31 protein-coding genes are annotated in these 41,797 nt (G+C 70.8%); 17 read left to right on the forward strand and 14 right to left on the reverse strand.

What is annotated here, in order from left to right:
• Positions 1-201: 201 nt before the first annotated feature.
• On the forward strand, positions 202-1,662 hold the full coding sequence (locus AC07YS_RS27590) for an MFS transporter (protein ID WP_495269571.1): 1,461 nt from the start codon (positions 202-204) through the stop codon (positions 1,660-1,662).
• Here the strand turns inward: AC07YS_RS27590 and AC07YS_RS27595 are convergent.
• Together AC07YS_RS27595 and AC07YS_RS27600 are read right to left on the reverse strand one after the other, a co-directional pair.
• The gene (locus AC07YS_RS27595) at positions 1,659-3,371 is read right to left on the reverse strand and encodes an FAD-dependent oxidoreductase (RefSeq protein WP_495269572.1); all 1,713 of its coding nucleotides are present in this window, start codon (positions 3,369-3,371) and stop codon (positions 1,659-1,661) included. The two genes, AC07YS_RS27590 and AC07YS_RS27595, sit on opposite strands and share 4 nt — an antisense overlap.
• 19 nt (positions 3,372-3,390) lie before the next feature.
• The gene (locus AC07YS_RS27600) at positions 3,391-4,407 is read right to left on the reverse strand and encodes a Bug family tripartite tricarboxylate transporter substrate binding protein (RefSeq protein WP_495269573.1); all 1,017 of its coding nucleotides are present in this window, start codon (positions 4,405-4,407) and stop codon (positions 3,391-3,393) included.
• Between the two features lie 99 nt (positions 4,408-4,506).
• Between AC07YS_RS27600 and AC07YS_RS27605 the strand changes: the two genes are divergently transcribed.
• Positions 4,507-5,406 carry a LysR family transcriptional regulator gene (locus AC07YS_RS27605; protein WP_095743373.1) on the forward strand — a complete coding sequence of 300 codons (900 nt, stop codon included), beginning with the start codon at positions 4,507-4,509 and terminating at the stop codon, positions 5,404-5,406.
• Between the two features lie 63 nt (positions 5,407-5,469).
• Positions 5,470-6,195, forward strand: a complete 726-nt coding sequence (locus AC07YS_RS27610; protein ID WP_139702156.1) for a DUF3053 domain-containing protein — start codon at positions 5,470-5,472, stop codon at positions 6,193-6,195.
• Here the strand turns inward: AC07YS_RS27610 and thiL are convergent, their stop codons facing one another.
• Positions 6,196-7,152, reverse strand: coding sequence for a thiamine-phosphate kinase (gene thiL / locus AC07YS_RS27615; protein WP_159278730.1), 957 nt, complete (start codon positions 7,150-7,152; stop codon positions 6,196-6,198).
• Between the two features lie 135 nt (positions 7,153-7,287).
• Between thiL and AC07YS_RS27620 the strand changes: the two genes are divergently transcribed.
• Together AC07YS_RS27620 and AC07YS_RS27625 are read left to right on the forward strand one after the other, a co-directional pair.
• A complete protein-coding gene (locus tag AC07YS_RS27620; RefSeq protein WP_369644928.1) occupies positions 7,288-8,427 on the forward strand; it encodes a helix-turn-helix transcriptional regulator in 1,140 nt (379 codons plus the stop codon).
• Between the two features lie 82 nt (positions 8,428-8,509).
• Entirely contained in the window at positions 8,510-9,295 is a 786-nt protein-coding gene (locus AC07YS_RS27625; RefSeq protein ID WP_095743377.1) for an SGNH/GDSL hydrolase family protein, read from the forward strand.
• A gap of 13 nt (positions 9,296-9,308) precedes the next feature.
• Here the strand turns inward: AC07YS_RS27625 and AC07YS_RS27630 are convergent, their stop codons facing one another.
• Positions 9,309-9,938, reverse strand: a complete 630-nt coding sequence (locus AC07YS_RS27630; RefSeq protein ID WP_070063758.1) for an isochorismatase family protein — start codon at positions 9,936-9,938, stop codon at positions 9,309-9,311.
• 103 nt (positions 9,939-10,041) lie between these two features.
• On the opposite strand from AC07YS_RS27630, the gene AC07YS_RS27635 reads away from it, so the two are divergent.
• Positions 10,042-11,031: a GlxA family transcriptional regulator gene (locus AC07YS_RS27635; protein WP_495269574.1), complete on the forward strand. Its 990-nt coding sequence runs from the start codon at positions 10,042-10,044 to the stop codon at positions 11,029-11,031.
• A gap of 6 nt (positions 11,032-11,037) precedes the next feature.
• Here the strand turns inward: AC07YS_RS27635 and AC07YS_RS27640 are convergent, their stop codons facing one another.
• The 4 genes from AC07YS_RS27640 to apaG all read right to left on the reverse strand — a co-directional run bounded on the left by AC07YS_RS27640 (position 11,038) and on the right by apaG (position 16,013).
• On the reverse strand, positions 11,038-12,258 hold the full coding sequence (locus tag AC07YS_RS27640; protein ID WP_062480995.1) for a YbdK family carboxylate-amine ligase: 1,221 nt from the start codon (positions 12,256-12,258) through the stop codon (positions 11,038-11,040).
• On the reverse strand, positions 12,255-13,526 hold the full coding sequence (locus AC07YS_RS27645; RefSeq protein WP_495269575.1) for a cation:proton antiporter: 1,272 nt from the start codon (positions 13,524-13,526) through the stop codon (positions 12,255-12,257). The genes AC07YS_RS27640 and AC07YS_RS27645 overlap by 4 nt, the downstream gene beginning before the upstream one ends.
• The gene (gene tlpB / locus AC07YS_RS27650) at positions 13,523-15,496 is read right to left on the reverse strand and encodes a transporter-like protein TlpB (RefSeq protein ID WP_495269576.1); all 1,974 of its coding nucleotides are present in this window, start codon (positions 15,494-15,496) and stop codon (positions 13,523-13,525) included. Before tlpB ends, AC07YS_RS27645 begins: the two co-directional genes overlap by 4 nt.
• Before the next feature lie 121 nt (positions 15,497-15,617).
• Positions 15,618-16,013 carry a Co2+/Mg2+ efflux facilitator ApaG/CorD gene (apaG, locus tag AC07YS_RS27655; RefSeq protein ID WP_062481013.1) on the reverse strand — a complete coding sequence of 132 codons (396 nt, stop codon included), beginning with the start codon at positions 16,011-16,013 and terminating at the stop codon, positions 15,618-15,620.
• 60 nt (positions 16,014-16,073) lie between these two features.
• Between apaG and rpe the strand changes: the two genes are divergently transcribed.
• Positions 16,074-16,769 (forward strand): ribulose-phosphate 3-epimerase, encoded by a 696-nt coding sequence (gene rpe, locus AC07YS_RS27660; protein WP_062480999.1) that lies wholly within the window; start codon positions 16,074-16,076, stop codon positions 16,767-16,769.
• On the opposite strand, the gene AC07YS_RS27665 is transcribed toward rpe, so the two are convergent.
• The gene (locus AC07YS_RS27665; protein ID WP_062481001.1) at positions 16,759-16,992 is read right to left on the reverse strand and encodes a hypothetical protein; all 234 of its coding nucleotides are present in this window, start codon (positions 16,990-16,992) and stop codon (positions 16,759-16,761) included. The genes rpe and AC07YS_RS27665 overlap by 11 nt on opposite strands.
• A 163-nt stretch (positions 16,993-17,155) precedes the next feature.
• Here AC07YS_RS27665 and AC07YS_RS27670 point away from each other — a divergent pair, with 163 nt between their 5' ends.
• From AC07YS_RS27670 to AC07YS_RS27695, 6 genes are all read left to right on the forward strand, one after another.
• Positions 17,156-18,148 (forward strand): succinylglutamate desuccinylase/aspartoacylase family protein, encoded by a 993-nt coding sequence (locus AC07YS_RS27670; RefSeq protein WP_495269577.1) that lies wholly within the window; start codon positions 17,156-17,158, stop codon positions 18,146-18,148.
• Between the two features lie 157 nt (positions 18,149-18,305).
• Complete coding sequence (locus AC07YS_RS27675) at positions 18,306-18,464, forward strand: hypothetical protein (RefSeq protein ID WP_167394958.1); 159 nt, start codon at positions 18,306-18,308, stop codon at positions 18,462-18,464.
• A 29-nt stretch (positions 18,465-18,493) separates the two neighbouring features.
• Positions 18,494-20,683 carry a catalase gene (locus tag AC07YS_RS27680; RefSeq protein WP_159278722.1) on the forward strand — a complete coding sequence of 730 codons (2,190 nt, stop codon included), beginning with the start codon at positions 18,494-18,496 and terminating at the stop codon, positions 20,681-20,683.
• Positions 20,684-20,909: 226 nt separating this feature from the next.
• The gene (locus AC07YS_RS27685) at positions 20,910-23,021 is read left to right on the forward strand and encodes a CHAT domain-containing protein (RefSeq protein ID WP_495269578.1); all 2,112 of its coding nucleotides are present in this window, start codon (positions 20,910-20,912) and stop codon (positions 23,019-23,021) included.
• A 41-nt stretch (positions 23,022-23,062) separates the two neighbouring features.
• The gene (locus tag AC07YS_RS27690; RefSeq protein WP_495269579.1) at positions 23,063-24,784 is read left to right on the forward strand and encodes a ShlB/FhaC/HecB family hemolysin secretion/activation protein; all 1,722 of its coding nucleotides are present in this window, start codon (positions 23,063-23,065) and stop codon (positions 24,782-24,784) included.
• Positions 24,785-24,786: 2 nt separating this feature from the next.
• Positions 24,787-30,264, forward strand: a complete 5,478-nt coding sequence (locus AC07YS_RS27695; protein ID WP_495269580.1) for a beta strand repeat-containing protein — start codon at positions 24,787-24,789, stop codon at positions 30,262-30,264.
• 13 nt (positions 30,265-30,277) lie between these two features.
• Here AC07YS_RS27695 and AC07YS_RS27700 read toward each other — a convergent pair whose 3' ends face one another.
• Positions 30,278-31,144, reverse strand: coding sequence for a glycosyltransferase family 25 protein (locus AC07YS_RS27700; protein WP_495269581.1), 867 nt, complete (start codon positions 31,142-31,144; stop codon positions 30,278-30,280).
• Positions 31,145-31,191: 47 nt separating this feature from the next.
• Here AC07YS_RS27700 and AC07YS_RS27705 point away from each other — a divergent pair, with 47 nt between their 5' ends.
• On the forward strand, positions 31,192-32,937 hold the full coding sequence (locus AC07YS_RS27705; RefSeq protein ID WP_495269588.1) for a glycosyltransferase family 2 protein: 1,746 nt from the start codon (positions 31,192-31,194) through the stop codon (positions 32,935-32,937).
• On the opposite strand, the gene AC07YS_RS27710 is transcribed toward AC07YS_RS27705, so the two are convergent.
• The 4 genes from AC07YS_RS27710 to AC07YS_RS27725 form a co-directional block, all read right to left on the reverse strand.
• Positions 32,895-33,674, reverse strand: a complete 780-nt coding sequence (locus AC07YS_RS27710) for a hypothetical protein (RefSeq protein WP_307587690.1) — start codon at positions 33,672-33,674, stop codon at positions 32,895-32,897. The two genes, AC07YS_RS27705 and AC07YS_RS27710, sit on opposite strands and share 43 nt — an antisense overlap.
• 6 nt (positions 33,675-33,680) lie before the next feature.
• The gene (locus AC07YS_RS27715; RefSeq protein WP_495269582.1) at positions 33,681-35,669 is read right to left on the reverse strand and encodes a hybrid sensor histidine kinase/response regulator; all 1,989 of its coding nucleotides are present in this window, start codon (positions 35,667-35,669) and stop codon (positions 33,681-33,683) included.
• Entirely contained in the window at positions 35,666-36,676 is a 1,011-nt protein-coding gene (locus tag AC07YS_RS27720) for an ABC transporter substrate binding protein (RefSeq protein ID WP_495269583.1), read from the reverse strand. Before AC07YS_RS27720 ends, AC07YS_RS27715 begins: the two co-directional genes overlap by 4 nt.
• Before the next feature lie 226 nt (positions 36,677-36,902).
• A complete protein-coding gene (locus AC07YS_RS27725) occupies positions 36,903-38,810 on the reverse strand; it encodes an ATP-binding response regulator (protein ID WP_495269584.1) in 1,908 nt (635 codons plus the stop codon).
• A 164-nt stretch (positions 38,811-38,974) separates the two neighbouring features.
• Here AC07YS_RS27725 and phnD (AC07YS_RS27730) point away from each other — a divergent pair, with 164 nt between their 5' ends.
• The 3 genes from phnD (AC07YS_RS27730) to AC07YS_RS27740 all read left to right on the forward strand — a co-directional run bounded on the left by phnD (AC07YS_RS27730) (position 38,975) and on the right by AC07YS_RS27740 (position 41,699).
• Positions 38,975-40,024, forward strand: coding sequence for a phosphate/phosphite/phosphonate ABC transporter substrate-binding protein (phnD, locus tag AC07YS_RS27730; RefSeq protein WP_495269585.1), 1,050 nt, complete (start codon positions 38,975-38,977; stop codon positions 40,022-40,024).
• Positions 40,021-41,058, forward strand: coding sequence for a phosphate/phosphite/phosphonate ABC transporter substrate-binding protein (phnD, locus tag AC07YS_RS27735; RefSeq protein WP_495269586.1), 1,038 nt, complete (start codon positions 40,021-40,023; stop codon positions 41,056-41,058). The genes phnD (AC07YS_RS27730) and phnD (AC07YS_RS27735) overlap by 4 nt, the downstream gene beginning before the upstream one ends.
• Positions 41,059-41,321: 263 nt before the next feature.
• Positions 41,322-41,699, forward strand: a complete 378-nt coding sequence (locus AC07YS_RS27740; RefSeq protein WP_495269587.1) for a DUF2628 domain-containing protein — start codon at positions 41,322-41,324, stop codon at positions 41,697-41,699.
• Positions 41,700-41,797: the final 98 nt, after the last annotated feature.

A 41,797-nucleotide genomic window follows, 5' to 3' on the forward strand; every position in this document is an offset into this window, starting at 1 on the left:
ACGGGGCAGGGCGCCGGTGGTGGCGGAAGAGGAATCCATCGAGGAAGAAGGGGAAGAAGAAACGGCGTGCATCGGTTTCGAAGTGTCGCGCATCCTGTGCGACGGCTGCGCGCCGAAGTTTCTATTTATCAAAGCAATAGCTTGTTTAATTGAGGGGCGCCGCCTAGTATCCAGGCTCCTTTGGTGTTCCCCTTCGTTCTCATGTCGTCCTCCTCCTCTTCCCTCGATGCCGCCGCCGTTGGCGCGCCGCCGCCCACCGCCGCGTGGCGCGAGCTGTTCAGCGGGCGCAACGGCTGGCGCGCGCTGGCGCTGACCGGCGGCGTCGCGCTGCACGCGGTCAACGTCCACATCGTGACGACCGTGCTGCCCTCGGTGGTGCGCGAGATCGGCGGGCTCGACTGGTACGCCTGGAGCACGACCCTGTTCGTGGTCGGCTCGATCCTCGGTGCCACGCTCTCGGTGCGGCTCTTGGCCGCGCGCGGGCCGCGCGGCGCCTGCCTCACGGCGCTGGCCGTGTTCACCGCGGGTTCGGTGGGCTGCGCGCTGGCACCGGCCATGCCCTGGCTGCTCACAGGGCGCACGGTGCAGGGCCTGGGCGGTGGCCTGCTCGCCGCGCTGAGCTACGGGCTGATCCAGCGCGTGTTCGAACCGCGGCTGTGGCCGCGCGCGGTGGCGCTGGTGTCGGGCATGTGGGGCGTGGCCACGCTGTGCGGGCCGGCCGTGGGTGGGCTGTTCGCGCAGGCCGGCCACTGGCGCTGGGCCTTCTGGGCACTGCTGCCGGTGGCGGCGGCGCAGGCCCTGCTGGTGGCGGTGCAGCTGCGGCCCGCGGCCGGCATCCGGCATGACCGGCCGGCGCAGATGCCGCGCGTGCCGGCGCCGCAGATCGCGCTGCTGGCGCTGTCGGTGCTGGTGATCGCCGCCAGCGGCTTCTGGCCCGGCCTCGCGGGGCAGGCCGTGGGCGTGGCGCTGGGCCTGGCCATCGGCTTCGCCGCCACCCGCATCGACCGCCGCGCCGGCGCCGTGCGCCTGCTGCCGACCGGCGCCTATGCGCTTGGCACGCCGCTGGGTGCGATCTACGCGAGCGTCGCGCTGCTGCTGATCGGCACCACCACCGAAATCTTCGTGCCCTACTTCTTGCAGCTGCTGCACGGCCACACGCCGCTCATGGCGGGCTACCTCACGGCGGCGATGGCGGGCGGCTGGAGCATCGGCTCGCTGACCTCGTCGGGCCGCACTGGCGCAGGCGCCGACCGCATGCTGCGCGCCGGGCCGGTGGTCTGCACCGCAGGCCTGCTGGCGCTCGCGTGGCTGCTGCCGACGCCGGGGGCGCTGGACGCCAATGTCGAGACCTCGCTCGTGGCCGTGGCGCTGGCCGCGGTCGGCTTCGGCGTGGGCATCGGCTGGCCGCACCTGCTGACGCGCGTGATGGCGCTGGCGCCGCGCGGCGAAGAGGGGCTGGCCTCCGCCTCGATCACGACCGTGCAGCTGTACGGCATGGCCGTCGGCGCGGCCGTGGCCGGGCTGGTGGCGAATGCGGCGGGGCTCACGGTGCCCGGCGGCGTGGACGGTGCGCGATCGGCCGCGATCTGGCTGTTCACGGTCTTCGCGCTGGCGCCTGCCATCGCCGCCTGGCTGGCGTGGCGCGCGGTGGCGCGGCGCTAGGCCAGTACGCCTTCCCAGGCCAGCGCGCGCCGACGTCCACGTTCGCGGCGCGTTTCGCCGCGCAAGGTGGCGACGAGGTCGTACACATCGGCCGGCAGGTGCGCACCGCGCCACGCGATGTGCTGGTCGGCGCGGCACATCACGAGGCGGTGCGCATAGGCCTTGGGCAGGCTCGCGGTCTCGATGTCGAGCACCGTGAGCGGCATGCGGTAGGCGGCGGCCGCGCGCTCCAGCGGACGCACGTCCACGCTGCGGTCGAAGCGCAGCAGCGTGTAGCCCGGGCCGAAGGCGTCGTACAGCGAGCGCCCGTCGGCCAGCCAGAAATGCGGTGCGCGGCAGCCGGGCACGGTGGAGGGCGTGAACTCGCCCATCGAGTACGGCGGCGCGCGGTGCTCGCCGTCGGGCACGATGATCGGCGAGCCGGTGTAGAAGTAGCCGAAGTTGAGCCCGCCGCAGCAGAACTGCTGCACGTTGAGCGCGTAGGCCTCGCGGCCGATCTCGGCGCGCTGCGCGTCGCCCGCCGGGCCGGGCGCCTCGATGTCGGGCGGCACGGCGCGGCGCGCGCGGATCATCTTCTGCGCATGGTCCATCGCGAACTGCGACACCTGCTCGGTGATCGGCAGCCGCTCGGCCTCGTAGGCGTCGAGGATGGCCTCGTCGCCCCAGCCCTGCACGCAGGCGCCCAGCAGCCACGAGAGGTTGAGCGCGTCGGCGATGCCGGCGTTCATGCCGTAGCCCGCGTAGGGCACCCACAGGTGCGCGGCGTCGCCCGCGAGGAACACGCGGCCGTCGCGAAAGCGCGTGGCCACGAGGCGCCGGCCGATCCAGTCTTCCTTGCTGATGATGTCGTAGTGGAAGTCGGGCCCCACGCCCAAAATCTCGCGGATCGAGGTGTCGCGGTCGACCGAGTCGAACTCGGGCTCTTCGGCGTTCAGGTGGTTGTGCACCAGCCAGGTCTCGTGGCCGTCGATGGCGAACATCGTGCCGCAGCGGCGTGGGTTCATCGCGTAGTACGACCACGCGGGCTTGCCCGGAATCATGTCGCGCAGCTGCGGCGCACGGATGTAGGTCGACTGCACGCGCTGGATGACGGCCGTGCCTTCGAGCTTGGCGCCGATCTGCTTGCGCACCGGCGAGCTGCCGCCGTCGCAGCCGACCATGTAGCGGCAGCGGATGCTGCGCGTGGCGCCGCTGTCCATGTCGGTGGCGATGGCGCTCACGCCCTCGGCATCCTGCGTGAAGCGCTCGAAGCGCGTGCGGTTGAGCAGCGTCACGCCCGGCAGCGCGGCCGTGTGCTTCAGCAGAATCGGCTCGAGGTAGATCTGGTTGATGCGGTGCGGCGGCTCCGGCGTGGGCCACCACGCGTCGGGGCCCTCGGTCTCGGTGTAGCGGTCGCGCCGGCACGGAATGGGAATGCGCGTGAGCTCGGTGCCCGTCACCGTGGTGCGAAACACCACGTCGTTCGGGTGGTCGGCCGGCAGCCCGGCATCGCGCAGCTGCTGCGCCACGCCCAGGCGGCGGAACTGCTCCATGGTGCGCGAGGCCACGTGGTTGCACTTCACGTTCGGCGGCTCGGCGAAGCGGCGCGTCTCGCACAGGATCACCGAGACGCCGCGCGAGGCCAGGTCCATCGCCAGCGTGAGGCCCACGGGGCCGGCGCCGACGATCAGCACGTCGGCTTGCATCGAGGTGTCGGCGGTCTTCGTCATGTCTCTATCGGCTTGTCGTTCAATCGAGCTTGATGTGGGCGTCCTGGATCACCTGGGCCCACTTCTTCGTCTCGGCGCGGATGTAGCTGTCGAAGGATTCGACCGAGCCCGGCGCCGGCTCCACGCCGAGCGCGCGCATCGCGGTCTTCACCTGCTCGTCGCCGAGCGCCGCGTTGAGCTCGGCATTGAGCCGCGCCACCACCGGCGTGGGCGTGCCGGCCGGCGCGACCACGCCGAACCAGCCGGTCGAGTCGTAGCCCGGCAGGCCGGCCTCGGCCACCGTCGGCACCTCGGGCAGCATCGGCAGGCGCTGCGGGCTGGTCACAGCGAAGGCGATCAGCTTGCCGGCGCGGATCTGCTGCAGCGACGACGGCAGGTCGACCACCGCCAGCGGAATCTGCCCGCCCAGCACATCGAGCGCCGCCGGGCCCGAGCCGCGGTAGGGCACCTCGACCAGCCGCGTGCCCGCCATCTGGTTGAACAGCGCCGCCGACAGGTGCATGGCCGTGCCGTTGCCGCCGTGGCCGATCGACAGCGTGCCCGGCTTCGCCTTGGCCAGCGCGATGAGTTCGCGCTGCGTCTTCGCGGCCACCGACGGGTGGCCCACCAGCACGAAGGGAATGGCCGCCAGCATGCCCACGGGCTTGAGGTCTTTCTGCGGATCGAAGGGCATCTGCGGGTACAGGCTCACGTTGGCCGCCAGCGCGCCCGCCGCGCCCACGCCCAGCGTGTAGCCGTCGCCCGGCGCCTTGGCCACCAGCGTCAGCCCCACGTTGCCGCCCGCGCCGGGGCGGTTGTCGACCACCACCTGCTGGCCCAGCTTCTCGTTCAGGCGCGGCACCAGCATGCGCACCACGCCGTCGGCGCTGCCGCCGGGCGGGAAGGTCACGACCATGCGGATCGGCTTGGTAGGGAAATCGCCCGCCGGGGCCTGCGCCAGCGCGGTGCCGGCCACCAGCGCGCCGGCCACGGCCCACAGCAGTTGCCTGCGTCGCCCACGAAATGCGTGCATGCCGCAGGCGATGGGTGCTGTCATTCGGGCCTCTCCTTGAATTCGGTGCTTTGATCGGAGATTGAACGATGGCAGCATTCATTCGTAAATCAAGAAATTCCGAATGATTTTTCAAATTTTCTGATGAATACGAACTTCAGTCCTACGATCCGCCAGCTGCGTGCGTTCCTTGCGGTCTACCAGCTGCGCAAGCTCGGCGCCGCGGCCACGCGGCTGTTCGTCACGCAGTCGGCCGTGAGCATGCTGATCCGCCAGCTCGAAGAGGGCCTGGGCACGCGCCTGTTCGACCGCACCACGCGCGCGCTCAAGCCCACGGCCGCAGCCGAACAGATGATCTCCACCGTCGAGCGCGTGCTGCGCGACGTCGATTCGCTCTCGGCCGATTTCCGCGAACTCGCCACGCTGGAGCGCGGTCGCGTGACGCTGGCGATCACGCCCACGCTGGCCGGGTTTTTATTGCCCGATGCGCTGCGCGCCTTCGGCGAGCAGCACCCGAAAGTTCGCGTGCTGGTGAACGACTGCGCGCCCGACCAGTTTTTGTCGCGCATCCTCGGCGAGCACGTCGACTTCGGCATCGGCACGCCCGAGCGGCCCGGCCCCGAGGTCGAGGTGCAGCGCCTCATGCGCGACCACCTCGCCGTGGTGTGCCGCACCGACCACCCGCTGGCCAAGGCGCGCGTGGTGCGCTGGTCGGACCTGGGGCGCCACCCGGTTATCACCGTGCGCCCCGGCTACGGCGTGCGCCCGCTGATCGACGGCACGGCGGCGGAGGCGGGCGTGACGCTCGACGTGGTGAACGAGGTGTCCTTCCTGTCCACCGCGCTGTGGATGACGGCGGCCGGCATGGGCGCGTCGATCATGCCGTCGGCCTTCGCGCGCGCCGAGAAGAACCCGGTGCTCGTGGTGAAGGTGCTCAGCGCCCCGCGCGTGGTGCGCGACATCTCGATCGTCACCAAGCGCGGCCACTCGCTGTCGGCGGCGGCGCGGGCGTTCATCGAGGCGTTGAAGCAGAGCCTGCAGTAGCCGTGGCGGCGGGCCGGTCGTATGCTGGCCGGTCTTTTTTCTTTGCGCGAAAGCAGGTGCCCCATGACAACAACCACACGGTCCCGTTTCTCTTCCGCATGGCTGGTCCTGGCATTCGGCCTGATGCTGTCGATGCTGCTCGTGGCCTGCGGCAACAAGGAGGCCGAGCAGCGCAGCGCCTTCATCGCCTACCTGCAGACCCGCGTGCTCGACAAGCCCGGCTTGCGCGTGCCCACGCCCACCGCCGAAGAAAAAGCCTCGTTCGGCGACTACGCGCAGCACTACGCGGTGATCACCGATTTCAACGAAGGAATGAACAAGTCGGTGAGCCAGCCGATGACGCAGGTCATGAACAAGGGCGCGCTGCGCTCGTTCGTCGACCTGCCGGCGCGCCGTGACGATCTCAAGGCCGCCAAGGAGGGCCTGGGCGGCCTTCGCACCGCGCTCGATCAGCAGTTGGCCAAGGCCGATGCGGCACGCGCGCAACTCAAGCAGCCCGACGACCTGAAGCAGGTCTATGCCAAGGCCTACGAGAAGACCGTGACCACGCCCGCCACCACGTTCAAGGAGGTGTTCCCTCCGGTCGACGCCGTGATCGACAGTGCGTTGGCCATCGCCGATTTCATGGAGAAGAACAAGTCGAAGCTTCGGGTTTCCGGCGGCACGCTCACCGTGACCGACCCGGCCGTGGGGGACGAACTCAACAAGATGGCGCAGCAAATGGGCAAGCAGTCGGCGGCGATCAACACCGCGCAGGACAAGATGCGCGCGGTGATGCGCGGCTCTTGATCAGACGAAGTGGTCGAAGGAGCCGAAGCGCTGTGACACCGGCGCGCCGCTCGCATCGACGATGCGCAGCCCCGCGTCCGCTTCGATGCGGCCGATGCGCGTCACGCGCGTGGCGCTGTTCACGCCGGCCTGCAGGACTGCATCGCGGGCCGAGGCCGGCGCGGTGAACACCAGCTCGTAGTCGTCGCCGCCCGAGAGCGCGCAGGTGCGCAGCGCCTCGGGGGGCAGGCCGGCCGTGTCGACCGCGATCAGCGCGGTGGTGGCATCGGCATCGAGCGTGGCGCCCACGCCGCTGGCCGCGAGGATGTGGCCCAGGTCGCCGATCAGGCCGTCGCTCACGTCCACCGCCGACGTGGCGATGCCGCGCAGCGCCTGGCCCAGCGCCACGCGCGGCGTGGGCTGTTCCATGCGTGCGCGGGCTTGCGCGAAGGCCTCGGCGGGCAGGCTCAGTGTGCCGCGGAACACCTCGAGCGCCAGCCGTGCATCGCCGAGCGAGCCGCTCACCCAGAGGTCGTCGCCCGCGCGCGCGCCCGAGCGCAGCAGCGCGGCGCCGGCCGGCACTTCGCCGAACACGGTGATGCAGATGTTGAGCGGGCCGCGCGTGGTGTCGCCGCCCACCAGCTCGCAGCCGTGGGCGTCGGCCAGCGCGAACAGGCCGCGCGAAAAACCTTCGAGCCAGGGCTCGTCCACGCCGGGCAATGCCAGCGCCAGCGTGAAGGCCAGCGGCTTCGCGCCGCAGGCGGCCAGGTCGCTGAGGTTCACGGCCAGCGCCTTGTGGCCCAGCCGGGCCGGCTCCACGGTGGAGAGAAAGTGCCGCCCCTCCACCAGCATGTCGGAGGACACGGCGAGCTGCATGCCCGCGGCCGGCGCGAGCAAGGCGCAGTCGTCGCCCACGCCCAGCGGCGAGCGCGTGGCGGGACGTTTGAAATAGCGTGTGATCAGGTCGAATTCACCCATGGGTGCGAGAGCATAACGACCTGGCGCGGGGCCGCCCGCCGCGGCGCCCACGGGAAAGGGGGCTGACACTGGAAGCATTTTGTAATACCGTCATGCAAGCGGATACACCGAAAGTCCAAACAGGAGGAGGCCGCCATGACAGCCATCGTGCAGGGAGGCGTGTCCGCCGAGGCCGACACCGACCGGATCGTTGCCTTGCTGTACGACGGGATCACCTGTCCCGGCGACTGGTACGACGCGCTCGATGCCATGCGCGAGGTGCTCGGCGCCGCGTGCTTTCACACGCTCACGGTGCGCCGCACCGACTGCTCGGTGGTGGGCGCGGGGCTCGCCAACCTGGAGAGCCCGCCCGACAAGGTGCGCGAGTACGAGCAGCACCTGGCGCGCGACGACATCCGCATGCAGATGCCGGTCAACGCCCCGCTGGGCACGCCGGTGACCGACCACGCCTACTTCGGCGCGCGCACGCTGTCGCGCAGTCCGATCTATGTCGACTGGCTGGCACCGCTCGGCCTGCGCCACACGCTGGCCATGGGGCTGCGCGCCGACGACGACACGCGCGAAGTGCTCGGCTTCATCCGCCCCCGGGCCGAGGCGCCCTACGGTCCCGAGAGCGAGGCCTTCTGCCGGCGCCTGTCGCCGCACCTGGTGCGCGCCAGCGAACTGCGCGCCCGCATGATGCAGCTGGGCGAGCACGCGGCCACCGGGCTGTCGGCGCTCGACGCGCTGCCGCAGGGCATCGCCGTGGTCGACGAGGCCTGCCGCATCGACCACCTGAACACCCGCGCGGCGGCGTGCGCGGGCCGCGGCGGCCTGTTCGACAGCGCGCAGGGGCGCTTGCGGCTCGCGTCGTCCGCGCTGCAGTCGGCCTTCGAGCAGCGGGTGCGCGAGGCCTGCGCCCCGGCCGGTGGCGCGCGGGCCGGCGTGCTGCACCTGCCCGTGGCCGGCAGCGTGGTCCGCATCACGGTGCTGCCGCTCAAGCCCTCGCACCCGCTGGCCGTGCTGCGCCAGCGCCACCGCGCGCTCGTGGTCTTCGCCCATCCGGCCGAGGCGGCGCCCGTGGAGCCGCGGCAGCTGGAAAGCCTGCTCGGCCTGAGCCCGACCGAGGCGCGGCTCGCGCTGCTCCTGGCGAGCGGCAAGACCGTGAAGGACTTCGCCGCCGCGCAGCACTGCTCCGAACACACGGCGCGCAGCCACCTGCGCAACGTGATGCGCAAGACCGACTGCCACCGGCAGGCGGAACTGGTGCTGCTGGTGCAGTCGCTGCGGGACTGAGCAGCAGGTTCTACTGCGAACGGGGGATGGCGCCGCGCGGCGGTTGCGAGAACCATGGCGCCCTCTACACGAGGAGTTCGCCATGGCTGTCTACTGGGACGAGACCAAGATGCAGATGGGCCCGCACGGCACCGCGACCATCCTCGCCTTCGGCGATTCGTGGTTCTGGTACCCGCTGCCGGGCGGCAGCCTGCTGAACTTCCTGGGCGACGTGGTCGGCGCGCGCGGCCACGTGATCCTGGCCAAGGGCATGAACGGCGCGGAAGCCCAGGACTATGTGGAGGGCAAGTACCGCAACGCCGTGCGCGAGTCGCTGCGCCTGTACGGGCCGACGCTGTCGGCGGTGTTCATCAGCGGCGGCGGCAACGACTTCGCGGGCTTCAACGACCTGCGCCCGCTGCTCAAGTCCGATTGCACGGGCGAGACGCAGGCCGCGCAGTGCTTTCGCAACGGCAAGGGCGGCTTCGACCAGTTCCTTGTCGACATGGACGAGCAGTACCGCGCGCTCATCGGCCTCATCTACACCCGCACCAGCGTCGACTGCCACATCGTCATGCACAGCTACGACTACGCGCCGCCCACGGGCAAGGCGCTGTTCGGGCGCGAAGGCTGGCTGCGCCCGGCGCTGGTCGACGCGGGCGTGGCGCCCGAGCTGTTCAAGCCCTGCGTCGACCACCTCATCGACGGCTTCCACGGCATGCTGCAGAACATCGCCGCGGGCGACCCGCAGCACCTGCACGTGGTGGACAGCCGGGGCACGCTGGGCCCGACCGACTGGGCCAACGAGCTGCATCCCAACGGCCGCGGCTTCAAGAAGATCGCGGTGGAGCGCTGGAAGCCCGTGCTGCAGCCGTTGAGTCTGGCTTGAACTCTTGTGAAGTTCAGACGCCGCGCGCGCGGCGGTTGGACATGACCACGTTGTCCTTTTCGATCGCTGTACCGCTCTTCAGTGCAGCGACCCACACGTCGGTCGTCGCCACGGCCGCGAAGTTGCTGTGGAACACGACGCTGAACACGCGGTGGATCTCTTCGGCGCTCACGCGGCCGGCCGCGTTTTCATAAGGCAGCGCGCCGGTCGCGTCCGACAGGAACTCCACGTTCAGCCCGCGGTGCATGGCTTCGAACACGGTGGAGGCGTCGCAGTTCTGCGTCATGTAGCCGGTCACGCTCAGCGTGTCGATCTCGTGGCGCGCGAGCCAGTCGGCGAAATCGGTGCCGGTGAAGACGCTCGGGAAGGCCTTGGTGACCAGGTGGTCGCGTGGGCGCTTGGCGATCTCGGGGTGCAGCTGGCCGTGGAAGTTGTCGGCCTGGAAGACCGGCGCGCCCTTCGGCGCGTGGTGCTGCACCACCACCACCGGCACGCCGGCCGCGCGGGCCGCGTCCATGGCCTGCGCGATCTTCGGCAGCGAGCTTTCGACCGGCGGGTATTCGATGGGCAGGCCGCCGCCTTCGAAGTATTCGTTCTGCACGTCGATGACGACGAGGGCGCGGCGCGGTGCGGACTGGCTCATGGATATCTCCTTCGGTGGTTGTGTGTCTGGAATGGCTCGATTCTTCGCGCACCGCGGGTTTTGCGACAGTGGCCCGAAAGCCATTCATCGATAAGATCGGGCCATGCGCCCACCTGCAGCCGAAACCATCGCCGAGACCATTGCCGTGGTCGCCTTCGACGGCATCAGCCCCTTCCACCTCTCCGTGCCCTGCATGGTGTTCGGCGAAGACCGCACCGACACCGGCGCGCCGCGCTTTCGCGTGCAGGTCTGCGCGCCCGAGCCCGGGCCGCTCGCCACCAACGCGGGCTTCACGCTCGTGGTGCCGCACGGCCTGGAGGCGATCCGCCGCGCGCAGATCGTGGTGGTGCCGTCCTGGCGCGACGACGGCCGGCCCGCACCGCCCGCGCTCATCCGTGCGCTGCAGGCGGCGCACCGGCGCGGCGCCACCGTGGTCGGGCTGTGCCTGGGCGCCTTCGTGCTGGCCGAGGCCGGCCTGCTCGACGGCCGGCCCGCGACCACGCACTGGCACCTGGCCGCGGCGTTTGCCAAGCAATATCCGCAGGTCGTGCTGCAGCCCGAAGTGCTGTACGTGGACGACGGTGACGTGCTCACCTCGGCGGGCACGGCCGCGGGCATCGACTGCTGCCTGCACCTGCTGCGCGTGCGCTACGGCGCCGACACCGCCAACCGCGCCGCGCGGCGCATGGTCGTTGCGCCGCACCGGCAGGGCGGGCAGGCGCAGTACATCCAGCAGCCCGTGCCGGCAGCGGCCGAACGCGACCGGCTCACGCCGCTGCTTGAATGGCTGGGGCGGCATCTGCAGGTGCCGCACGAACTCGATGACCTGGCCAAGCGCGCGCTCATGAGCCGGCGCACTTTCACGCGGCGCTTTCGCGAATCGACGGGCACGACCGTCGGCCAGTGGCTGCAGAACCAGCGCCTGGCGCTGGCGCAGCGGTTGCTCGAAACGACCGACCGCTCGGTGGAGCGCGTGGCGGCCGATGCGGGCTTCGGCTCGGCGGTGCTGCTGCGCAAGCACTTCGCCACGGCGTTCAAGGTGTCGCCGACGGTGTACCGCCGGCAGTTCTCCCAGGAGGCCGTGGCCGCCTGAACAACGTCAGGCCGCGCCGCGAAAGCGCAGCGAGGCCTGGCGCACCACTTCCGCCAGCAGCCGTTCCTTGCCCTGCTTCTCGCGCAGCCAGCGCGCGTCGTTGCGGTTGGCCTCGACGCTGGTGCGCAGCTCGCCCAGCGCCTGCGTGGCGTTGAGCGCCTCGCTGTGCCATTCGAGCTGGGTCATGGTCATCAGGATGTGGTCGCGCAGCGGCATGTGCTGGCCGCTGGCCGGGTCGACATACACCGCGTCCAGGCCGAAGCGGCAGGCCTGGAAGCGGTTGTAGGTGTAGACGAGGTAGTCGTCCTCGCTCGGCTCGAAGGGCTGCTCCTGCAGGAACCACGCGGCCAGCGACTGCACGTAGCCCGCGAGTGCGGCGGCGCGCTCGATGGTGAGCGGCGTGTCGAACACGCGGATCTCGATGGTGCCGAACTCGGGCTTGGGGCGGATGTCCCAATAAAAGTCTTTCATGCTGCGCACGACGCCGGTGCGGGTCATGCGTTCGAAGTAGGCCTCGAATTCCTTCCAGCTCGTGGTGAAGGGTGCGCGGCCCGAGAGCGGGAACGCGAACACCGAGTTCAGGCGTGCCGAGTCGAACTGCGTGTCCTGCCCCTGCACGAACGGCGACGAGGCCGACAGCGCGATGAAGTGCGGGATGTAGCGCGACATGCGGTGCAGCATGAGCAGCGCCGAGTCGGCGTCGGGGCAGCCGATGTGCACGTGCTGCCCGAAGATGGTGAACTGCTTGCTCAGGTAGCCGTACAGCTCCGACAGCTCGCGAAAGCGCGGCTTGTCGTAGATGCGCCGTTCGTGCCACTGCTGGAACGCATGCGTGCCGCCGCCGACCACGGCGATGTTGAGCTTGTCGGCGTTCTTGATCAGTGCCTCGCGGATCGGCGACAGCTGCGTGATCACGTCCTGCGCCGAGTGGCAGATGTCGGTCGAGATCTCGATCATGCTCGAGGTCATCTCGGGCACCACGCTGCCGGGCAGCGGCGTCTGCGCCATCAGGCGCAGCATGTCTTCGGCATACGGCGCGAGGTCGTAGTCGTGCGTGTTCACGAGCTGCAGCTCGAGCTCCACGCCCAGCGACAGCGCCTCCGACTTGTTGAAGGGCTCGAGCTTGACGGCGCGGCTGGCCGGATCGGCGGGCAGCGGCGCGGAGCGGACGTCGTCGCTGTCCGGGTCGATCGGGAGGACGGAGGTGGGGTTGCTGTTGCTGCTCATCGCTGCGTGTCTTCCGTGGTGTTGAAGGCCTGCGGCGTCCAGGGGACCGAACTCTCGCCCACGGCGTGGATCGCCACGGTGGCGAGCACGGCGCCCATCACTTCCATCAGCAGGATCGAGGGCAGGGCGACCTGCGTGATCATGGTGCCCAGAAGCGGCGAGGCCGAGGCGAAATTGGAGGCGATCAGCAGGGCGATCGACGACAGCGGCGTCATCGCGCAGCCGACCCAGAAGGCCTGCTTCCAGCTGGCGCCGCTGCCCGGGTTGGCAATGGCCACGCCCGAGATCTTGGTGACCAGGCGCACGCCGATCACGGCCAGCACCACGCTGGCCACGGGCAGCGTCCAGTCGGCCTGGGCCGCCACCATCGACACCAGCACGAACATCAGCATGGTCAGCAGCGACGAGGCGGTGCCGAGCTGGCGTTGCCAGGCCCAGGGCTTGGGGTTGAGCGTCTTGAGCAGCACGCCGCCGATCAGCGCCGCCAGCGGTGCCGAGCCGCCGATGTGGGCCGTGAGCGCCGCGCCCGCCGCGATGATCGCCAGCAGCAGGATCGAGGTGTTCTCGCTGTTCGGGCTCATCACGCGCAGCGCCGAGCGCAGCGCCAGCGCCATGATCGCGCCGACCACGAACGACATGCCCAGCACCACCGCCACCGGGTAGAGCTTGAGCATCAGCGACTGCGGTGCGCGCTCGATCAGGCCGGCCTGCGCGTAGCCCAGCGTGAGGGCGTAGAAGGTGTTGAGCGTGGCCAGCGTCATGGCGCGCTCGGTCACCGGGCCGGCGGCGCGGGTGTCCATGATCACGCGGCTGAGCACGGCGGGCGAGGCGACGATCGCCATCAGCGCGATGGGGTTGGCCACCGGCTCGGGCAGGCCCAGAAGAATCAAGATCCAGTACACGCCGAAGTAGGTCAGCCCCGCCTCCAGCAGGCTCTGCACCAGCACCATCGGGTTGTGGCGGAACCAGCGCAGCGGCAGCCGCCCGCCCGCCTCGAACAGCACCACGGCCGCGCCCAGCTCCAGCAGGAACAGGCTGATGCCGCGCAGCGGCCAGATCGCGCCCTCGAAGCCGGCAAAGCCCACCACCGCGCCCACCACCGAATAGCCGATGACCTTGGGCATCCCCAGGTAGCGCTGCACCAGGTGGCCGGAGGCCGCGGCAGCCGCCACCAGCAGGGCCCACAGCACGGTGGGCAGGCCGGCCGAGGGGCGCGCCCATTCGGCCCAGAAGCCCTGGAGTTCGGCGAGGAGTGCGGTCAGGTTCATGTAGGCAGGAAGAAGCTCACCGGCCGGCTGCGCCAGCGGGCCCAGATCGCGCTGCGGATGCGGGCGCGGTCACCGAGGCTCACGCTGTGCGCGCGCAGCGCCAGACGGAAAGCGAAGTAGAAACTCACGCTCACATTGAGCGCGCCGATCACCGGGATCGCCGCAACCGCCCACCACAGGGCCGGCTGGTGCAGTGCCGGCAGGCCCATGGATGCCGCCGCGGCCGCGATCTGGCCGGCCGACAGCGTGACATGGCGCACATCCAGCCCGAGCCCGAAGAAGCCCGCGAACGCGGGCAGCAGTCCGAGCATGAGTCCCAGCGAGATGTTGGAGGCGAAGCCTGAGATGTGTGTGCGCATGAAGGCGGCCCAGCGACGGGCCCGGGCGGCACCGAGAAAGGCGCCGATGCGAGGGTTGTAACGCATGGCGGAGTCCAGGCGATGCAGGACAAAGGCGTTTTCTGTCCATCCGGCGATGATGCTGGACGAAAACAGCAGGATGCCGGTGATTGCCGCGAAAAGCACGGTCGGTCCGAGCAGCGACAGCGAATGCAGCGTGGAGGCCGCATGCGCCGCGTCCAGCAGCGGCCGGCCCAGCGCGGCCTGCCAGCCCAGCACCAGCAGGCCCACCGCCGGCACCACCAGCAGCACGTTGCCCAGCACGGCCGCCACCTGCGAGCGCACGAGGTTGGCCACCTCGTCGACGAACTGGTCCACGGCGTCGTCCGACTTGATGTCGCGCAGCCGCGCCGCCATCGCGGGCGCGGTCATGGCCGGCTGCTTGGTGGCCAGCGTCAGGTGCAGCAGCTGGATCGCCACGAAGCTGGCCGCGTACATGAGGCCCGCGGCCAGCCCGCTCCAGAAGGCCGACAGGGCCAGCGCGTAGATGCCGAACTTGGCCAGCACCGTCAGCGCCGTGAAGGCGCCGCCGCCGGCGGCCTTCTTCACCATCTGCAGGTAGCTGCGGCGGTCGCGGGTGATGTAGTGCTCGCCGGTCTCGGCGCTGCGCTCGGTCACCTTGGCCGCGAGCATCGACGAGTTGGAGGCGATCAGCGCGCGGATGCTGTTGCGCTCGCCGCCCGCCAGCACCAGCTTGCCGACCAGCCGCGCCATGCTGGGCCCCGGCACGGGCGACATCAGGCAGTCGAGCAGCTCGCGGATGCGCAGCACGCGCTCGCGCAGCTGGCGCAGCCGGAACACCAGGCCGACCGAGATGCCGTTGTCTTCCAGGTGCGTGTAGACCGACGAGGCGCTGGAGCGGCAGGCGTCGAGCCGGTCGCGAAAGGCCACGAAGGCAGCCTGCAGCGATTCTTCGTCGCGGGGCAGGGCGAACATCTGCTCGCGCAGCGCGTCCAGGTCGGCCATGAGGGCGTGGAAAGGGCGCGCCTCGCCCGCTTCGGGGCTGATGCGCAGCCGCAGCTCGGGCGAAAAGCCCGTCGCCACCACCTGGCTGCAGCAGTAGGTGACGGCGTCCATCACCGTGTGGCGCCAGCGCGCCGAGCCGGCGGGCATGGGCGCGGCGTCGGCCAGCAGCGCGCCGATGCGCGCGAGCTGGGTGTCGTCGAGCAGCGCGATCCAGCCGGCGTCGAACACGCCGGGCAGCACCAGCCGGAACAGGTCCGAGGCGTCGGTGGTCTCGGGCGTGCCGGGCAATATCTTGCGGCGCATGCGTTCGCCGAACTCGCTCAGGAAGGCGGTGCGCGGCGCAAAGCCGTAGTCGGCCAGCAGCGCCGTGAGGTCGACCGACTGCGTGAACGCGCGCCACCAGGCGCGCAGCCGGTCGCACAGCTCGGGCCGCGCCTCGACGGCGTCGAGCAGCAGTTGCACGCGGCCGATGGCGGCCTGCGGCGAGGCGCGGTCGCCGCGCAGCCAGTCGAAGAGGTTGATGAGCCAGATGTGGCGCTGCGCCACATCGGCCGTGGGGTCGAGGCCGGCAAGCAGCCCCTGCAAGTCGCGAGATGCAGCAGCCATGATGAATTCGTAACGGATCAGTGCGGGGAACACCGCGGAACCGGCTCAGCCGGGCCGCTGGTGTTGCCCCCGGCGAGGGGGAAGGAGAAGCGACACGAAGTGCGCGAAGCCTGGGGAGTACCTAGTGAAGCACGCGCGAGACGGGGGCACCGCCGATGTCGGCTTCGAGCACGAACATGGGAACGGGCACGTCGAAACGCTCGCCTTCTTCGGTCACCACGAAGAAGCTGCCGTGCATGGTGCCGCTGGCCGCCTGCAGGCGGCAGCCGCTGGTGTAGCGGAACGATTCGCCGGGCGCCAGCAGCGGCTGCTGGCCGATCACGCCGAGGCCCTTGACCTCCTGCGCATGCCCAGAGGCGTCGTTGATGAGCCAGTGGCGCGCGATCAATTGCGCGCCCACCGTGCCCACATTGGTGACGGTGATCGTGTAGGAGAAGGTGTAGACGTTGTCCTTGGGCGAGGACTGGTCGGCCAGGTAACGCGGTTCGACCTGTACGCTGAAGGGGCTGTGTGACATGGGGCGCATGGTAACGGAGGCCTTTCCTCGGACTTCCGACGGCTGCGAGAATCCGGGGTTATGAGCAGCACCCCGTTCCGCATTGCGCCCTCCATTCTTTCCGCCGACTTCGCGCACCTCGGCCAGGAGCTGACCGACGTGATCGCGGCCGGCGCCGACTGGATCCACTTCGACGTGATGGACAACCATTACGTGCCGAACCTGACCTTCGGCCCCATGATCTGCCAGGCCCTCAAGCCCTACGCCAAGACCGCCGACGGCACGCCCGTGCCCATCGACGTGCACCTGATGATCCAGCCCGTCGACGCGCTGGCCGCGTCTTTTGCGCAAGCGGGCGCTGACTACATCAGCTTCCACCCCGACGCATCGACCCATGTGCACCGCAGCATCCAGGCCATCAAGGCCGCCGGCTGCAAGCCCGGCCTGGTGTTCAACCCGGGCGCCGGCCTCGAGGCGCTGGACTGGGCCATCGACGACATCGACCTCATCCTCATCATGAGCGTCAACCCCGGCTTCGGCGGCCAGAGCTTCATCGACTCGGCGCTGCGCAAGATCGAGCAGGCGCGCAAGCGCATCGAGCAGAGCGGGCGCGACATCCGCCTGGAAGTGGACGGCGGCATCAAGGCCGACAACATCGCCCGCGTGGCCTCGGCCGGCGCCGACACCTTCGTGGCGGGCAGCGCGATCTTCAACGCCAAGGACTACGGCGCGGTGATCGGCGACATGCGCCAGCAGCTGGCCACCGTCAAGGCCTGACCTTGCCGTCGGCGGTGCGCTCGGGCGTGAGCCCGCGGTCGGTGTCGACCACGCCGCGTTCCACGTCTTCGTAGCCGCGCCGGCCCTTCTCGGGCGGCTGGCCGTCCTGCATCACCTGGCTGTCCGACGACTGGTCGCGCTCGTGCGGCAGGCGCGGCGCCGATTCGCCGTCCTTTTCGACGCGGGTGGTGTCCTTCTTGTCCTTGCGCGGCTGCTGGGCCATCGTGTGCTCCTTCAAAGTTCGGGTCTGGCGCCAGCTTGCGCGGCGCCCAGCCACGGGGCAGTAGGACAGGCCAGGGCGCGGCTGTAGGTTCGCGCTGCACGCCCGCCATGCCACAGGGTCTTGCCTTTTGCGTGGCCACAGTCGCCTCCGCATAATCGCCCGCATGTCCACCCCGCTTTTCGACGACGCCGCGACCGCCACCGACAGCCTGCGCCTGCATGCCTTCGCGTCGCTGAACCCCGGCCCGCGCCTGCTCGTGATCGGCGGGGTGCACGGCGACGAGACCTGCGGCACCGAGGGCATCCAGCGCGTGCTGGCCGACTTCGATGCCGGCGACTTGCGCCTGCTGCGCGGCGAACTCACGCTCGTGCCCGTGGCCAACCCGCTCGCACGGCGGCGCCTGCAGCGCGAGGGCCAGCGCAACCTCAACCGCCTGTTCCGGCCGAGCGAGACGCCGGCCGACTACGAGGCCCGCATCACCAACCGGCTGGCCCCCGTCATCGCGCGCCACGACGTGCTGCTCGACCTGCATTCCTTCCAGAGCGAGGGCGAGGCCTTCGCCATGATCGGCCCGCGCGACAACAGCGGCCCCCTCGAACCCTTTGCGCGCGCGCAGGAAGAAGGCCGGCTCGCGCTGCACATCGGCACGCCCATCGTGGTCGAGGGCTGGCTCGACATCTACGCCGCCGGCCTCGCGCAGCGCGGCGCCGCTGTCGACGAGGCCGCCATCGACTTCGGCCGCGGCACCAACGAATACATCCGCAGCTGCGGCGGCTACGGCGTCACCCTCGAATGCGGCCAGCACCAGGACCCGCAGGCGCCGCAGGTGGCGTGGGCGGCCATCCGCCGCACGCTCGCGCTGCTGGGCATGGCGGCGCTGCCGCCGGGCCTGTCGGCTGCGCCCCCGCAGCCGCCCCAGCTGCTGCGCCTGGCCAGCGTGACCGACCGCCTGCACGAGGACGACAGCTTCGTGCGCGACTGGGCCACCTTCGACCCCGTGCAGCGCGGCGAACCCGTGGGCATGCGGCACGACGGCACGCTGGTCAGCGCGCCCGACGACGGCTTCATCGTGTTCCCCAACGCCCTGGCGCTGCCGGGCGCCGAGTGGTTCTACTTCGCGCGGCCCAGCGAACGCGTGCTCGACCCGACCGCCTGAGGCTCGCGCCTGTCGGCGCCCTCCTACCGGTGACGCCCACCTTCTCCCACAGACGGGGAGGGGCGGCCACTACGGCCCGCGCACCGGGCCCCCCCTAAGCTTCCTCTTTGCGGATTTGCCGGCTTGCGGCCCCGCTTCTCTCGGAGGGAAAAACATCATGGAAATCTCGGCACTGTTCGACTCGCTCATGGGCACCTGGGGCGACGACATCCTGATCTGGGCGGTGGCTGCCGTGACCGCCTGCATCGGCCTGATCGCCGTGGTGAACGTGCTCGACATCTTCATCGGCAGCGGCAACAGCAACGAGGCCGGCTGAGCCGACCCGCATCGATGCCCAGAACCCCGATGTCCCCCCAGAACAAGGCCGCCGCAGGCCGCCGCGCCAGCACCGCCAAGACCGGTGACGGCGCCAACGCCAAGCAGCTGCAGCTCGAGGGTTTCACCACCGAGCACCCCACGCACCTGACGACCAACCAGGGCCTGCAGGTTCCCGACAACCACAACTCGCTCAAGGCGGGCGTGCGCGGGCCGACGCTGCTCGAAGACTTCATCCTGCGCGAGAAGATCACGCACTTCGACCACGAGCGCATTCCCGAGCGCGCCGTGCACGCGCGCGGCTCGGCGGCGCACGGCTACTTCCAGGTCTACCAGTCGATGTCGCAGTACACCTGCGCCGATTTCCTGCAGGACCCCGATGCGAAGACGCCCGTGTTCGTGCGCTTTTCGACCGTGGCCGGCTCGCGCGGCTCGGCCGACACCGTGCGCGACGTGCGCGGCTTCGCCGTCAAGTTCTACACGCGCGAGGGCAACTACGACCTCGTGGGCAACAACATCCCCGTGTTCTTCATCCAGGACGCGATGAAGTTCCCCGACCTCATCCACGCCGTCAAGCCCGAGCCGCACCACGAGATGCCGCAGGCCGCGAGCGCGCACGACACCTTCTGGGACTTCGCCTCGCTCATGCCCGAGAGCACCCACATGCTGATGTGGGCCATGAGCGACCGCGCCATTCCGCGCAGCCTGCGCATGATGGAAGGCTTTGGCGTCCACACCTTCCGCTTCGTCAACGCGCGCGGCGAGAGCCACTTCGTGAAGTTCCACTGGAAGCCCAAGCTCGGCGTGCACGGCCTCGTGTGGGACGAGGCGCAGAAGATCGCCGGCAAGGACCCCGACTTCCACCGCCGCGACCTCTGGGAGGCCATCGAGCAGGGCCACTTCCCCGAGTGGGAACTCGGCGTGCAGCTCATCGCGCCCGACAAGGCCGAGTCGCTCGGCTTCGACCTGCTCGACCCCACCAAGCTGATCCCCGAAGAGATGGTGCCCGTGCAGCGCATCGGCAAGCTGGTGCTCAACCGCAACCCCGACAACTTCTTCGCCGAGACCGAGCAGGTGGCCTTCCACCCGGGCCACGTCGTGCCGGGCATCGACTTCAGCAACGACCCGCTGCTGCAGGGGCGCCTGTTCAGCTACACCGACACGCAGATCTCGCGGCTGGGCGGCGCCAACTTCCACGAGCTGCCGATCAACAAGGCCGTGTGCCCGTTCCACAACATGCAGCGCGACGGCATGCACCGCCAGACCATCGCGCGCGGCCAGGTCGCCTACGAGCCCAACACGCTGGGCAGCGGCACCGAGTTCCGCGTGGACGGCGGCAGCCACGGCTTCCAGTCGTTTCCCGAAGAGATCGAGTCGCCGAAGGTGCGGCGCCGCAGCCCCTCGTTCGACGACCACTTCACGCAGGCGCGCCTGTTCTTCAACAGCCAGAGCATGGCCGAGAAGGAACACATCGTCGCGGCCTTCCGCTTCGAACTCTCGAAGCTCGAAGTGCCCGCCATCCGCCAGCGCATGGTGGACAACCTCGCGCACGTGGATGAGAAACTCGCACGCCGCGTGGCCGAGCCGCTGGGCATCGGCGAGCCCGACGCGAAAGCGGCTGCGGGGTACTCGGGCTTTCGCGAGCATCGCATCGAACTGCCCATCGACGAATCGCCCGCGCTGCGCATGAGCGACGGCAGCGCCGACGGCGTGGTGCGCACGCGCAAGGTCGCGATCCTCGTGGCCGACGGCGTCGACTCGGCCTCGCTCAAGCCGATCCGCGACGCGCTCGAACAGGTGGGCGTGCTGTGCAAGGTGGTGGGCCCGAAGCTCGGCACCGTGGCCAGCGCGTCGAAGCGCCAGATCGACGTCGACATGACCTTCACCAACACCGCCTCGGTGCTGTTCGACGCCGTGCTCGTGCCCGCGGGTGCCGAGGGCGCCGCCGCGCTCGCGGCGCAAGGCGATGCCGTGCACTTCGTGCTCGAGGCCTACAAGCACTGCAAGGCGATCTGCGCGGTGGGCGAGGGTGTGCAGTTGCTGGCCACGCTGGGCGTCACGCCCGAGGGCGAGGCACCGGCCGGCGTGGTGGTGGCCGAAACGCCGGTCACGAACCTGGGCGACGCCACGGCGGCGACGCAGATTGCGCACGACTTCATTGCGGCGATTGCGAAGCACCGGCATTGGGACCGACTCAACATCGACAGCGTGCCCGCCTAGCGTGAGCCGGCTCTACGCCATTTGCGCTAGACCGTATTGCGAATAGGCGAGGTGAACACCCGCTCCTAGACTTTCCCACGAGGCCTGAACGGCGCGCACTCCCGCGGCGTCGAGCGTTCGCGGCAGCGAGTGCATGGGTCGAGGGGGTTCAATGGCGTGGTTTTCGAGATGGGGATGTGCGCATCCGGCGCGTCGCCGTGCCGGTCTTGCCGGTGCGGTCGGCCTGGTGGGTGTGCTGCTTCTGGGCCCCGGCGGCCCTTCGGCGCAGGCACAACGTCCGGCGCCACCACCTGCAACTCCCGCCGCGGCGGCGGGCGGCCCGAATGCCGAGGCCGCGGCCGACCGCATGGCGCAGGCGCGGCTGGCCGACACCGACACGCTGCTGGCGCTGACCAGCGAAGGCGCGGTGCTCTACGGCCAGGACGCGGTCAAGCTCTCGGGCTATCAATACTGCAGCCAGGCGGTCGCATTGGCCGAGGCAGGCGAGTTCCGCCAGAGCGTGCGCGCCGCGAGCAAGGCGCTGCACCTGGCCAACGCCACCAGCGACCCGAACCTGCGCGCCGTGGCCAACCGCGACCTGGCGATCGTCTACAGCTACTCGGGTCAGCTCGAGAAGGCCGAGGAGTTCGCGCGCGAAGCGCTGCGCCACACCGCGCGCGACCCCAAGCTGGTGGTCGGCCCGGTGCAGAAGGTGATCGGCGACGTGCGCACGCGGCGCGGCGACTTCGCCGGCGCGGTGCTCAGCTACGACGAGGCACTCGCCAACAGCTCTCCGCGCTATGCGCCGCTGGTGCAGGCCTCGCTGGTCAACGCGCTCATCGAATCGGGTGACGCGGCACGCGCACGCCAGGTGCTCGGCGACATGGCCGAACCGCGCGAAGCGCCGCTGGCCGCGCAGCTCGAACGCACGCGCGCCCGCCTGCTGCTGGCCGAGAACAAGCCGGCCGAGGCACGCGACAAGTACCGTGCGCTCACCACGCGCCAGGTCGGCACCGACACCGCCTACTACCGGCTCTGGGCCTGGGACGGCGTGGCGCGCAGCGAACTCGCGCTGGGCCAGAAGCAGGCTGCGGCCGAGGCCGCGGGCCGCGCGCTGGCCGACGTCGACCAGGTGCGTGCGCGCTTTCGCAGCGAAGAAGTGAAGATGGGCCTGTTCTCCGACCTGCAGTCGGTGTTCGAGCGCGGCGTGGCCGTGTACAGCGAAGCGGGCGACCCGCAGCGCGCCTTCGAGGTGAGCGAGCACAGCCGCTCGCGCGCGCTGCTCGACGCGGTGCGCGGCCGCGCCAAGCTCAGTGAATCGTCGGCCGGCACGGTCGGCGTGGCGGCGCTGCAGCGCACGCTGGCGGCCGACGAGCGCGTGGTGCAGTACCACGCGCTGCCCGACCGCCTGATGGTCTGGGTCGTGGGGCCGGACAGCATTGTCGAAAAACGCATCGCGGTGAAGCGCGACGAGCTCACCGAACTCGTCGAGACCTTCCGCAACTCGATCGTGCGCGGCCGCCGCGCGGCCATCACCAACGCCGACAAGCTCGGTGCCGCGCTGCTCGGCCCGCTGGGCCTGGCGCCGGGGCAGCGCGTGGTGGTGGTGCCGCACGGGCCGCTGCACTACCTGCCGTTCCAGGCGCTGCGCCTGGACGGGCGCTACCTCATTGAGACGCACCCGGTGTCGGTGGCGCCGTCGATCAGCATCGCGGTGCAGCTGGCGCAGCGCACGCCGCGCGTGAACGCGTCGCTCACGGCCTTCGGCAATCCGCGCATCGAGGACAAGTACGACCTGCCGGGCGCCGAGACCGAGGTGAAGCAGCTCGCGCAGCTCTTCCCGCGCAACACGGTGTACATGGGCGCGGCCGCCACCAAGACGCAGTTCCGCGACGTGGCCTCGCGCTCGCCGCTGATGCACGTGGCGGCGCACGCCGAGGCCGACGAGGTCGATCCGCTGTACTCGCGCATCCTGTTGGCCAACGAAGGCGGCAAGCAGAATTTTCTCGAGGCGCACGAGATCCTGGCGCTGCCGATGGACGGCACGGCGCTGGTCACGCTGTCGGCCTGCGAGTCGGGCCTGGGGCGCATCGCGCAGGGCGACGAGGTGCTGGGCTTCACGCGCTCGTTCCTCTCGGCCGGCAGCTCCAGCCTCATCGCCTCGCTGTGGCCGGTGTCGGACGACGCCACCGCCGTGCTCATGGGCACGCTGTATGGCGAGCTCGCCAAGGGCCGCGACATCCAAAAGGCCATGCAGGCCGGACAACTGGCCGTGCTGAAGGACCCCAAGATGTCCCACCCCTTCTTCTGGGCGCCGTTCAACCTGATCGGCAACTGGCGCCTCACGGTGGGGAGCTGACCATGTCTTCGTCACGCTCCCTCTTGCAAAGAAGCACTGCCATGGCCTCTGCGATCCGCCTTCGTCCACGGCCGACGCCGGTCGCTCTCGCAGCCACTGCCCTCGTCGGCGCCACGCTGTGGGTTGCGATGCCCCGCGCCCATGCGCAGGAAGTCACCACGCTGCTCCCCACCAAGGACCCGTGCGGCAGCTGCGACCGCCCCGTCGCGCAGGCCCCCGGCGCCGTCGCACCGCAAACCCTGCCTGCGCCGCCCCGGCCCGCAGCAGGCGCGGGCAGCTTCAAGCTCACCGACCTGCGCCTGAACGGCGTGAAGGCGCTGAGCAACGAAGAGCTGCAGACCATCACCGCGCCGTACATCGGCCGCGACGTCACGCTCGGCGACCTCGAAGGCCTCGCGCAGGCCATCACCACGCGCTACAAGGAGCGCGGCTACTTCCTCGCGCAGGCGGTGGTGCCGGTGCAGACCGTGCGCGACGGCATCGTCGAGATCAGCATCATCGAAGGCCGGCTCGGCAAGGTCGACGTGCTGGTCGCGCCCGAGGCGCCGATCAGCGAGGCGCGCGTGCGCGGCTTCCTGGCGGCGCTGCAGCCGGGCGAGGCGGTGAACGCGCCGGCCTACGAGCGCGCCATGCTGCTGCTGTCGGACCAGCCGGGCCTCAAGGTGTCGTCCAGCCTGCAGGAAGGCGCGCAGGCCGGCACCACCGATCTGTCGGTCGAGGTCGAGGCCGGCGCGCGCTGGGCCTTCTCGGCCGAGGCCGACAACCACGGCACCAAGGAGGCGGGGCGCTACCGTGTGGGCGGCACGGCGCGCTGGCTCAGCCCCTTCGGCATCGGCGACAACCTCGATGCGCGCCTGCTGCTGTCCAACAGCAACGCGCTGCAGTACGGCCGCGTGGCCTACGAGGCGCCGCTGGGCACCAGCGGCCTGCGCGCGGGCATCGGCATCTCGCGCGTGAGCTACGACCTGGGCGGCAAGTTCGTCGACCTCGACGCGCGCGGGCGCGCCGACGTGCTCGACGTGTCGCTCAACTACCCGCTGATCCGCCAACGCCAGCAGAACCTGTTCCTGCGCCTCACGGCCGACGTGAAGGACCTCACCGACGAGCTGCGCGGCGTCGACTTCACGGCGAAGAAGCGCGTGCAGGGCTTCGGCATCGGCTGGGCCTGGGAGCGGCGCGACGAGGTGCTGGGCGGCGGCTACTGGGCCAGTTCGGGCACGCTGTACCACGGCGACCTGTCGATCCGCGACGCGCAGAGCTTCCAGTCCGACCAGCAGTTCGGCGGACGCCACACCGAAGGCGGCTTCACCAAGCTGAGCTTCCAGGTGTCGCGGCTGCAGGCCATCGTGCCGCGCCACTCGCTGTACTTCTCGGTCGGCGGGCAGTGGGCCAGCAAGAACCTCGACGCCTCCGAAAAGCTCGCGCTCGGCGGCGCGCGCGCGGTGCGCGCCTACCCCTCGGGCGAACTGCTGGTGGACCAAGGCCTGATCGGCACCTTCGAATACCGCTGGGCCGCCACCGACGAGATCACACCCTACCTGTTCTACGACGCGGCACGCGGACGCATCGCGCGTCATCCCTCGCCCTTCGACGGCGAGAACTCCCACAGCCTGCGCGGCTACGGCATCGGCCTGAGCTGGTCGCGCCCGGGCAACTTCTCGATCAACGCCACGCTCGCCTGGCGCGCCGGCACACCGCCCGCGCAGACCGACGGCGGCGGGCGCAACCCGCGGCTGTACGTGCAGCTGCAGAAGGCGTTCTGACCATGAAGCCCCGCACCACCTTCCAACCCCGGCATCCGCTGCGTCCGCTGGCGCTTTCGATTGCCTGCATGGGCCTGGCCCCGGCGCTGGCACAAACCATCCTGCCGAGCTTCGGCCCGAACGGCTACACCACGCTGGGCGGCGTGACCGTGGGCAGCACCACGTCGGCCTCCAGCGCGGGCGGACAGGCGCTGGGCATCTCGCAGTCATCGCTGCGCGCGATCATCAACTGGAACAGCTTCTCCATCGGTGCCAAGGACGCGGTCAACATCAGTCAGTCGATGGGCGCGTCCAGCATCCTGCTCAACCGCGTGACGGGCGGCGAGCTCTCGACCATCGCCGGCCAGCTCACGGCCAACGGGCGCGTGTTCCTCATCAACCCGAGCGGCGTGGTGTTCAGCCAGGGCGCGACGGTCAACGTGGGCGGTCTCGTGGCCTCCACGCTGGCACTGAACACCACCGACAACGACTTCCTCACTGCTGCCAGCACCAAGCTCGATTTCCTGCGCGACGACGCCAACGCCAAGGTGGTGAGCAACGCCGGCGTGCTCACCGCCACCGGTGGCCCCGTGGTGCTGATGGGCGCCGAGGTGACCAACACCGGCAGCATCACCGCCAACCGCGGCACCGTCGCACTGGCCTCGGGCCGCAGGATCAGCTTCGACCTGGGCAACGACGGGCTCACCAACCTCGTGGTCGCAGCCGACGCCATGGCCACCAGCGCCAAGGTGGTCAACGCCGCAGGCGCCACCTTGCAGGCCGATGGCGGGCGCGTGATGCTCATCGGCAGTTCCACCACGGCGGGCGAACTGGTGGTGAACCAGTCGGGCACGGTGCGCGCGCGCACGCTGGAGAACGTCAACGGCGAGATCGTGCTTGGCGCCGGCAGCAACAACCGCATCGAGATGAACGGCGGCACGCTCGACGCCACCGGCATGGGCGCGGGGCAGCACGGCGGCACCATCCGCATCGCGGCGGGGCAGGTGCGTATCGAAGGCACCGGCGGTGGCGACCAGCGCGCGGTGATCGACGCCAGCGGCCAGGCCGGCGGCGGCAGCGTGTCGGTGCATGGCTACGACGTGGCGCTGTCGTCCACCTCGGTGCTGCGCGCGGACGCCACCACGGGCGGCGCCGGCGGCACCGTCACCACGGCCAGTGCCCAGGGCCAGGCCCTGGTGGGCGAGGCCGATCCGGCGCCCGAGCGCGAGTCGCGGCTGCAGGCCTACGGCGAGATGACCGCGCGCGGCGCGGGCGCCGGCAAGGGCGGTGCGATCTCGAACGAGGCCGATGCGGTGCGCGTGCAGGCCGTGCGCGTCGATGCGGGCGGTGGCGCGCAAGGCGGCGCCAACGGCAGCTGGCGCGTGAGCGCGAAGCAGTCGGACCTGGGCATCGTCGAGGCCGGCAACGTGCCGGCGTATGACAGCAAACTGCCGGCCTTCACCGGCGGCTCGGTGAGCGCCGGCAGTGTCGGCGACACGCTGGGCCGCGGCACCGACGTGACGCTGGCGAGCGGGCGCACCGGCCTCGGCGCGGGCGTGACCTTCGCGCCCGGCGTGCAGGTCGTCAAGAGCGAAGGCGGCACGGCGCGGCTGCGCGTCGATTCGGCCGGCAGCATCGTGATGAACGAGGGCTCGGCCATCACATCTCAGCAAGGCGCGCTGCACGTCGACTTCAACGCCGACGCGACCGGGCGCGTCGCCACCAACGCGAAGAACATCAACAACAGCAGCGGCAACCCTTCTGCGGAGACCGACTATGCCGGCGCCATCGTGCTGACCGGCGCGACCATCGCGGCCAACGGCGGCGACGTGCGCTTCTTCGGCCAGGGCGATGCGCAGAACGGCCGCGCCATCGGCGGCATCGTCCCGCTCGGCGGCGACACCGGCGACTTCGTGTGGCGCGACGGCGTGACGCTGGCCGGCAGCCAGGTCACCACCAGCGGCGAAGGCCGCATCGCGATGCGCGGCCAGGGCCGCACCTGGATCGACGACCAGAACAACAGCGACTTCATCTTCCGCGGCAGCAACGGCGTGTCGATCACGGGCGGCACGGTCGAAGCGGGCGCCGGCGGCCTGCAGCTCGACGGCCTCGCGGGCTACGGGCGCAGCGGCGTGGCCATCGGCAGCGGTGCGGTGCTGAAGTCGGTGGGCGACATCGGCATCAAGGGCCAGGGCCCGACCTGGACTTCCAACATCGGCGGCGCCGCGGTGGGCGCCAGCACGGCGGTCGTCATCGACGACGCCACCGTCGCGGGCGAGCGCGATGTGCGCATCGAAGGCCAGGGCGCGAACCTCGACGGCCTGCGCACCGACACGGGCTTCGCGGCGGGGAACATGTCGGCCGGCGGCGGCAACGGCGTTGCCATCCGGGGCGCGGTCTCGGCCGGCGCGGGCCGGCGCATCGACGTCATCGGCCACGCGGGCAGCGAAGGCTTCAGCGCCACGCTCGGCAGCCCCGACATCATCATCACGCCGTCCACCACGCCCACCTACGGCGTGGCCGTCACGGCCGACGCCGACCATCCGATGGCGCTGCGCACCGACGGCGGCACCATCGCCATCGACGCCCAGGGCACCGACATCTCGATGCGCATGGTCACCTTCATCTCCGGCGTGGGCACCAGCGTCGGCACGCTGGCCTCGGTGGCCAGCGACAGCGGCAAGGGCGGCAGCATCTCGGTGCAAGGGCGCAACGTGCTGATCGACGGCGCCACGAATTCCGACGGCTCGCCCGCGGTGGCGCGCCTGGACGCCAGCGGCGCGACCGGCGGCGGCAGCATCGACATCGCGGCCACCAACGCCATCGCCGTCGGCGGCAACACGCACCTGGAAGCCAACGCGGGCACGGGCGTGGGCAACGGCGGCAGCATCAAGGTGGTGGCGACCGAGTCGCTGCGCGCGCATGGCCAGCTCTCGGCGCGCGGCGGCGCGGCCGGCGGCGACGGCGGGCGCATCGAGACCTCGGCCGGGCGCTTCGACCTGCGCGGCGCGCGCGTCGACGCGTCGGCACCGGTGGGCGCGGCGGGGCAGTGGTTCATCGACCCCTTCGACCTCACCATCGCCCACGGCACGGCCGCGGGCACGCTGCCGACCAACCCCTACGACGCGGTCGCCAACTCGACCATCCAGGACGGCGACATCAACACCGCGCTCAACGGCGGCACCAGCGTGAAGATCACGACGGGCACCGGCACGGGCGGTGGCGGCGTCATCACGCTCGACGCCGACGTCGACATCAACTACACCGGTTCCAAGGGCCCGCTCACGCTGCAGCTGGACGCCGCCAGCGGCATCCAGACGCGCACGCCGGGCACCACCATCCGCGCGACCGGCGGCGACGACCTGAACGTGGTGATGAACGCGGGCGTCAACCCCGACGGCACGCCCTCGGGCAACAGTGGCTTCATCGACTTCGGGGGCAACATCCTCACGCAGGGCGGCAGCGTGACGATGAACGCGGTGGGCACGGGCACGCCCGGCAGCGGCTTCATTCGTTTGAACGGCGGGCAGGTCGTCACCGACGGCGGCAACGTGTCGCTGCTCAGCGGCCAGCCCGGCGCGCCCACCGGCACCGTGATCCTCACGCAGGACGTGCAGGTCGACACGCGCGTCGGCCAGAGCGACGCGGGCGCGGGCGGCAACGTGCGCATCGAGGGCGGCGACGTGCTGCTGCAGGGCGCGCGCATCGCCACCGCCACCGGCAACGTGGACATCCGCGGCACCTCGACCACGTGGGACAGCGGTGTGGTCATCACCAGCGGCCAGCTCGGCCCGAGCACCATCAGCACCACCAGCGGCAACGTCACGGTGCAGGGCGTGGCGCGGCGCCAGGCTTCGTCGACCTTCGCGGCGGCGCACGGCGTGCTCATCAACGGCGGCAGCTCCATCACCACCGGCAGCGGCAACATCGCGGTGCGCGGCTACAACTTCAACAACGACCCCTCGGCGCCGGGCGTGACCGAAGACAGCGGCGTGCGGCTGGAGAACGGTGCGCAGCTCGTCACCACGGGCGGCGGCAACATCGAGGTCACGGGCCGTTCGCAGAACGGCGGGCGCGGCGTCGTGCTGCAGGCCGGCGGCGCACCGACCGCGCCGGGCGCGCTGCCCGGCATCCGCAGCAGCGGCAACGTGCTGCTGCGCGCGAGCAACGACGGCAGCGGCGATTCGATCGTGATCGAGGCGCCGGTGGTCGCGGCCGGCACCATCGACCTGCGCCCGGGCGGGGTCGATGTCAACATGGTCGCGTCGGACGACACGGCCACGCCCATCGTGCTGGGCGGGCCGACGGTCAACGGCTTCTCGGTGTCGGGCGCGGAGTTCGCGCAGCTGTCGGCGCCGACCATCGTCGCAGGCAGCACCACGCACGCGGGCGCCATCACGGTGGCGGGCGCGCTCACGACTTCCGGTGCGCTCACCTTGCAGAACGAAGGCGGTGGCGGCGGCATCGCGCTCAACGCGCCGGTCTCGGCCGCGACGCTGGGGCTGCTGTCGGCCGGCAACGTGAGCCAGTCGGGCGCGGGCACGATCACGGCGGGCACGCTGCTCGCGCGCTCGCGCAACGGCAGTGTCGATCTGCGCAACCCGGGCAACGACGTGGCCACGGTGGGCGGCGGTGCGGCCGGCGGCTTTGCCTACGTGGACGCGAACGCGGTCACCATTGGGCCGGTGTCGGTCACGGGCTTCGATGCGGCGGGCAACCTGCCGCAGGTGACGTCGGCCGACTCGATGGCCGCGAACACCGTGTTCGTGCGCACGCTGAGCGGCGACCTCACGCTGGGCGCGCCGGTCAGCAGCACCAGCGGCACCGACCTCGTGGCGGCGGCGCGCTTCCAGAACCCGGGCGGTTACGGCATCTCGGGCGCGCTGTGGCGCGTGTGGGCCGACACCTGGGTCGGCGAAACGCGCGGCGGCCTGGCCGGCTCGGGCCCGCTGCCCAACTTCTATCACTGCGCCTACCTGGGCCTGTGCACCGTGACCGTGACGCCGGGCGACAACCACTTCATCTACGCGCAGCAGCCGACGGCGACCATCGTGATCGCCGACGCGTCGCGCACCGTGGGCGCGCCCAACTCCTTCTTCATCTACAGCATCACGGGGCTGATTCTGGGCGACACCGGCGCGGGCTTCAGCGGCTCGATGTTCTCGCCGGCGCTGCCGGGCAGCCCGACGGGCCTGTACCCGATCAACGGCAGCTTCACCTCGGCCGAGGGCTACGCGGTGCGCGTGGTGCCGGGCCAGCTGCGCGTGAGCGGCCTGCCGCTCTTGCCTTCGGTGGACGTGGTGCGCGAGCCGCTGACCTCGTACCTGTACGACCGGAACATCGGCCAGGCGCCGATCTGCCTGGCCACCGGGCCGCTGGACGGCGACCGCGCGCAGCAGGGCGCCGACGTGCTGGCGCGCGAATGGTCGCGCGTGCGCTCGCGGCCCAACCTGCTGAGCTGCGTGAACACCGAGCGGCGCAACGGCTGTTCGGACTTCTGAGACCGAACGCGTGTCAGCGCGGCGCGGGATCGCGGGCCGTGAGCACGAAGAGCTGCGCCATCAGGTCCGCGAGCAGCCGCAGCTGCGGGTCGTCGGTGAGCGGCGCGTGCCGCCACGGCGCGACATGGGCCTCGAGGCCTTCGAGCGGACCGGCGAAGAACAGGCGCCGCAACGCACCGCCGAGCACGTCGTGCGCCGCCGATTCCGCGGGGCTGCCGAGGGTGCTGTCGGCATGGCTGTCGGATGCGGGCGTGGCGAGGAAGGGCGCGAGCACCACGCCTTGCAGGCGGCCGTCGCGCAGGAAGCTGCCCAGCGTCAGGTCGTAGGGTTGCGATGGTCCGTGCGCGAGCGCCTCTTGCAGCAGCGCGGGCAGCACGCGCAGGCCCTTCGGCGTGACGACGTAGGCGACCGCGCCCCAGTTGTAGAGCGTGCGTGCGTCGAGGAAGTCGATGCCCGACAGTGCATGGCGCGGCGCGCCACTGCCTTGTGGCGGCAGGCGCCGTTGCAGGCTGTGCCAGAGCGCGAGCAGGTGCTGCGTCGAGGTCACGGGTTGGCATTCGAGGAACGCGATGTCGCAGCCTTCCGCTTCCAGTTGCGCGAGCGCGCCGCTGCGCAGCACGGTGGGCAGGGCCTCGCTGAGCTGTGCGTCGTCTTCGAGCACCAACAGTGCCGCGTCGGGGTTTGCGCGTGCGAGGGCTTCGGTGTGCGAGAGAAAGCAGGAGCGCTCGCCGGGCGTGATCGCCGTGTTGCCTGGCGCGAGTGCCTGCGCGTCGATGGCGGCCAGGCGGTGCACCTGCGTCAGCCCGAGCCGCTGCAACTGCGCGTCCATCGCGGCGCGGCGCTCGGTGCTTCGCTCGAGGTTGATGTAGCAGCCTTGCATGGGCATCTCCGGTGCGTCATCGCTGAAGGAGCGATGCAGTGAACATCATGGCGTCGGAAGGTCGAGAGGCTGACACGAACCGTCCGTGGCTCAGCGTCGTGCTGCCTTTCTACCGCAAGCTTGCCGAATTCGAACGCGTGCTGCCGATGAATGCAGGGTATTGGGCGCGGCCCGGCATCGAGGTGGTGATCGCACTCGACGAGCCCGGCGAGGAAGCCGGCGTGCTGGCGCTGGTCGAACGCTTTCAGCAGATTCGCTGGAAGGTGCTCGTCAACGACGTCGCACATGCATGGCGCCCGCCGTGCAAGGCCATCAACGCCGGCGTGCGCGGCAGCGCGGGGCGCTTCGTGCTGGTCCATTCGCCCGAGTCCGCCTATGCCGGCGATGCGCCGGCCCTGCTGCTGCACGCCGCAATGGGCCACGCGCGCGGCGTCGCGGTCGGCCGCGTCGGCTTCGCACGCTTCGACGAACTCACCGACGCGGTCGACACCGTCTTCGCACGCCAGGTGCCGCCCGAGCTGCTGCTGCAGAGCTTCTACGGCTCGCTGTGCTGCGCGCGCGAAGCCTTCGATGCCGTGCATGGCTACGACGAATCGTTCGAAGAATGGGGCGGCGACGACGACAACCTGCGCGTGCGCCTGGAGATGGCGGGCTGGCAGTTGCTGGCCTGCCCGGACGCGCACTTGCTGCACCTGTCGGACGAAACGCGCACGGGCGGCGAGCAGTTCGACCGCGACGTCGACTGGATCAAGTGCACGCCGCACGAGGCGCGTGCAGGCGATGCCGGAAGGGGCCGCGATTTCAACCGCATCGCGCGCGACGACAGCGCCAGCGCATGGCCCGCCGAAGCACCGGCCTGGCTGGTCGCCGCACCCGTGGTGCCGATGGGCTCGCGCCGCCAGTGCGAGGTCTGCGCGCGCCTGTTGCACCACGAGCCCAGCGCCTTTCATTGCCCGCGGTGCACGCGCCTGCCGATCGCACCGCGTCTCACCTCGCGGCTGCGCATCGTCTGCGTGCTGCAGCTGCGCAACGAGGCGCGCTGTCTGCCGGGCTGCCTCGACCACCTGCGCGGCCATGTGGACGGCATCGTCGCGCTCGACGACGGTTCGACCGACGGCACCGCCGACATCCTGCGGCGCGAACCGATGCTGCTGGAGCTGCTGTCGAACCCGCCGCGCGACGACGGCGCGCATGTGTGGCGCGAGAACGAGAACAAGCGCCGCCTGCTCGAAGCCGCGCGCCGCCACGGCGCGGGCTGGGTGCTGGTGTGCGATGCCGACGAGCGCTACGAAGACCTGTTCCTGCGCCATCTGCATGCCACCATCGATTCGCTGCCCGACCACCAGCTTGCCAGCCTGTCGCTCGTGTCCTGCGAACTCTGGAACACGCCCGACGCCTGGCGCAGCGATGGCCCGTGGGGCCGCAAGTCGCGCGCGCGGCTGTTCCGGTTGCCGCAGCAGATCTCGTTCGAATCGAGTTCGGAACTGCACGGCCCCTGGCTGCCCGACGACGCGCAGCGCCACGGCCTGATGTTCTACAGCCGCTACCGGCTCTACCACCTCAAAAGCATCCGGCATGCGGACCGCGTGGCGCGGCGCGATCTCTACACGCGGCTCGATCCGGCGCGGCAGTTCCAGGCCATCGGCTACGACTACCTCGCGCAAGAAGGTCCGGGGCTGCAGTTGATGCGCATCGAGTCCGACCGCGACTACGACCGCCGCACCTTGCCGCCCGACCTGCAAGAACCGGCTCAGTCGCCCAACCCCAGCGTCCTCGCGAAGTCGCCGCGGTAGGTGCGCAGGCCCTGGTGCGACAGCCGCGAGCGCGTGTCGACGTGCACGCGCCCGCCGATCGATTGCCAGCGGCGGCAGAAGCCGTAGTCCTCGCTGAGGTAGCGCCCGTTGTTCGGTTCGGCAAACACGTCGAAGAAGCGGTAGTGCGGCCGCGCCGCGGCGACCGGGTCGTCCATGCGGTCGGGTGTGTAGCGCAGCTCGGGCAGTGCCTGCGCCATCTGCTCGAGCACGCGACGCGCGATCAGCATGAAGCCGGTGGGCGCGTCCAGCACTTCGAGGAAACCGTCGGCGTCCACACGCGCGCCCGCGTCGTTCACGTTGACCGGAAACGCCGCATGCAACGCCTCGAAGTCGGCGCGCGTGGTGCCGGCCGGCAGCGGCGCGCGCAGGCCGCCTTCGGGCCAGCCGTCGCTCTTGTGCGGGTACACGCCGGCCACCACGTCGCGCCCCGCGCCCAGCAGCCGCAGCGCGGCCTCGGGCTCGAAGCCGATGTCGGCGTCGATCCAGAACAGGTGCGTCCAGCGCGTGTCGGCCAGGAACTCGGCGGCCAGCCGGTTGCGCGCGCGCGTGACGAGGCTGTCGCCGTCGAGAAAGCGCGTCTGCATCGCGAAGCCGTGGGTCCACGCGAGGTTGACCAGGCCGAGCAGGCTGCGCGCGCACTCGGTGCCGACCGCGCCGCCATGGCAGGGCGTGGCGACGAAGGGGCGGACGTCTTTCAGGTCGACGGCAGTGGGCATGCAGGTTCAGGCGCCGGGCGCGTGGCGTCGCGTGGTGAGCAGTGCGCGCAGCTTGGCCGGCGCCACCGGTTTGGTCAACAGCGTCACGCCGCCGTGGCGCAGCCGCTGCAGCACCTCGGGCCCGGTGGCGCCCGACACCAGCACGGCGAGCGCGCCGGGCTGCAGGCGGCGGGCGGCGTCGATCACTTCCACGCCGTCGGCGTCGCCGGCCAGCTGCAGGTCGCACAGCACGGCGTCGTAGACGATGTCGCCGGTGCCCAGCCGCGCCAGCGCCTCGGCGCCGGTGGTGACGCATTCGACCTCGCAGCCCCACTGCGTGAGCAGCGCGTGCGTGCCGTCGAGGATGGCGGGGTCGTCGTCCACCACGAGGCAGCGCAGGCCCGCCAGCGGCGCGGGTGCGACCGGGGCGGGCTCGGGCGGCGCGACGTCGGCCTTGCGCGCGGGCGGCAGCGTGAACGCGAAGGTGCTGCCGGCCTGCAGCGCCGAGCGCACGGTGATGCGGGTGCCCAGCAGGGTGGCGATGCGCGCGCAGATCGCCAGCCCCAGGCCGAAGCCGCGGCGGCGGTCGCGCTCGGTGTTGGCCACCTGGTAGAACTCTTCGAAGATGCGGCCCTGGTGGATGGGCGCGATGCCCACGCCGTTGTCGCGCACCTCGATGCGCACGCCGGCCCGGCTGCGCCGCGCGGCCACCAGCACGGTGCCGCCCTCGGGCGCGTGGCGCAGCGCGTTGGCCACCAGGTTGCCGACGATGCGCTGCACCATGGCCGCGTCGCTGCGCACCGCCAGGCCGCGGTCGCGCCAGTGCAGCCGCACCTGCGCCGCGCTGGCGGCGGGCGCGTGCTGCGCGTCGAGCTGGTCGAACAGCGCGGCCAGCGAGACGCGCGTGATGGCGGGCGTGAGCACCTGCGCATCGAGCCGCGAAATTTCCAGCAGGTCGTCCAGCAGCACGCCCATGAAGCCGGTGCTCTCCTGCAGCCGCAGCACGGCCGGGCGCTGCGCCTCGGTGGCGCTGGGCAGCAGGCCGTCGATGAAGAGGCCCATGGCATGCAGCGGCTGGCGCAGGTCGTGGCTTGCCGCGGCAAGGAAGCGCGCGCGCGACAGGGCGGCCTGCTCGGCCTCGGCCATGCGCTGCAGCGCGACGGCGGTGGCCTCGCGCACGCGCTCCTCGCTCACCTGGCGGTTGTATTGCAGGCGTTCGGCGAGGCGGTCGATGTCGTGCGCGAGCACGGCCAGCTCGTGCGTGCCGCGCGTGCCGCCTTCGACCACGTCGCAGCGCACCTCGAAGTGGCCGGCCTCCAGCGCCGCCACGGTGCGCGACACGCGCCGCAGCGGCCGCGCCACCGTGCGCGCCATGTGACGCACCGAAGCCCACGCCGCGAGCAGCGCGACCAGCGCGATGCCGATGCCGGCGATGAGCGAGCGGCTGCGTTCGTGCGTGTAGGCGGTGGTGTCGCGGAAGGTCTGCACCAGCCCGATGGGCGTGTCGCCCGCCGTGGTGGAGCCGGCCGGCGCGAAGGCGCTGGCGCGCGAGGCCTCGCGCAAGGTGACCGGCGCGCTGAACATGCGCAGCTGCGCGAGCGATTCGTTCTTCGGCCCGGCGGTGACGTACACGCCGGCGCTGTTGCTGATCTCCACCCGCGTCACCTGACCGCCGCGCAACGCCGCCGAGGCCACGTTCTGCAGCGCCGGCAGGTCGCCCGCGTACAGGCTCAGGTCGGACATCGCCGCCACCTGCTTGGCGACCGCCTGGCCTTCGGCGTCGAAGGCGGCTTCGAGCGTCTGCAGCCGGTTGTGCGTGAACCAGCCGGTGAGCGCCAGCGCCACCGCGGCGCAGGGCACGACGCCCAGGCGGAACAGGTCGCGCTGCAGGTTGCCGCGCACGACGAGCGAGGCGGCGACCGGAGCTGGGGGCGGTGGTGGCGATTCGGTCGCCGTGGCCGCTCCCGCCGCTGTCGGGCGGGACAGCGGGCCTGGGGGGACCGGCGTGGTGCTCATCGCGGGGCTGCGAGTCGTTCGGTGAGCTCCCGTTCCTCCGGCGGACGCAGGCCGAGCCCGCGTGCCACGGTCGCGTTGATCCGCACGGTGGCCGGCGTGGCCGCTTCCACCAGCGGGCTGTTGTTGCCGGTGCTGCCTGCGCTGGCCACTTTCTGTCCGAGCTGGCGCGCCTGTTGCGCGAGCTGGCCGGGCGTGGAGACCGCCGCCGCCAGGCCGCCCGAGCGCACCAGCCCCTCGCTGGCGCCGAACACCGGCAGGCCCGCGCCGGCGCCGGCATGCAGCACCGAGAGCGTGGCGGCCTGGCTGTCGCCGATGAGGTCGGGCAGCACCATGAGGGCGTCGCTGCGCGGCACGAGGGCGCGCAGCGCGGCGGCGAGCGAGCGCGCGTCGGGCGCGATCTCGACCTGCAGGTCCCAGGCCGGGTTGGCGTTCTGCGCGGCGCGCTGCAGTTCGCGCACCAGCGGTTCGGATTCGGGCGTGGCGATGACGCCCAGGCGGCGCTTCTGCGGCAGCACGGCGTTCACCAGCGCGAGCTGGTCGGCCATCGCCGGGTCGCGCAGCAGCACGCCCACGCGCCGGTCGCTGCGCCGCAGGGCAGCGGGGCTGGCGGCCTTGAGGGTCTCGTAGTCGAGGCGGCTCAGCATGGCCAGCACCAACGGCTCGGCGCCGGGACGCTCGAGGGCGGCGCGCGCGGCGGCGGTGCCCACCGCCACGGTGAGGCCCGCGTCGCTCGCGGTGCGCAGGCTGCGCGTGCGCACGCCGGTGTTGGCGGCGGGCTCGGTGTCGGTGCTGGCCGGCTCCGCGGCCGTGGCGCCCGGTCCGATGCGCACGAGTTCGAACTTGCCGGAGGCCGGCTGGCCGGTGCGCAACTGCTGCACGAACTCGGCCGACGCGGCCTGGTCGTCGCCGACGAGCACCGTCAGCGTGGCCGCCGATGCCATGCGCGGCGCGGCGGCCAGGCACAGCACGAGGCCGAAGGCCAGCAGCGCGTGGACAGCACGGTGCACTCTTCCGGAGAAAAGCGGAATGGGGAGGGTCACAGCGACGGACATGGACTGCTTTGTGCAGCGAGAGGCAATGGTCCAATGTAAGGACGCGCCCTGTTTCCCGCGATAAGGCGGAGGGCTTATGCCCGCATGCGCGAGGGCCTGCGCGTGTGAGGAAGATCACACCGCGGCGGCTGCTTGGTCTATGTCCGACGGACTACCCGGCGCCTACCGGGAAGGTACCGTGTCAGAGGCCCGCGGCCACCATCAGCGCGGCCGCGCGCTGCGCCTGGATCGCCTGGCGCAGCACGCGCGGCGACACCGGCTTGTAGAGCACGGCGATGCCGGCGGCGGCCACTTCGCGCAGCCGGTCGGGCTTGGTCTCTCCGGTGACCAGCAGGCGCGCGGTGCCGGCGCCGATGCCGTTGGGGTGGCGCTCGAGCGCGGCGATCACATCGAGGCCGTTGTCGCCGCCCTGCAGCAGCAGGTCGCTCACCACCACGTCGGGCGGCGTGTCCCAGCCGTCGGCCAGCGCCAGCGCCTCGGCGCGCGTCTGCGCGGCCAGCACGGTGGCGCCCCAGTTGGACAGCACCACGCTCAGGCCTTCGAGGATCGTGCGCTCGTCGTCGATGACGAGGATGCGCAGGTCCGCCAGGCTGTCGCCGTTGCTCTCGTCGTCGGCGCTGGCCGCCGCGGGTGCCGGTGCCACCGGTGCCGGCAGCGCGGCGGGCGCCGCGCGCACCTGCACGCGCACGCAGGTGCCCTTGTTCAGGCGCGAGCTGAGCTCGACGCGCGTGTTCAGCAGCTCGGCCAGCCGCTGCACCGTGGCCAGCCCCAGGCCCATGCCGCGCGCGCCGCCGGGCGCGTTGCTGCGGCTGGCCGGCTCGACCTGGTAGAACTCCTCGAACACCCGCGCCTGGTGGTGCGCGGCAATGCCCACGCCGGTGTCGACCACGTCGATGCGCACGCCCTTGCCGCGCGCGCGCGCGCCGATCAGCACGCCGCCCTCGACCGTGTGGCGCAGCGAGTTCGACACCAGGTTGTTGAGGATGCGCGAGAGCATCACGTAGTCGCAGCGCACCCACAGCTCGGTCTTGCGCACCACCAGCCGCAGGCCCTGCTGCTCGGCCACGGGGCGGAAGTTGCGGCTGATTTCGTCGAACAGACGGTCCAGCGGAAAGTCGGCCCACTGCGGCTGCAGCACGCCGGCGTCGAGTTGCGACAGGTTCAGCAGCTCCGAGAACAGCCGGTCGAGCGAATCCACACATTCGCGGATGTGGCCGATGCGCTGCAGCTTCACCGGGTCGGTCTCGCCGTTGGCCAGTCCGTCGGAGAACAACGTGAGGGCATGCAGCGGCTGGCGCAGGTCGTGGCTGGCGGCGGCCAGCAGCCGCGTCTTGGCCTGGCTGGCCACCTCGAGCAGCTGGTTCTTTCGCGCCAGCTCGGCCGTGGCCTCGTTGATGCGGCTTTGCAGCAGCCGGTGGCTTTCGGCGAGCGCGCGCGCCGCCTGGTTGAAGCCGTGCTGCAGGTGGCGCACCTCCGAGGTGCCTTCGATCGCCACGCTGGCGGCCTCGCCCGCGCCGAGCCGGTCGACCGCCTCGCCCAGCGCGCGGATCGGCTCGCTGATGCGGCGCGCCGCCCACCAGCCGGCCAGCCCCACGCCCAGCAGGCTCATGGCCAGCACCAGCGCCACGTTGAGCCAGACCGAGCGGCGCGCGCTCTGCACCGCGTCCAGCCCGATCTCGACCATCACCTTGCCGTTGTGGCGGCCGTCGTCGCTGACGATCGGCACCACCACCTGCAGGCCCTCGCCGCGGCGGCGGTCGACGGTCTCGGAGTTGGCGACGATCTCGCCGTCTTCCGTCCAGATCTGCACCTGCTGCACGTGCGGCTGATAGGTGCCGGTCTGCGCGGTGCGCGCCAGCGCGCGCCGGTCCATGCGCGCCAGCGGCGCCTGCGCCACCGTGGCCACCTGCAGCGCCACCGTCTGCGCGTTGGCGCGCATCAGCTCGGTGAGGTTGCCCAGGTGCTGGCGCGTGAGCACCGCGATGGCCACCAGCGTGGCCGCCGTCGCCGGCACCAGCGCCAGCAGGATCAGCTGCTGGGCGAAGGTGAGGCGGGCCAGCCCGCGCAGGAGGCGGAAGTTCCAGTTCATGAAGGCCTTGAACGCATGGGGCGCGAGCTTAGGGCCACGGCCCCGAACAGGGAAGACCGGAAAAACATCACGAGAAAGACTCGCATTTGGGATGTAATGGCGTCCGCGTCGCCCATGTTAGACCCCGCCGGCTCGCCGCGGGCCCCGTGTCTTCCGCTCCTTCCATGCACGCCTTCTTGCGTCGTTTCGGCAGTTTCCCCGGCACCGGCCGCCGTGCGGCCCTGGCGCTGGCCATGGGGCTCCTGCTGCTGCCGCTGTCGGCGGCGGCGCAGGCTGCGGCGCCCGCCGCGGACGCGCCGGTGCGCTTCGGCATCCTGCCGCTGGGCGGAGCCTTCGAGTCGCGCAGCGACTGGGACCCGCTGCTGGCCGAACTCAGCCGCGCCATCCAGCGGCCGGTGAGCGTGCTCTCCGTCAATTCGTACGAAGCGCTGGAGCAGGCCATCCAGCGCGGCGAAGTCGACATGGCGTTCCTGTCGGGAAAGATGGCGCTCGACGCCGTGAGCCAGAAGCGCATGAAGGTCGTGGCCCAGGTCGTGCGGCACGACGGCCTGCCCGGCTACCGCGGGCTGCTGCTCACGCGCAAGGCGCCGCCCTTCAACACGCTGAAAAACCTCGTCGACCAGCCCGAGCGCTGGCGACTGGCGCGCGGCGAGCGGCAGTCGGTGTCGGGCTTCATCGTGCCGCAGCTGCAGTTTTTTTTACCGAACCACATCGTCATGGAGACGCGCTTCCTGAGCGAGGTGGTCGGCACGCACCAGGCCAATGCGCTGGCCGTGGCCAACAACGAGGCCGACGTGGCCACCAACAACTCGGCCGATTTCGAGCGCTTCAAGCTGCGCTTTCCGGCCGAGGCGCAGCGGCTGCAGGTGCTGTGGGAGTCGGAGCTGATCCCGCACGCGCAGATCGTCGTGCGCCGCGAGTACCCGCCCGAGCTGCGCCTGCGCGTGCAGGCCTTCCTGGTCGCGTATGGCCGCGGCAAGGGAGCGCGCGGCGACGCCGAACGCGTGGTGCTCAAGTCGCTGCACGACCTGGCCGGCTTCGTGGCCGCCGACAACAGCTCGCTGCTGCCCGCCGCCAAGCTGGCCTACCAGCTCGCCATGCAGAACGCGAAGACCGCACAGTGGGTCAACGACGCGGCGCGCCAGGCACGGCTGCAGCGCCTGGAGAGCGGCTACGCCGAGCAGCTCGCCGTGTTGAAGGACGTGAGCCCTTGAACCGCCGGACCCTGCTTGCGCTGGCCCTGTCGTCGTCGCTGATGGCGCCATGGCCGGCGGGCGCGCAGCCTGCGCCAGCGTCCTCCGCCAAAGGCCCGCTGGTGATCAAGGAAGTGCGCTTCGGCGTGCTGCCGCTGGGCGGCACCGTCGAGTCGCGTGCCTTGTGGACGCCGCTCATGGCCGACATGAGCCGTGCGCTGGGCCTTCCCGTCAGCGCGTACTCGGTGCCGTCGTACGAAGAGCTCGACCGTGCCATCGGCCGCGACGAGATCGACATGGCCTTTCTCTCGGCCAAGATGGCGCTCGACGCCGTCATGCAGCGGCGCATGAAGGTGGTGGCGCAGATCGCGCGGCGCGACGGCATGCCCGAGCACCGCGCCGTGCTGCTGGCGCGCAAGACCGGGCCGCTCAACACGCTCGAGGGCCTGCTGGCCCAGCCCGAACGCTGGCGGCTCGCGCGCGGCGACAGCCGCTCGGTCACCGGCTTCATCGTGCCGCAGAGCCAGCTCTTCTTGCCGAACCAGATCGAGATGGAAACCCGCTTTCGCAGCGAGTTCGTCGGCACCCACCAGGCCACCGCGCTGGCCGTGGCCAACGGCGATGCCGACGTGGCCACCAACAACACCACCGACTTCGAGCGCTTCCGCCAGCAGTTCCCGGTCGAGGCCGCGCGGCTGCAGGTGATCTGGGAGTCCGAGCCACCGCCCGGCGCACCGATGGTGGTGCGCCGCGACTACCCGCCCGAGTTCCAGGCGAGGCTGCAGGCCTTCCTCGTCGGCTACGGCAAGGGCAAGGGCCCGCGCGCCGACGCCGAGCGCGAGGTGCTGAAGAACCTGCGCGCGGCGTACGGCTACGTCGCGGCGGACGACAGCGCGCTGCTGCCGGAGGCCAAGCTGGAATACCAGCTGGGGCGCCAGCGCGCGTTGTCGGCGGCGTGGGTCAACGATGCGGCACGGGAGCAGCGGCTGCAGCGGATCGAGAAGGCGTATGCGGCGCAGGTGGAGGCGCTGAAGGCGTCGAGCGCTTCCCGCTGAGGCACGGCCCGCGCAGGCTGCGCCCATGACAAATCACGCGCTTTGCGCGGGTATCTGAAGACACGCCGCGGCGGGCGACCATTGTTGTCAATGCAAACGCGTGGTGGCTTCCACACTGCGCGACCTCTTTCCGGGTGAAGGCTGTTGTCGTCGAAGGCGTTCTTGCGAACGGCTTTGTGCGGTGTGCGTTGCGCGTCGGAGAGAGGACGGGGCGAGAGCCCGCATCCGACAACAACGATCTCTATCGGGAAGGCAGTCACGCAATGAAGACCTACAAGATATTCAGGGACCCCCTCGGCAGTGTGCAGGCCATCAAGGACGGCTGGAGCTGGCCGGGGTTTTTCTTCGGGGCGTTTTGGGCCCTTTTCCATCGCATGTGGTGGGTGGGGCTGGGCCTTATGGGCTTGGCGATGCTCATCATCCTCGGAGAAGACACCATAGGAACGGCAGCCACGGACGGGTTGCTCAACGTGCTTTCTGTCATCGTGTCAGTGGGGTTCGGTATGGGTGGGAACGCCTTGCGCGTGGGACAACAGATTCGCAGGGGCTATGAGGAGATCGCGGTGGTGCAAGCCGCCAATGTGGAGATGGCGCTGATTCAGGGGCATGCGGCAGCGGCAGCGAAGCCCGGGGCGCTCTGAGAAAAATCCCACGCATGGCGCAAGGTGTGCGTGGAGTTTGACGATTGTTATCAGTGTGATCGCGAGGCGACTCGCAAACTGCGCGACCTGTTTTCCTC

Source organism: Variovorax sp. GW458-11-26-14-LB1, from assembly GCF_059423965.1.

Excerpts from the sequence above, each read along its gene's own strand:
- AC07YS_RS27590 (WP_495269571.1), top strand. The coding sequence starts at position 202 with ATGTCGTCCTCCTCCTCTTCCCTCGATGCCGCCGCCGTTGGCGCGCCG.
- AC07YS_RS27595 (WP_495269572.1), bottom strand. The coding sequence starts at position 3,371 with ATGACGAAGACCGCCGACACCTCGATGCAAGCCGACGTGCTGATCGTC.
- AC07YS_RS27600 (WP_495269573.1), bottom strand. The coding sequence starts at position 4,407 with ATGACAGCACCCATCGCCTGCGGCATGCACGCATTTCGTGGGCGACGC.
- AC07YS_RS27605 (WP_095743373.1), top strand. The coding sequence starts at position 4,507 with ATGAATACGAACTTCAGTCCTACGATCCGCCAGCTGCGTGCGTTCCTT.
- AC07YS_RS27610 (WP_139702156.1), top strand. The coding sequence starts at position 5,470 with ATGACAACAACCACACGGTCCCGTTTCTCTTCCGCATGGCTGGTCCTG.
- thiL (WP_159278730.1), bottom strand. The coding sequence starts at position 7,152 with ATGGGTGAATTCGACCTGATCACACGCTATTTCAAACGTCCCGCCACG.
- AC07YS_RS27620 (WP_369644928.1), top strand. The coding sequence starts at position 7,288 with ATGACAGCCATCGTGCAGGGAGGCGTGTCCGCCGAGGCCGACACCGAC.
- AC07YS_RS27625 (WP_095743377.1), top strand. The coding sequence starts at position 8,510 with ATGGCTGTCTACTGGGACGAGACCAAGATGCAGATGGGCCCGCACGGC.
- AC07YS_RS27630 (WP_070063758.1), bottom strand. The coding sequence starts at position 9,938 with ATGAGCCAGTCCGCACCGCGCCGCGCCCTCGTCGTCATCGACGTGCAG.
- AC07YS_RS27635 (WP_495269574.1), top strand. The coding sequence starts at position 10,042 with ATGCGCCCACCTGCAGCCGAAACCATCGCCGAGACCATTGCCGTGGTC.
- AC07YS_RS27640 (WP_062480995.1), bottom strand. The coding sequence starts at position 12,258 with ATGAGCAGCAACAGCAACCCCACCTCCGTCCTCCCGATCGACCCGGAC.
- AC07YS_RS27645 (WP_495269575.1), bottom strand. The coding sequence starts at position 13,526 with ATGAACCTGACCGCACTCCTCGCCGAACTCCAGGGCTTCTGGGCCGAA.
- tlpB (WP_495269576.1), bottom strand. The coding sequence starts at position 15,496 with ATGGCTGCTGCATCTCGCGACTTGCAGGGGCTGCTTGCCGGCCTCGAC.
- apaG (WP_062481013.1), bottom strand. The coding sequence starts at position 16,013 with ATGTCACACAGCCCCTTCAGCGTACAGGTCGAACCGCGTTACCTGGCC.
- rpe (WP_062480999.1), top strand. The coding sequence starts at position 16,074 with ATGAGCAGCACCCCGTTCCGCATTGCGCCCTCCATTCTTTCCGCCGAC.
- AC07YS_RS27665 (WP_062481001.1), bottom strand. The coding sequence starts at position 16,992 with ATGGCCCAGCAGCCGCGCAAGGACAAGAAGGACACCACCCGCGTCGAA.
- AC07YS_RS27670 (WP_495269577.1), top strand. The coding sequence starts at position 17,156 with ATGTCCACCCCGCTTTTCGACGACGCCGCGACCGCCACCGACAGCCTG.
- AC07YS_RS27675 (WP_167394958.1), top strand. The coding sequence starts at position 18,306 with ATGGAAATCTCGGCACTGTTCGACTCGCTCATGGGCACCTGGGGCGAC.
- AC07YS_RS27680 (WP_159278722.1), top strand. The coding sequence starts at position 18,494 with ATGTCCCCCCAGAACAAGGCCGCCGCAGGCCGCCGCGCCAGCACCGCC.
- AC07YS_RS27690 (WP_495269579.1), top strand. The coding sequence starts at position 23,063 with ATGGCCTCTGCGATCCGCCTTCGTCCACGGCCGACGCCGGTCGCTCTC.
- AC07YS_RS27695 (WP_495269580.1), top strand. The coding sequence starts at position 24,787 with ATGAAGCCCCGCACCACCTTCCAACCCCGGCATCCGCTGCGTCCGCTG.
- AC07YS_RS27700 (WP_495269581.1), bottom strand. The coding sequence starts at position 31,144 with ATGCAAGGCTGCTACATCAACCTCGAGCGAAGCACCGAGCGCCGCGCC.
- AC07YS_RS27705 (WP_495269588.1), top strand. The coding sequence starts at position 31,192 with ATGGCGTCGGAAGGTCGAGAGGCTGACACGAACCGTCCGTGGCTCAGC.
- AC07YS_RS27710 (WP_307587690.1), bottom strand. The coding sequence starts at position 33,674 with ATGCCCACTGCCGTCGACCTGAAAGACGTCCGCCCCTTCGTCGCCACG.
- AC07YS_RS27715 (WP_495269582.1), bottom strand. The coding sequence starts at position 35,669 with ATGAGCACCACGCCGGTCCCCCCAGGCCCGCTGTCCCGCCCGACAGCG.
- AC07YS_RS27725 (WP_495269584.1), bottom strand. The coding sequence starts at position 38,810 with ATGAACTGGAACTTCCGCCTCCTGCGCGGGCTGGCCCGCCTCACCTTC.
- phnD (WP_495269585.1), top strand. The coding sequence starts at position 38,975 with ATGCACGCCTTCTTGCGTCGTTTCGGCAGTTTCCCCGGCACCGGCCGC.
- AC07YS_RS27740 (WP_495269587.1), top strand. The coding sequence starts at position 41,322 with ATGAAGACCTACAAGATATTCAGGGACCCCCTCGGCAGTGTGCAGGCC.